The 48,989-nt window shown below is 43.2% G+C and carries 49 protein-coding genes and 1 tRNA gene (1 of these 50 cut by a window edge); 35 read left to right on the top strand and 15 right to left on the bottom strand.

Annotated elements, in window-relative coordinates; genetic code table 11:
* Positions 1-120: 120 nt before the first annotated feature.
* From ACVBJC_RS07185 to ACVBJC_RS07175, 3 genes are all read left to right on the top strand, one after another.
* Positions 121-195, top strand: a tRNA-Gln gene (locus ACVBJC_RS07185).
* Between the two features lie 274 nt (positions 196-469).
* Positions 470-928, top strand: coding sequence for a hypothetical protein (locus tag ACVBJC_RS07180; protein ID WP_447160190.1), 459 nt, complete (start codon positions 470-472; stop codon positions 926-928).
* Between the two features lie 43 nt (positions 929-971).
* Positions 972-1,388 carry a hypothetical protein gene (locus tag ACVBJC_RS07175; RefSeq protein ID WP_447160189.1) on the top strand — a complete coding sequence of 139 codons (417 nt, stop codon included), beginning with the start codon at positions 972-974 and terminating at the stop codon, positions 1,386-1,388.
* Positions 1,389-1,471: 83 nt separating this feature from the next.
* Here ACVBJC_RS07175 and ACVBJC_RS07170 read toward each other — a convergent pair whose 3' ends face one another.
* From ACVBJC_RS07170 to lolB, 3 genes are all read right to left on the bottom strand, one after another.
* Entirely contained in the window at positions 1,472-2,419 is a 948-nt protein-coding gene (locus ACVBJC_RS07170) for a ribose-phosphate pyrophosphokinase (RefSeq protein ID WP_044556501.1), read from the bottom strand.
* A gap of 66 nt (positions 2,420-2,485) precedes the next feature.
* A complete protein-coding gene (gene ispE / locus ACVBJC_RS07165; RefSeq protein ID WP_447160188.1) occupies positions 2,486-3,340 on the bottom strand; it encodes a 4-(cytidine 5'-diphospho)-2-C-methyl-D-erythritol kinase in 855 nt (284 codons plus the stop codon).
* A complete protein-coding gene (lolB, locus tag ACVBJC_RS07160) occupies positions 3,337-3,996 on the bottom strand; it encodes a lipoprotein insertase outer membrane protein LolB (protein ID WP_447160187.1) in 660 nt (219 codons plus the stop codon). The genes ispE and lolB overlap by 4 nt, the downstream gene beginning before the upstream one ends.
* Positions 3,997-4,265: 269 nt before the next feature.
* On the opposite strand from lolB, the gene hemA reads away from it, so the two are divergent.
* Genes hemA through prmC form a run of 3 tightly spaced genes read left to right on the top strand, consistent with a single transcriptional unit; the run spans position 4,266 to position 7,505 of the window.
* Positions 4,266-5,516: a glutamyl-tRNA reductase gene (gene hemA / locus ACVBJC_RS07155; protein ID WP_447160186.1), complete on the top strand. Its 1,251-nt coding sequence runs from the start codon at positions 4,266-4,268 to the stop codon at positions 5,514-5,516.
* A 13-nt stretch (positions 5,517-5,529) separates the two neighbouring features.
* A complete protein-coding gene (gene prfA, locus ACVBJC_RS07150) occupies positions 5,530-6,615 on the top strand; it encodes a peptide chain release factor 1 (RefSeq protein ID WP_447160185.1) in 1,086 nt (361 codons plus the stop codon).
* A gap of 47 nt (positions 6,616-6,662) precedes the next feature.
* Positions 6,663-7,505: a peptide chain release factor N(5)-glutamine methyltransferase gene (gene prmC, locus ACVBJC_RS07145; protein WP_447160184.1), complete on the top strand. Its 843-nt coding sequence runs from the start codon at positions 6,663-6,665 to the stop codon at positions 7,503-7,505.
* A gap of 82 nt (positions 7,506-7,587) precedes the next feature.
* On the opposite strand, the gene ACVBJC_RS07140 is transcribed toward prmC, so the two are convergent.
* The gene (locus ACVBJC_RS07140; RefSeq protein WP_447160183.1) at positions 7,588-8,010 is read right to left on the bottom strand and encodes a GNAT family N-acetyltransferase; all 423 of its coding nucleotides are present in this window, start codon (positions 8,008-8,010) and stop codon (positions 7,588-7,590) included.
* Between the two features lie 216 nt (positions 8,011-8,226).
* On the opposite strand from ACVBJC_RS07140, the gene ACVBJC_RS07135 reads away from it, so the two are divergent.
* The 5 genes from ACVBJC_RS07135 to ACVBJC_RS07115 all read left to right on the top strand — a co-directional run bounded on the left by ACVBJC_RS07135 (position 8,227) and on the right by ACVBJC_RS07115 (position 13,575).
* Positions 8,227-8,622, top strand: coding sequence for a SirB2 family protein (locus tag ACVBJC_RS07135; RefSeq protein WP_447160182.1), 396 nt, complete (start codon positions 8,227-8,229; stop codon positions 8,620-8,622).
* Entirely contained in the window at positions 8,622-9,410 is a 789-nt protein-coding gene (locus ACVBJC_RS07130; RefSeq protein ID WP_447160181.1) for a transglutaminase family protein, read from the top strand. The genes ACVBJC_RS07135 and ACVBJC_RS07130 overlap by 1 nt, the downstream gene beginning before the upstream one ends.
* Positions 9,411-9,608: 198 nt before the next feature.
* The gene (locus ACVBJC_RS07125) at positions 9,609-10,877 is read left to right on the top strand and encodes a DUF819 family protein (protein ID WP_447160180.1); all 1,269 of its coding nucleotides are present in this window, start codon (positions 9,609-9,611) and stop codon (positions 10,875-10,877) included.
* A 68-nt stretch (positions 10,878-10,945) separates the two neighbouring features.
* Complete coding sequence (gene kdsA, locus ACVBJC_RS07120) at positions 10,946-11,794, top strand: 3-deoxy-8-phosphooctulonate synthase (protein WP_447160179.1); 849 nt, start codon at positions 10,946-10,948, stop codon at positions 11,792-11,794.
* Between the two features lie 218 nt (positions 11,795-12,012).
* Positions 12,013-13,575: an AbgT family transporter gene (locus tag ACVBJC_RS07115; RefSeq protein WP_447160178.1), complete on the top strand. Its 1,563-nt coding sequence runs from the start codon at positions 12,013-12,015 to the stop codon at positions 13,573-13,575.
* Between the two features lie 110 nt (positions 13,576-13,685).
* Here ACVBJC_RS07115 and ACVBJC_RS07110 read toward each other — a convergent pair whose 3' ends face one another.
* Positions 13,686-15,461, bottom strand: a complete 1,776-nt coding sequence (locus tag ACVBJC_RS07110) for a flavocytochrome c (RefSeq protein WP_447160177.1) — start codon at positions 15,459-15,461, stop codon at positions 13,686-13,688.
* A 241-nt stretch (positions 15,462-15,702) separates the two neighbouring features.
* On the opposite strand from ACVBJC_RS07110, the gene ACVBJC_RS07105 reads away from it, so the two are divergent.
* The 4 genes from ACVBJC_RS07105 (at position 15,703) to ACVBJC_RS07090 (ending at position 20,840) form a co-directional block, all read left to right on the top strand.
* A complete protein-coding gene (locus ACVBJC_RS07105; protein ID WP_447160176.1) occupies positions 15,703-17,010 on the top strand; it encodes an OprD family outer membrane porin in 1,308 nt (435 codons plus the stop codon).
* Positions 17,011-17,617: 607 nt separating this feature from the next.
* A complete protein-coding gene (locus ACVBJC_RS07100) occupies positions 17,618-18,502 on the top strand; it encodes a LysR substrate-binding domain-containing protein (protein WP_447160175.1) in 885 nt (294 codons plus the stop codon).
* 47 nt (positions 18,503-18,549) lie between these two features.
* The gene (locus tag ACVBJC_RS07095) at positions 18,550-19,785 is read left to right on the top strand and encodes a DUF819 family protein (RefSeq protein ID WP_447160174.1); all 1,236 of its coding nucleotides are present in this window, start codon (positions 18,550-18,552) and stop codon (positions 19,783-19,785) included.
* Between the two features lie 179 nt (positions 19,786-19,964).
* Entirely contained in the window at positions 19,965-20,840 is an 876-nt protein-coding gene (locus tag ACVBJC_RS07090) for a multidrug transporter (protein ID WP_447160173.1), read from the top strand.
* Positions 20,841-20,920: 80 nt separating this feature from the next.
* Here ACVBJC_RS07090 and ACVBJC_RS07085 read toward each other — a convergent pair whose 3' ends face one another.
* The 5 genes from ACVBJC_RS07085 to ACVBJC_RS07065 form a co-directional block, all read right to left on the bottom strand.
* Complete coding sequence (locus ACVBJC_RS07085) at positions 20,921-21,622, bottom strand: phosphatase PAP2 family protein (RefSeq protein ID WP_447160172.1); 702 nt, start codon at positions 21,620-21,622, stop codon at positions 20,921-20,923.
* A 217-nt stretch (positions 21,623-21,839) separates the two neighbouring features.
* The gene (locus ACVBJC_RS07080; RefSeq protein ID WP_447160171.1) at positions 21,840-21,956 is read right to left on the bottom strand and encodes a methionine/alanine import family NSS transporter small subunit; all 117 of its coding nucleotides are present in this window, start codon (positions 21,954-21,956) and stop codon (positions 21,840-21,842) included.
* The gene (locus ACVBJC_RS07075) at positions 21,953-23,452 is read right to left on the bottom strand and encodes a sodium-dependent transporter (RefSeq protein ID WP_447160170.1); all 1,500 of its coding nucleotides are present in this window, start codon (positions 23,450-23,452) and stop codon (positions 21,953-21,955) included. Before ACVBJC_RS07075 ends, ACVBJC_RS07080 begins: the two co-directional genes overlap by 4 nt.
* 284 nt (positions 23,453-23,736) lie before the next feature.
* Positions 23,737-24,900, bottom strand: a complete 1,164-nt coding sequence (locus ACVBJC_RS07070; RefSeq protein WP_447160169.1) for a ketopantoate reductase family protein — start codon at positions 24,898-24,900, stop codon at positions 23,737-23,739.
* Between the two features lie 13 nt (positions 24,901-24,913).
* Positions 24,914-25,321, bottom strand: a complete 408-nt coding sequence (locus ACVBJC_RS07065; RefSeq protein WP_447160168.1) for a VanZ family protein — start codon at positions 25,319-25,321, stop codon at positions 24,914-24,916.
* Between the two features lie 125 nt (positions 25,322-25,446).
* Here ACVBJC_RS07065 and ACVBJC_RS07060 point away from each other — a divergent pair, with 125 nt between their 5' ends.
* The gene (locus ACVBJC_RS07060) at positions 25,447-25,932 is read left to right on the top strand and encodes a YajQ family cyclic di-GMP-binding protein (protein ID WP_447160167.1); all 486 of its coding nucleotides are present in this window, start codon (positions 25,447-25,449) and stop codon (positions 25,930-25,932) included.
* Between the two features lie 276 nt (positions 25,933-26,208).
* On the opposite strand, the gene ACVBJC_RS07055 is transcribed toward ACVBJC_RS07060, so the two are convergent.
* The 4 genes from ACVBJC_RS07055 to ACVBJC_RS07040 form a co-directional block, all read right to left on the bottom strand.
* On the bottom strand, positions 26,209-27,639 hold the full coding sequence (locus ACVBJC_RS07055; RefSeq protein ID WP_447160166.1) for an AmpG family muropeptide MFS transporter: 1,431 nt from the start codon (positions 27,637-27,639) through the stop codon (positions 26,209-26,211).
* Between the two features lie 171 nt (positions 27,640-27,810).
* Entirely contained in the window at positions 27,811-28,131 is a 321-nt protein-coding gene (locus tag ACVBJC_RS07050) for a hypothetical protein (protein ID WP_447160165.1), read from the bottom strand.
* Positions 28,132-28,248: 117 nt separating this feature from the next.
* The gene (locus tag ACVBJC_RS07045; protein ID WP_447160164.1) at positions 28,249-28,845 is read right to left on the bottom strand and encodes a peptidylprolyl isomerase; all 597 of its coding nucleotides are present in this window, start codon (positions 28,843-28,845) and stop codon (positions 28,249-28,251) included.
* Positions 28,846-28,893: 48 nt separating this feature from the next.
* Complete coding sequence (locus ACVBJC_RS07040) at positions 28,894-29,460, bottom strand: YajG family lipoprotein (protein WP_447160163.1); 567 nt, start codon at positions 29,458-29,460, stop codon at positions 28,894-28,896.
* Positions 29,461-29,682: 222 nt separating this feature from the next.
* Between ACVBJC_RS07040 and ACVBJC_RS07035 the strand changes: the two genes are divergently transcribed.
* The 3 genes from ACVBJC_RS07035 (at position 29,683) to ACVBJC_RS07025 (ending at position 32,590) form a co-directional block, all read left to right on the top strand.
* Complete coding sequence (locus ACVBJC_RS07035) at positions 29,683-30,243, top strand: porin family protein (protein ID WP_447160162.1); 561 nt, start codon at positions 29,683-29,685, stop codon at positions 30,241-30,243.
* Between the two features lie 221 nt (positions 30,244-30,464).
* Positions 30,465-31,529, top strand: coding sequence for a DUF2804 domain-containing protein (locus ACVBJC_RS07030; protein ID WP_447160161.1), 1,065 nt, complete (start codon positions 30,465-30,467; stop codon positions 31,527-31,529).
* 119 nt (positions 31,530-31,648) lie between these two features.
* Entirely contained in the window at positions 31,649-32,590 is a 942-nt protein-coding gene (locus ACVBJC_RS07025) for a sterol desaturase family protein (protein ID WP_447160160.1), read from the top strand.
* 121 nt (positions 32,591-32,711) lie between these two features.
* Here the strand turns inward: ACVBJC_RS07025 and ACVBJC_RS07020 are convergent, their stop codons facing one another.
* Positions 32,712-33,971, bottom strand: coding sequence for a methyltransferase (locus ACVBJC_RS07020; protein ID WP_447160196.1), 1,260 nt, complete (start codon positions 33,969-33,971; stop codon positions 32,712-32,714).
* Positions 33,972-34,076: 105 nt separating this feature from the next.
* Between ACVBJC_RS07020 and ACVBJC_RS07015 the strand changes: the two genes are divergently transcribed.
* The 16 genes from ACVBJC_RS07015 to dinB form a co-directional block, all read left to right on the top strand.
* Positions 34,077-34,763, top strand: coding sequence for an alpha-ketoglutarate-dependent dioxygenase AlkB family protein (locus tag ACVBJC_RS07015; protein ID WP_447160159.1), 687 nt, complete (start codon positions 34,077-34,079; stop codon positions 34,761-34,763).
* A 129-nt stretch (positions 34,764-34,892) separates the two neighbouring features.
* On the top strand, positions 34,893-35,192 hold the full coding sequence (locus ACVBJC_RS07010) for a BolA family protein (RefSeq protein WP_447160158.1): 300 nt from the start codon (positions 34,893-34,895) through the stop codon (positions 35,190-35,192).
* A gap of 329 nt (positions 35,193-35,521) precedes the next feature.
* Entirely contained in the window at positions 35,522-36,031 is a 510-nt protein-coding gene (gene luxS, locus ACVBJC_RS07005; RefSeq protein ID WP_447160157.1) for an S-ribosylhomocysteine lyase, read from the top strand.
* Positions 36,032-36,684: 653 nt separating this feature from the next.
* Positions 36,685-38,019, top strand: a complete 1,335-nt coding sequence (locus tag ACVBJC_RS07000; protein ID WP_447160156.1) for a Na(+)-translocating NADH-quinone reductase subunit A — start codon at positions 36,685-36,687, stop codon at positions 38,017-38,019.
* Positions 38,019-39,218, top strand: a complete 1,200-nt coding sequence (locus ACVBJC_RS06995; RefSeq protein ID WP_447160155.1) for an NADH:ubiquinone reductase (Na(+)-transporting) subunit B — start codon at positions 38,019-38,021, stop codon at positions 39,216-39,218. Before ACVBJC_RS07000 ends, ACVBJC_RS06995 begins: the two co-directional genes overlap by 1 nt.
* A complete protein-coding gene (locus ACVBJC_RS06990; RefSeq protein WP_447160154.1) occupies positions 39,211-40,008 on the top strand; it encodes a Na(+)-translocating NADH-quinone reductase subunit C in 798 nt (265 codons plus the stop codon). Before ACVBJC_RS06995 ends, ACVBJC_RS06990 begins: the two co-directional genes overlap by 8 nt.
* Positions 40,008-40,640, top strand: coding sequence for an NADH:ubiquinone reductase (Na(+)-transporting) subunit D (locus ACVBJC_RS06985; protein WP_447160153.1), 633 nt, complete (start codon positions 40,008-40,010; stop codon positions 40,638-40,640). The genes ACVBJC_RS06990 and ACVBJC_RS06985 overlap by 1 nt, the downstream gene beginning before the upstream one ends.
* Before the next feature lie 5 nt (positions 40,641-40,645).
* Positions 40,646-41,254, top strand: coding sequence for an NADH:ubiquinone reductase (Na(+)-transporting) subunit E (gene nqrE / locus ACVBJC_RS06980; RefSeq protein ID WP_447160152.1), 609 nt, complete (start codon positions 40,646-40,648; stop codon positions 41,252-41,254).
* Between the two features lie 47 nt (positions 41,255-41,301).
* Complete coding sequence (nqrF, locus tag ACVBJC_RS06975) at positions 41,302-42,549, top strand: NADH:ubiquinone reductase (Na(+)-transporting) subunit F (RefSeq protein ID WP_447160151.1); 1,248 nt, start codon at positions 41,302-41,304, stop codon at positions 42,547-42,549.
* Positions 42,550-42,578: 29 nt separating this feature from the next.
* Positions 42,579-43,595 carry an FAD:protein FMN transferase gene (locus tag ACVBJC_RS06970; RefSeq protein WP_447160150.1) on the top strand — a complete coding sequence of 339 codons (1,017 nt, stop codon included), beginning with the start codon at positions 42,579-42,581 and terminating at the stop codon, positions 43,593-43,595.
* Positions 43,596-43,607: 12 nt separating this feature from the next.
* Positions 43,608-43,829 carry a (Na+)-NQR maturation NqrM gene (gene nqrM / locus ACVBJC_RS06965; RefSeq protein ID WP_012156314.1) on the top strand — a complete coding sequence of 74 codons (222 nt, stop codon included), beginning with the start codon at positions 43,608-43,610 and terminating at the stop codon, positions 43,827-43,829.
* A gap of 334 nt (positions 43,830-44,163) precedes the next feature.
* Positions 44,164-44,631 carry a bacterioferritin gene (gene bfr, locus ACVBJC_RS06960; RefSeq protein ID WP_447160149.1) on the top strand — a complete coding sequence of 156 codons (468 nt, stop codon included), beginning with the start codon at positions 44,164-44,166 and terminating at the stop codon, positions 44,629-44,631.
* Positions 44,632-44,643: 12 nt separating this feature from the next.
* On the top strand, positions 44,644-45,111 hold the full coding sequence (bfr, locus tag ACVBJC_RS06955) for a bacterioferritin (protein ID WP_447160148.1): 468 nt from the start codon (positions 44,644-44,646) through the stop codon (positions 45,109-45,111).
* 256 nt (positions 45,112-45,367) lie between these two features.
* A complete protein-coding gene (locus tag ACVBJC_RS06950; RefSeq protein WP_447160147.1) occupies positions 45,368-45,586 on the top strand; it encodes a hypothetical protein in 219 nt (72 codons plus the stop codon).
* A gap of 240 nt (positions 45,587-45,826) precedes the next feature.
* The gene (locus tag ACVBJC_RS06945) at positions 45,827-47,827 is read left to right on the top strand and encodes a methyl-accepting chemotaxis protein (protein WP_447160146.1); all 2,001 of its coding nucleotides are present in this window, start codon (positions 45,827-45,829) and stop codon (positions 47,825-47,827) included.
* 211 nt (positions 47,828-48,038) lie between these two features.
* Positions 48,039-48,989 carry the 5' portion of a DNA polymerase IV gene (gene dinB / locus ACVBJC_RS06940; protein ID WP_447160145.1) on the top strand. 126 nt of this gene lie beyond the right edge of the window, so 951 of the gene's 1,077 nt are visible here — the first part of the coding sequence; the start codon lies at positions 48,039-48,041; its stop codon lies beyond the right edge, outside the window.

Raw genomic sequence — 48,989 nt, 5'->3', positions numbered from 1 at the left:
ATTGGTAGACACGCCAGATTTAGGTTCTGGTGCCGCAAGGTGTGAGAGTTCAAGTCTCTCTTCCCGTACCATTTATTTAACATTGCTAGCTAAGGCTGGTTATGCGTTAGAAAGTTTGATTGGGGTATCGCCAAGCGGTAAGGCACCGGGTTTTGATCTCGGCATTCCCAGGTTCAAATCCTGGTACCCCAGCCATATAAAAGAAAGCCCATCCTCGGATGGGCTTTTTTGTTTTCTGCATTTTAAAACCTGCATTTTCAAGCTTATTCAAAACAGTGTTCGTCAGGCTCACTTTTTTCATCACTTTGTTCGTCTTCCATAAAAGAGCTCGTGGCTAAAGCTAGTAACTAACACTCTAAACTAAAGCTCAAAGCTAAAACTCGCAGTTAAAGCTAGAAACTAAAGCTAGAAACTAAAGCTCTAAATTTGTGCTAGGATTTTGCTCTGTATTTTTCAAGGAGTGAATACTATGAGGTTTGTAAAAACCTTGCTTATTACATATTTCATGTCTTTAAGTGCTTTTGTGCAAGCTGCGCCATCAACACTTGAAATCGATGACAATATCCAACCAAAGTCCTCAGATCGCTATATTCGCGCCGTTCATAAAGAAGTTGAGACGAATACTGATGATCTCAATAAGATCCGTTACGCCATTCTAGAGGGGATGTTGACCACAAAGGGCTTTGCTTGGGTGTATCAAGGTGAAGGCGATGGGTACATTATGGCGCGCTTTGATTATCGAGGCGACACCAATGTGATACGGATTGAATATAACTCATCTTTAGTGCAGCTTAAATATCATGATGCACTTGGTGACTATGTGTGTAAGACATTGATTGATGACATCTGCTATAAAAATAGTCGTGGTTATTACAACTACATAAAAAATCTTAGAAATAGCATCAACAAGCAGCTGAAAGGGCTTTAATCATTTCAAATAATCATCGTTAAAGCCATTCAAAGGACAGAATATGAAAAAAATGAGTGCAGCTTTGCTTGTGGGGGCTTGCGGCTTAATGCCTGTGGCGGCAAGTGAGTTACAGCTTTATCAAGACCCCATTCCGTACGGTAGTTACGTTAAAGATTTAGATAGTATGCTGACGGATGCGGTTAAACGTAACCACTGGGTGTTTAGTAAAAATGAGGCAGGCCTTAGGTATGCTAATTTAGATTATAAGAGCTATAAAATAAAAACTGAGCTAGTGGTTAACAGCAACACAGTCGCTGTTAAGTTGATAAGCGCAGAACGTCCTGATTGTGGCAAAAAGAGCTGTAAAGTCGATATGGGTAGGGTTGATGGTTGGCTGGTTAAACTACGTCGTAGCATCGCTTATGATGTGACTCAGGCAGTTAGAGATGATGCACTAAAGCACAGATCTGTTGAGTGATCCCTAATCGCAAACTCTAGTCATAAAAAAACGCACTCAATTGAGTGCGTTTCTATTTATGTTACTGACTAACTCGTGGTGAATTAGTGCTTGAACATAGCAGAGATTGACTCTTCGTTGCTTACGCGGCGAATTGCTTCAGCCATAACCGTAGACATAGTCAACTGAGATACTTTCTCTAGAGCCGCAATTTCAGGGCTTAGCGGGATAGTATCTGTCACAATCACTTCATCAATCACTGATTCAGCGATGTTCTTAGCAGCGTTGCCAGAAAATACTGGGTGAGTTGCATAAGCGAATACGCGGTTTGCACCGTGCTCTTTCAGTGCTTCAGCAGCTTTACACAGTGTTCCACCAGTATCGATCATGTCATCAACAATGATGCAGTCACGGCCTTGAACATCACCAATGATATGCATAACTTGAGCAACGTTAGCTTGTGGGCGACGCTTATCGATAATTGCTAGATCAGAATCATCAAGCAATTTAGCGACTGCACGAGCACGTACAACACCACCGATATCTGGTGATACAACTACAGGGTTTTCTAGGTTTTTAGCTAACATGTCTTCTAGTAACACTGGGCTACCGAATACGTTATCAACTGGAACGTCGAAGAAACCTTGAATTTGCTCAGCGTGTAGATCACAAGTCAATACGCGGTCAACGCCAACGCTTGAAAGGAAGTCTGCTACAACTTTAGCTGTAATAGGTACACGAGCACTACGAACTCGACGGTCCTGACGCGCGTAACCAAAGTAAGGAATAACCGCTGTAATACGACCAGCTGATGCACGACGAAGCGCGTCAACCATAACGATAAGTTCCATTAGGTTATCGTTAGTAGGAGCGCAAGTAGATTGAATGATAAAAACATCCGCACCACGTACATTTTCATTAATTTGGACACTGATTTCGCCGTCACTGAAAACGCCTACTTCTGCGTCTCCAAGTTTACAAAATAGACGATCGGCTATCTTCTTAGCGAGACTAGGTGTTGCGTTACCGGCAAAAAGTTTAATGTCAGGCACTGTATGAACCTCAGGCGTATGCTTCATGATAGTGGCTGGGATTAAAAAAAGTATCCCAGAATGTGGTTAACACTGAGCTAATCTCAGCATTAACGGCGATATATTTGCCCCTTTCGCAACAAAGCCTTGAATCGATGCAGGCAACTTCGCCAATACATCTTTAGCCTCTTGCTCCTGTTCGAATTGACCAAAAACACATGCTCCTGTTCCGGTCATTCTGGACGGCGCATATTCTAGCAGCCAGCCTAAGGTCTTGGCAACTTGAGGGTGGCGTTTTGCGACTAATGCTTGGCAGTCATTTTGCCATGGGCTGCTCATTAACGTCTCAAGGCTGAGCTTGGGTGTGTTTCGCGGCAATTCTGGGTCTTGGAATACTTCCGCTGTAGAAACATGGACCTGAGGAATTAATACCAGATACCAAGGCTCGGCAGGTTCAACATTTTCTAGTTTTTCACCTACGCCTTCGGCAAAGGCTGAGAAACCATTAATAAAAACAGGTACATCGGCGCCAAGGCTTAAGCCTATCTCAGCTAAATCTGCTAGAGACAACCCCGTTGCCCACAACTCGTTTAGTGCAACTAAGGTTGTGGCCGCATCAGAAGAACCACCACCCAAACCACCTCCCATAGGTAAGCGTTTATCGAGCCAAATTTCAGCGCCAAACTGACATTTTGTGTGCTGTTGTAGTGATTTTGCAGCTTTAAGAATTAAGTTATCGCTGTCGGCAACAACCCCTGCCATATTTGAGTGCAATTTGAGTTCGGGTTTATCTAACACTTTAAAGTCTAAGTAGTCACAATGTTCGACGAACTGAAACAAGGTTTGCAGTTCGTGATATCCATCATGGCGCCGTGCATTGATATGCAGAAATAGGTTAAGTTTTGCTGGCGCCGGCCAGCCTAGTGAAAGTGGCGCAGTCATAAAGAGCTCTCAGTATTTGAGGTTTGTTGTATAAGAATTTGGCTTTGTGGTGCTAAGGCCTGCCATTGATTCAATTGTAGCTTTAGATGAATATCACCACGTTGTAAATTGAGTAGTCGAGGTACCTCTGCACCGCTTTGAGCTTGCCAACTTTTAAAATCAACTTCCCAGGGGGGAAGTAGCTCTGCGTTTACCAGCTTAACTGGGCGCCCCTGGTTATCAGTGCTGATCAGTTTATCGCCTGGAGTGAGCTGGCCGGTGATCCATAGTGGTAGCGACTCGATAGGAATAGACCAGCCAGAGACGCGTGTCAACAGGCGCTGTGCATCTGTATCGGTATAGGTTTTACCGTCAACTTCAAGTGTCGCGTTACCAGCATAGCTTGAAAGAGACAGCACCGTAGTACCTAGCATGGTCGTTAGTTTTAGTTCATCGCGCTCGGGGCTATGGAGCCAATATAGGTTAGTGCTAAACCTATCTTGCGGTGTTCTAACGGCAAGTTTCCCCTGCATTTCCCATGCTTTAGCCTGCTGCACTTTGTTAACAGAGACGGGAATTAGGTTGTCTGGTATGGTAGTTGAGCAGCCGCTAATGAAAATAGTGCTCAATATCAACCATAGATAAGTGTTTTTTGTGAACCGGCTCAAATTATTCATCTATTACTGATATAAAAGAGCCCTTATGATACGAGGGGTTGAATGAATTACCAATGCCCATATGCAAAAATATGCTTTTGCACAATGCTCAATGTCGTTTTAGCGTGACATAACTATATATGAATAGTTAAAAAAGTGATGCTAATTGAAAAAATGGGTAAGAACATAGATTATTATTCGGTTTTGTTAAGCGTATTCTGTTTTTAACAACACCAATTCAGTAGAATGGCACCAATAAATGAGATGCCCAAGAGTCCAGAACGAGTCAAATGAGCCTTGTAGCAATCGGAATTAACCATAAAACGGCCACGGTCGACCTACGTGAGAAAGTCGCATTCGCACCAGACAGAATTCATGATGCCATGAAGAGTCTAGCGTCTCGTACTCTAACGGGGGAAGCCGTCATCATTTCCACCTGTAACCGCACAGAACTTTACTGTAATAATAGTGAAGCTGCTGATGTCGTTGCTTGGCTGGAAGATTATCATCAACTATCCCATGAAGATGTTGAGCCCTGCTTGTACCAATATAAAGGTCAAGAAGCGGTTAAGCATTTAATGCGTGTATCTGCTGGTCTCGATTCACTGATTTTGGGTGAACCGCAAATTTTAGGCCAAGTGAAGCAATCTTTTGTGAAAGCAAAAGAAGCGGGTACCGTTGCAGCGACAATGGATCGCTTGTTTCAAAATACCTTTTCAGTCGCCAAAAAAATTCGTACTGATACCGAAATTGGTGCTGCTGCCGTATCGGTAGCCTTTGCTGCGGTGAGCATGGCAAAGCATATTTTCTCATCACTTAGCACGACTCAAGTATTATTAGTCGGCGCCGGTGAGACAATAGAGTTAGTTGCACGTCACCTAAAAGACAATGGTGTTAAAAGCATGGTGGTTGCAAACCGAACCATTTCACGTGCAGAAGCCATGTGTGACGAGTTCGGTGCCACAGCAATTACACTCGAACAGATCCCAGATTTTCTCCCTAAGGCCGATATCGTGATATCCTCTACGGCTAGCCCATTACCAATACTTGGTAAGGGCATGGTAGAAAAAGCGCTTAAACAGCGTCGTCATCAACCTATGTTATTGGTTGATATAGCAGTTCCTCGAGATATCGAGGCTGAAGTTGCGGATCTAGATGATGCATTTCTCTATACCGTAGATGACCTGCAAAGCATTATTGAACAAAATATGGCATCTCGAAGAGAAGCTGCCGAGCAAGCAGAATTAATTGCAGAAGATCAAGCTTATCTATTTATGGAATGGATCCGCTCACTAGAGTCGGTAGACAGTATCCGTGAATATCGCACTCAGAGTATGGCGATTAAAGATGAACTGGTAGAGCGAGCGGTCAACAAATTGGCCCAAGGTGGTAATAGTGAGCAAGTCTTACTGGAGCTAGCCAATAAGCTGACCAACAAGCTGATCCATGCACCGACACAAGCGCTTACCGCTGCGAGTCGACAAGGGGATTTGAATTCTCTTGGACAATTAAGAGCTGTGCTTGGACTAGATAAAGACTAAGGTTAGCGTTTAAATGAAGGACAGTGTGATTCGTAAGCTTGAAGGCTTACTTGAACGTAACGAAGAAGTACTGGCGTTACTGAGCGATGCAGGTGTTATCGCTGATCAGGAGCGTTTTCGCGCCTTGTCTAAAGAATATTCTCAATTAGAGGATGTGGTCAGAACTTTTAAAGCATTTCAGCAAGCAGAAGAAGATTTAGAATCTGCTAAAGAGATGATGGAAGAAGATGACGCAGAGCTAAAAGAGATGGCTCAGGAAGAATTTAAAGTCGCTAAGTCGGCGATTGCAGTGCTTGAAGATGAACTGCAAATCCTGTTGCTGCCAAAAGATCCTAATGATGATAATAACTGCTTTATTGAAATTCGCGCAGGCGCGGGTGGAGACGAAGCAGCTATCTTTGCGGGCGATTTGTTCCGCATGTACAGCAGATACGCTGAAAGTAAACGCTGGCAAATTGAAGTCATGAATACCAATGAAGGTGAGCATGGCGGCTTTAAAGAAGTGATTGCTAAAATCAGTGGTGAAGGCGTTTACGGCAAACTTAAGTTCGAGTCTGGTGGACACCGTGTACAGCGCGTTCCAGAGACTGAATCTCAAGGCCGTGTTCATACTTCTGCTTGTACCGTTATTGTATTGCCAGAAGTGCCTGAAGCTGAAGCCATTGAAATCAACAAGGCCGATCTGAAAGTTGATACTTTCCGCGCATCGGGTGCTGGTGGTCAGCACGTAAACAAAACCGATTCGGCTATTCGTATTACGCATATTCCTACAGGTATTGTTGTTGAGTGTCAGGATCAGCGTTCACAGCATAAAAACCGTGCCCAAGCGATGAGCGTGCTTTCTGCACGTATTCAAGCGGTTGAAGACGAAAAGCGCCGTAGTGCTGAAGAAAGTACGCGTCGTAACTTAGTCTCAAGTGGTGACCGTTCAGAGCGTATCCGTACTTATAACTTCCCACAAGGTCGCGTAAGTGAGCACAGAATTAACTTAACTCTGTACCGCCTAGGCGAATTTATGGAAGGCGATATCGATTGTGTTATCGAGCCTCTCATTCTAGAAAACCAAGCGGATATGCTTGCAGCACTAGGTGAAGGTTAATCCTTCACTCAAATAATTATTGTGCTACAGATGAATAAGGATATTCCTTGCAATTAACTATCTCAGGGGCACTTAAGTGGGCCTCTTCTCAGCTTGAAAGTATCTCTGACTCAGCATCGCTTGATGCTGAGGTCATGTTGCTTCATGTGATTAATAAACCTCGTAGTTATTTATATACTTGGCCTGAAAAAAGCTTAGAGCCAGAGCAAGTCTTTGAGTTTAAACAAATGCTCGCCAAGCGTTTACGTGGTAACCCCATCGCTCACATTGTGGGGGAAAGGGAATTTTGGTCACTGCCATTTAGAGTGAATCCAACAACGCTGATCCCACGTCCAGATACTGAAATTTTGGTAGAGACGGCGCTTAACTTACCATTAGCAGAAACGGCTAAAGTACTCGATTTGGGTACAGGGACTGGCGCGATAGCGTTGTCATTGGCCCATGAACGCAATGAGTGGCAAGTGTGTGCGATTGATAAAGTGGATGATGCGGTTGAATTAGCCAAAGAGAATCGTACCAATCTAAAGCTAGAGCAAGTCGATGTGTTTCAAAGTGACTGGTTTGATGCGGTTGAGTGTTATGACTTTAACTTGATCGTGTCCAATCCTCCTTACATTGATGAGGAAGACGAACATCTTTCTCAAGGTGATGTTAGGTTTGAGCCTCAAAGTGCACTGACTGCGCCGTTGAGAGGGTTTGCAGATCTGTTTCACATTGCCGAGTCTGCGCGTGATTACCTTGCTCCTGGTGGCTACTTGTTACTTGAGCATGGCTATCAACAAGCTATCGAGCTCAGAGATAAGTTAACCGAGCTGGGCTACGAAAATGTTGCCACAGTGCGTGACTTTGGTAGTAATGATCGCTGTACATTAGGCCGCTGGCCTCGTTAAGACTTTGGCGTTAAAACAGAAAAGGCACTATTAATAGTGCCTTTTTCTATGCTGATGGCTATAAGCGCTTACTGTCTGCTCGTTATAAAAGCTGTTTAACCATAAAGTGCTTACAACCTGTTTTAGGGTAAGTCTGTTGTGTCCACTGCAGTTGATAACCACGCTTTTCATAAAATGGCTTAGCTTGAAAGTTTAAAGTATCTAAGATTGCAGAGCGGCAGCCGCGGGCTAAGGCAATCGCTTCGGCTTGCTCAAGTAGTTGATGACCAACATTTTGCCCTCGCAAACCTTCATCGACCCAAAGGTTGTCAATCATCAGCCAATGGCCAAAGGTTCTACCAGAAAAGCCTGCGAGTAATTCACCATTTTCAGTCTCTAATTTTAAGCCTAACGGTAATCGTTCAGACACTTCCCAATGTTGCCAGTTAAATTCAGCGATTTTACGCTTAACGGCATCGGCAAATTCATCACTGTCATCAAGAACAAACTGAATCTTGTTGGTCATTAATAATGCCTCTATGGTGTTTAGCAACGAATTAAGGCCATTACGCTAACCCAAAGTTTGGCTAAATGACAAGCTGATAATAGCGAGAGACTAATGGGTAAAACTCTGGCTTGATTAAACTTTGTGCGGTTCAGCGTGTTGTCATCGCCTGATATTGGTTATGGATTAAGGTATGGGTTACACTAGCCGCCTTTATCGGCTAATAGACCTTTTTTCATGGAAACTTTTTACAGTTTATACCCTGCGTTTAAGCACCTGCATATGACGCTTATCGCGACTAGCGTATTGTTTTTCTTAGTCCGTTTTGTATTGCATTTACGTAAGTCTCCGGTACTGGAGAAGAAAGCGATTAAAATAGCACCTCATGTTATCGATACTTTCTTGCTGCTATCTGGATTGATTTTATGCTTCTCCATTAAGCAGTACCCTTTTGTTGATCCGTGGATGACAGAAAAACTGGGTGCCGTTGTAGCCTATATCGTTTTGGCAACCATAGCGCTTAAAGCGAATCGCAATACATTGTTTAAAGTGTTTGCAGCCTTTGGTGCTATTGGTTGGGTTGTTTACGCTGCAAAACTGGCGATATTAAAGCAATCGGTGTTACTTGGTTAATGACTGATTTAACAATTAACGACTCAATTCAGCTTCCAGAGACGGCTTTAGACATTGCTGAGCATTTAGGTTTTTCTAAGGCTAAGAATGGCAACTGGGCGTGGCTAGAGTTGGCTGGGTCAGTGCTCAGCTTCTATGTGGTTGATAGGCGCGAGCGATTAAATGGGCTGCTTAACTGGTTTTATAATGACTTGGGCTTTTGCCCCCGCGAAGACTATTACAGTGCCGAGGCTGCCGATTTAGGCAAATGCTTAACCTCGAAGCAAGGTAATAGCACAACGCTAGCAACAGTATTGATGCTACTGGCAAAGCAGTTAGATCTTAAATTAGATTTACTGTTGTTGCCTGGGCAAACTGTACTTTGTAGTCAAATCGATGATCAGATCCGTTATATTGACCCGCTTACAGGCGCGGAGCTGAGCAAGCATCAGCTACATGTGTTTGTACGGGGTGAGCTAGGTAATGGAGCGAGCTTTAAATCTAGTTACCTAAAGCCTGCTAGCATTAAGCGGATAGTGTCTCGGATGCTGCATGAAATGAAAGCTGGCAGCATCTTGGCCCACAAGTTTGAGCCAGCGATGGAGTGCTGTAACTTGTTGCTTCAATGGCATAGCGATGATTTGAATCTAAATCGAGAGCGCGCCTTTATTGCGCAGCAACTTGGCTGTATAAGTGTTGCTGCGGCAGACTTAACTCACTTTGTAGAAAATAGTCCGCATGATCCGGTAATTGAGCTGGTGAAAATGCAATTAAAAGAACTTAAAGAGGAAGTTGAAACTTTCCATTAAGAATCACAATAGGGCCTAAGGGCCCTTTTGTGTTGATATAGCCGCTTCAAACTAGGGCAAAAGATTTAAACAGAGCGCATTGCTTGAAAAAGATAATAAAAACGCGCCGTTAAAAATAAGCTTAAAAATCACACCAACAAATTGAAATAAAAGAATAATAATTAGGCAAAGCATTGCCAATATTAAGGGAATAGGATCATGAGTAGTTCAGCTTCAGTGACCAGTGCACTGGTGACAAATGACGCTACCGCATTAGGTATTTTGGCGGTAGTACTGGGTTTTGTGTTTTATACCAGTAATAGCAACAATGCGTTTTGGAAGAAGTTTTATACTTTCGTTCCAGCTTTGCTGATGTGTTATTTCTTACCATCGCTATTAAATACCTTCAATATTATCGATGGTAATACGTCACAGCTGTATTTTGTTGCGTCGCGTTACCTGCTGCCAGCCTGCTTGGTATTACTGATTTTAAGTGTCGACTTAAAGGCCATTCTCTCGTTAGGGCCGAAAGCGATTATTATGTTCCTAACCGGAACCGTGGGTATCGTGATTGGCGGGCCCATTGCACTACTGATTGTCTCAAGTTTAAACCCCGAAATACTTGGGGTGACAGGGCCTGATGCCGTTTGGCGTGGCATGACGACCCTTGCGGGTAGCTGGATTGGTGGCGGAGCGAACCAAGCCGCAATGAAAGAAATTTATGACGTAGGCGGTGATATTTTTTCCATTATGGTGACGGTGGACGTTATCGTGGCGAATATTTGGATGGCAGTTCTGCTATTTATGGCGTCGAAAGCCAAGCAGATTGATGCAAAAACAGGTGCCGATACCACCGCGCTTGAAGCGCTGAAAGATAAAGTCGAAAAGTATCATGCAGAGAATGCTCGCATTCCTAGCTTGAAAGACTTGATGATGATCGTGATGATTGGATTTGGTGTTACAGGTTTAGCGCATATAGTCGCTGACTTATTAGGCCCATTTTTCGAAACCAATTATCCGTGGACTCGAGATTACAGCTTAACCTCTAAGTTTTTCTGGTTAATCGTCACGGTTACTACGATTGGCTTAATTTTGTCGTTTACACGAGTACGACATATCGAAGCGGCGGGCGCTTCAAAAGTTGCGACAGCATTCTTGTATATTTTGGTCGCAACCATCGGATTGCATATGGATGTGTCAAAATTGGCCGATCCAGACAACCTGTGGTTCTTTGCTATTGGTATCATTTGGATGTTAGTACACGCTAGCTTTATGCTGATTGTGGCTAAGTTAATAAAAGCGCCACTGTTCTATATGGCTGTGGGTAGTCAAGCCAATGTTGGCGGCGCGGCATCGGCCCCCGTAGTGGCTGCAGCCTTTCACCCAGCTTTAGCCCCTGTAGGTGTACTACTAGCAGTATTGGGCTATGCTTTAGGCACTTATATGGCATGGATTTGTGGCCAGATTTTACAAGCTGTGGCGACTTAAGTCGCAGCGAAAACCTAGTTGATTAATGCCAAGGTACAGACCTTGGCTCACGAAGAGAGAAGAGATTGATGAGCAATAAAATCATTAGTTTAGGTTCGATTGAAATCGCAAACGATAAGCCTTTTGTACTGTTTGGCGGTATGAACGTACTTGAGTCACGTGACTTGGCAATGCAAATTGCAGAAACCTATGCCGAAGTCACTCAAAAGCTAGGGATCCCTTATGTGTTTAAGGCTTCTTTTGATAAAGCAAACCGCTCATCAGTTAACTCTTACCGTGGTCCAGGCATGGAAGAAGGCCTAAAGATTTTTGAAGAGATCAAGTCAACGTTTAACCTGCCTTTAATTACCGACGTACACGAAGTTTACCAGTGCGCACCAGTAGCTGAAGTGGTTGATATTATCCAGCTACCCGCTTTCTTAGCTCGCCAAACCGATCTTGTGGTTGCGATGGCAAAGACTGGCGCCATCATCAACGTGAAAAAACCGCAGTTTTTAGCGCCACACGAAATGCGTCATATCATCACTAAGTTTAATGAAGCAGGTAACGACGAAATTATTCTTTGTGAGCGTGGCTCAAGCTTTGGTTACAACAACCTAGTTGTCGATATGCTAGGTATGGATGAAATGAAGCAAACGGGTTACCCGGTGATTTTTGATGCGACCCATGCACTACAGCGCCCTGGCGGACGAGCTGACAGCGCCGGTGGACGCCGCGCTCAAGCGACAGAGCTTGCACGTAGTGGTATGGCATTAGGTCTAGCAGGCCTATTTATCGAGGCGCATCCAGATCCTGACAATGCTAAGTGTGACGGCCCATGTGCCTTGCCACTAAATCAGTTAGAGAACTATTTAACCCAAATGAAAGCGATTGATGATTTAATCAAATCTTTTGACCCAATCGACACTAGCAAATAAGCGCTAAGTATTTTGCGCTGATTGTTGGTCGCTAAATAAAATAAAGCCCTGCAGCTCGTCAGGGTTTTATTGTTTTTATCGGCAGCATTTAAGTTTAAATACAGACTAAGTCTTTATTCTATTAGGTTATAAAAATACTCGATGTTTTGTCTCGCAAGCAACCAAGGGGTGGTTAATTGCATGGCGGCATATGAGAAAACATAAAAATAGGTTGAATGATGAACACAGATAAACAGGCTCTTGGTGATCAAGGGCCACAAGGAATGCTAGGTAAAGCATTAGACAGCATTGAAAGGGTTGGTAATAAGCTGCCTGATCCTGCGATGTTATTTTTAATTTTGATGTTTGCGGTATGGGCGCTGTCAGCGCTGCTATCGGGCGTGAGTTTTGATGCCATCGACCCTACCACGAATTCTCCAATTGTGGTTAATAACCTGCTAACCGCAGAAGCGCTAACTAAGTTCTTAACATCGATGGTAACCACTTTTACCGCATTCGCCCCATTAGGTGTGGTGCTGGTCGCGATGTTAGGTGTGGGGGTTGCTGAGCACTCAGGTTTTATTAATACTGCGCTAAAACGCATGTTAAAAATCACTCCTGCTAAGTTTCTAACTCCGGCAGTGGTTTTAGTCGGTATTATTTCTCATACCGCAACTGATGCGGGTTATGTGGTGGTTATTCCGCTGGCAGGCGTTATTTTCTTCACCGTTGGACGCCACCCGCTAGCCGGTATTGCTGCAGCATTTGCTGGTGTGTCAGGCGGTTTTTGTGCCAACTTTATTCCTTCAGGTATTGACCCATTATTGCAGAGCTTTACTCAAGCTGCCGCGCAAATTGTTGATCCTACAATTGAAGTTAACCCGTTAAATAACTGGTTCTTCGCTGCGTCGTCTTGTATCCCTATTACGCTGGTTATTTGGTATCTAACCGATAAAGTATTAGAGCCTCGCCTAAATCGTACCCATAAGGTGAATCGCGAAGAGGTCGATTTACCAGCGATGGAAGAAGAAAAGCCATCTGAGATTAAAGCATTCCGCGTTGCAACCTTAGTGATGGTAGTGGCTATTGCAGCCTTCTTCTCGTTAACCGTGCCTGAAACTTCAACGCTGCGAGATGGGAATGGCTCCTTGACGAGCTTTAAAGCGCCATTGATGCAGTCAATTGTGCCGCTCATCTTCATCTTCTTTATGTTGCCAGGCCTTGTATATGGTTATATGACCGGCGCATTTAAGACTTCTGGTGATGTTGTACAAGCGATGTCTAAATCGATGAGCGGCATGTCGCACTACATCGTTATGGCATTTTTCTGTGCGCAGTTTGTGGCGGCATTTTCGGCATCAAACCTTGGCGCATTAATCGCTGTTGAAGGAGCGGGTGGCTTAAAAGCGTTAAACTTACCGGCTGAAATCACTGTCGTTGGTATGATTGTTCTAGTTGGCTTTGTGAACTTATTTGTAGGGTCATCATCGGCTAAATGGGCTTTAATTGGTCCAGTATTAGTGCCTATGTTGATGCAGTTAAACATTAGCCCTGACTTATCGCAAGCGGCATACCGCGTAGGTGATTCAAGCTCGAATATCATCACGCCTCTTATGCCTTATTTCCCGCTAGTAGTGGTTTACTGTCAGCGCTATGTGAAGAACATTGGTATTGGCACGCTTATCTCTATGATGCTGCCATTTAGCTTGGCATTGATGTCTATCTGGAGTGTGTGGCTACTGGCTTATTGGGCATTAGGTTTCCCGCTAGGCTTAGGTGCTAGTTACACCTATGGACTCTAATGTAAAAACGCTTAAGGATGCTACACCTATTTAGGGTGCCAGTATCAAAATAAGAAGGCCAAGTCTACTGACTTGGCCTTTTGTTTACAGGGGGATGATGGTGATAGGTGTTACTTAGCGAGTGCGTGCTTAGCCGCGTTTTCACCCGCTTTACGACCAAATACTACGGTATCGGCAATCGCATTACCGCCTAGACGGTTATAGCCATGTACACCACCAGTCACTTCGCCAGCAGCAAATAGACCAGGCATTTTCCAGCTTTGTAGATTCAACACGTTAGTTTCGGTATCAACTGCAACACCGCCCATTGTGTGATGAATACCTGGAGCAACCTTAACGGCGTAGAAAGGTGGCTTGCTAAGATCTAACGGCATATCTTCACGACTAAAGGCTGCATCTTTACCGCTGGCTTGGTACTTGTTGTACTCAGTTGCAGTGACTTCTAGTTGGCTCATACCAGTGATTTTAGCTAGTTCAGCAATGGTGTTTGCTTTGCTTAGCATGCCAAGATGTTCATATCCGCGAACCATCTTTTTCTTTTCAACTAATTGCTCATCGAACACTAACCAAGCGTATTGATCTTTTTGCTTAAGGATGGCGTCAGATGCACGGTCACGGGTTGTTAGTTCGTTAATGAAGCGCTCACCATCGGTATTAACCATGATTGCACCCACACCACGTACAGTTTCAGAGATTAGAATACGGCTATCTTTACCGATTGTTGGGTGCGCTTGTACCCAGTCGATATCAGTCATCGATGCGCCAATCTCTTTGGCTAGTAAGATACCATCACCTGTTGCAGTCACGTTGTTAGAGCTGGTCATATCTTTCATGGTTGGACGGTAGTAAGACACCATCTCTTTATTCATGCCGTAACCACCGGTAGCGAGTACAACTGAGCCGGCAGCAATCATGTTGTAACCGCTGTGACGGCCATGAACGACAACACCAGCAATAGATTGGTCATCGTTCAGTACAATCTTCTCAACGCGTGAGTTTACGCGTACTGGAATGTCACGTTTGTCTGCAGCTTTACGTAATGTGTCGATAATGTGTGGGCCAACTGAAGCGCCACCAGATGGACGGTGAGTGCGTTCTACTCGTGCACCACCAGAACGTTTTAGATCGTTCATGTTAGCGCCTAAAGACTCAAGCCACGCTACCGCATCAGCCGACTCTTCAGCTAAGATCTTAACTAGCTTAGGATCGTTTTGGTAACGGCCGCCCTTCATTGCATCTTCTGCATACCATTCAACTGTATCTTCAATGCCTTTGGCTTTTTGTTGTGGTGTACCTACAGCGTTAATACCACCTGCTGCAAGCATAGAGTTACCGCCAGTGTAGGCAGCTTTTTCAAATAGTACGACTTTAGCGCCTGCTTCTTTGGCAGAAATTGCTGCGTTAAAGCCCGCTGAACCACCACCAACGATGATGACATCGACAGTTTCAACTGGGCCTTTATCGATAGCCTTTTGAATTTTGGCTTGATCCCATGAACCATCCCATTTCTTTTTCGCTTTGGAATCAGCAAATGGCATATCCATTTCAAAGTTATGGCAGTTATTACATGTTAACTGTGGTTTAGCATGCGCAGTGTGGCAAGAGGTACAGTTAATATCTCCTAAGTGTGATGTATGCGGATCAAATGCGAGTTTGTCATTGGCAAGTTCTTCATAAGAGCCATGGCAAGATTTACATTGGGCGTTCTCATGTGTTTGGCTGTCGGTTAAGCTTTGTTTGATATCTTTTAATTTGGCTGAGGCGTGGCAAGAGTCACAACCAGCCATATCGGCATGGAAACCTGCAAGATCATTGCTTTTCGCAACAGCAGCGCCAGAAGTTAATAGCAATACAGCCATTATCGAACTGATTTTATTTAGTTTCATCATTTGCTCCATAGTTTTGTTATTCAGGTGTTTTGTTGCTAGCCTGATTTGGAGCTAGGTTAATCATTTAAATAGCATAAAACTTAGACCTATATCATATTAGGTAGTTGGCTCGGTTTTTATTAAACAGGTTTAAGTTTTTCTTAAAATGCTATTTACTTATCTTTGGTGTGATCGTTGTCAAAAATAAAAATAAAACATACTCATATGCTTTTTAACAAAATATAAATATGGGTATTTGATGATGAACAAAAAAAATAAACTTTCGGCTATTTCATTGGCGCTGGTAAGCCAGTTTACTTTTATGGATAATGCTTACGCGCTTGATGGTATAACAGATAATGATTCACTAGAAGTAAAAACGCGTACAATATTTTTTGATCGTGAATATGATGAAACTCCAGATAAAGACAGTAATACCTTAGCGCAAGCCTTAGAACTAAATTATCAATCAGGTACGATTGCAGGTTGGTTTAATATTGGCTTGTCTGCTTATGGTGTTGCCAATATAAACTCAACCGGAACAGATAATGCTCCAGGTATTATGCCTGATGATCCGAATGATAAAAATAATGTTGAAAGCGCTTTTGGAAAAATAGGCCAAGCCTATATTGAGGTGTTACCTACTGATGGGCTTTCATTAAAATTGGGTTATCAAAAAACCAAGCAGATGTTTTTTAGCACTTCAACGAGTCGAGCAATTCCAAGTAGTTTCCGTGGTTTAACTGGCTCTTATCAACCACTCGACTCTGTAAAGGTATATGGCTATGCGTTTGATCAGTGGAGTGGCCGTAATAGCGATGAATGGACAGATTTTGCAGCTGATACTGATGGTCCTCAGATTGAGCTTATTTGGGGTGTTGGTGCCCAGTTTAAACAAGGCAAATTTAACGCAGATGTAGAGTATATGGTGTCAGAGGATTACCTAGCTAAATTTGGTTTACGCGCGAGTTATAATGATACAATAGGTAAAGGAAAGCTCAAACTTTCTGGTGGTTATTTTACTTCGTCTGATAACGGTGCGCTGTTTACCGAGAGCGGCGATAAGAATATTGACGGTATTGAAAGTAACGATGGTTCTGTGTGGTTTCTCGATGCGGACTATAAAATTCATGCATTTAGCGTAGGCGTTGCTTTTAGCCAAACTGGAGAGATCTGGATTGAAGATAACTACAAAGGCGATCATGGTTCTAACCCGCTTCCAACTCGTGCGCCAATCGGTCCGGATTTTACCAATACTAATGAATCGGTATGGTTAGTTCGTGCAGGCGTTGATTTTGGCAAACTGAATTATCTCTTTGATGGGTTAACGACTAAGGTTACTTATGCCAAAGGTACTGATATTGAAAATGCTGCCGACGCAAGTTTGGGGGTAGCGGAGGAAAAATTCTTTGCTATCGATACTCGTTATAAAGTGCCTATGGCAAAAGGCTTGTCGCTACGTTATTTGTATGCTGATTACCAATCAACTGAAATAGGATCTGTTCAAGGAGTCAAAGGTGACAATGTAGACCACAGGATTTATATGGATTACAGCTTTAAGTTCTAATGGAATTTAATTGTAAAAGATTTTTATAATTTAATTAAGCGGTGTAGTAATCATTGTGCCGCTTTGGTTTAATTACTAGTTTTGAAGGTTGTCCATCTATTTAGTTAGTTGACTTACTTGTTGGTAGTCAAATTTCTCAATTCACCAAATGATGTATTTCTTGTATGCTCAAAGATGAAGTTGACATAGTAGCGAACAATTGAGCTATTAATTATCGGTTTTGATCCAGCTCTTCAATTAATGTTGTGGGGCTAATTAGGTGTTGTTATATTTTTAGCGGCGGTTGGTAGTGGTTTTATAATCATAGATGTTTTGTCTAACTTTAAAAACAATATGTTTTAAACTGGTTTTAATCGTTGTGGTAGTAATTGTAGTAATATTAAATAAAAACCAGTTGAAAACAGTATTTAAGGGGCGTGCTAGTATTTTAGTGGTTGTGTTACATACTTTTAAAGTAACGTCCAATCAGGTTGTTGAGCTGTTTTAGGTCAAATAAACGGCTAACTTTGTACCTAGTTAACACTTCCAGACTTTTAATTAGGATTAATTTAATCTTAAATTTTGGTTTCGATATACTTTAGTTGATTCCAAAAAATAAGATGAAAATATGAGAATTACGCTAAAGCAACTCACAATATTTAAAGCTATTCACCATAACGGACAGATCTCTAAAGCATCCAAAGATCTGCACATGTCTGTACCTGCTGTCAGTATGGCATTGAAAGAGCTCGAGGGTGCGCTAGGCAGTCGTTTATTTGATCGCAACAGTAATGGCTTAGTTATTAATGATAACGGTAAAGTGATCTTGCCTTATGCTAATGAAATGCTCTCTAAAGGGATGCAGCTTGAGCAGATGTTTTGTGACCAATCGAATGGGATCCGTGGCAGCTTGAAAGTGGGTAGCAGTAAAACTGCAGGTAACTATGTGTTGTCGCGTAAAATTCCGTTATTTAAGAAAGAGTTTCCTTGGGTAGATATTAAGCTAGTTATTGGTAATAGTATTACTATTGAGCAGATGGTTAGTGAGAAAGAGTTCGATTTAGGTTTTATTGATGCTAAACCGGGCTGCCAAAACCTGAATAGCACTAAGTGGTTGAAAGACAAGATTTGTATTGTAACGGGCCGAAGCAATCCCATTGTTGCTGAGCCAATAACTGCTGAACGTTTGTCGCAAGAGCTGTGGGTGCTTGATGAAACTAACTCTATTTCGCGTATTCGAGCGGTGCAGTTATTAAAGAGTGCCAAAGTAAACATTGAGCAAGAGCTTACCATGACCACAATGGGTGCGATTAAGCGTGCAATTGGTACTGGAATAGGCGTCAGCATTTTACCTTGGTTAGCCGTAGTTGAAGAAGTTGAGCGTGGAGAGCTGGTTGAACTCGATTTAGCGTGCTGGGAACATCAGCGTCAGTACTGGTCAATCACTCGGGAAAATGAGGCTCTTGGAGAGCTGGCGAGTAAGTTTTTAGCATTTTGTAATACAGACTGTTAGTGGCGCGACTTTTATCACGATAAGGGGAGCACTGCCGGAGAATTTTAGTGATCACCGCTGACCCCGTTATTTTTGGACTCATTGCACTATTACTTGGTGCGATATTTTATACCAGTAAGTTAAAGAAGCCGTTTTGGCAAAAGCTGTATCGATTTATGCCTGTGATGGTGATGTGCTATTTTTTGCCGTCACTGTTCAATGCGACCGGTTTTGTTGATCCTCAAGATAGCCAGTTGGCGGCTATCTCTTCGCGTTACCTTATGCCTGCATGTCTTTGTTTATTGATTATAAGCGTTGATTTAAAGGCGATTATTCAGCTTGGTCCTAAACTCATCATTTTGTTTCTTGTTGGTGGTGTAGGGGTGATTTTAGGCGGACCCATTGTGTTGTACTGTTTTGCTACTCTGGTGCCTGATTCAATAACTTGGTCTGGCAGTGACGCGGCGTGGCGTGGAATGGCGACGCTCGCTGGAAACTGGGTCGGTGGCACAGCTAATCAGTTAGCAATGAAAGAAGTGTTTTCAGTCGGGGATGCTATTTTCTCGATTATGATCACCGTCAATGTGGTGTTTTCTGCAATCTGGATGTCTTTCCTGCTTTTTTGCGCTAAACATGCGGCTGTTATTGATCAAAAAACCGGAGCAAATACTGAAGGCTTGCAGATCTTGCAACAGTCAGCGGCATCGCTTGATAAACAGGTTAAGCAGATGCCACAGTTAACTGATTTTATGTTGATTTTTGCTGTAGGCTTTGGGGTTATGGGGCTTGGACATGCTGGCGCTGATTTACTGGTGCCATTTTTTCAGCGCGAATACCCTGAGCTGGCAAAGTTTAGTTTAACGTCAGAGTTCTTTTGGATTGTGATTATAGTGACATGCGTTAGTGTGATGTTGTCATACACTAAAGTACGGCTGTTAGAGGACGCTGGTGCATCTAAGGTCGCGTCGGTGATGTTGTACTTTTTAATCGCCATTATGGGATTACAGATGGATATTACCGCAATCGCCGATTTTCCCATTTATTTTATTATTGGTTTTTTATGGCTGCTGATCCATGCCGCTATGGTTATCTTTATTGGCTTAATGACCCGCTCTCCTGTTGCATATATGGCGATTGCCAGTCAATGTAATTTAGGTGGCGCGGCATCATCGCCCGTGGTTGCTATCGCTTTTCATAAAGGTTTTGCGCCAGTCGCAGTGTTGCTCTCTGTTTTGGGGTATGCATTAGCAACTTATATGGCTTGGATTTGCGGCGAGTTATTGCGACTTGTAACACCAGTATAAGCTGATTAACACATAATTTGAGTTTTCCGTGGCGAGCTATTGTTAGCCTTTTGATTGAGCCCTAGCAATGACTATTAGATTTATAGATATTGATTATTTAACTAAGGCTAAGATTTTATTGCTAATAAAGGGCATACTAACGCCACTTTTCCGTTAATTCCTTATGCGTTGGAATGTTGATGGCTTGGATCTTTTTTACCTTTCTTGCTGCCTTTATGCAGGCGTGGCGCAATGCCTTTCAAAGCCAGCTGAGTAGAGATGTTAATATTGCAGGTGTCACCTTAGCGCGATTTATCTGGGCGACGCCTATCGCCATTGTCTATTTGGTAGGGCTATATCTCTGGCAGCCGGTAGGCTTACCCTTTATTACGCTTAAATTTAGTGCTTATGTATTAGGCGCGTCTGCGATGCAAATTCTAGCGACCGCCTTGATGGTCAAGTTGTTCAAGATGAAGAACTTTGCCGTGGGTGCAGGGCTTGCTAAGAGTGAAGCGTTAGTTGCTGCGATGCTAGGCGTGCTTTTTTTCGGTACTCATTTATCACCACTTGGTTGGATAGGCGTGATGATCGGCGGTATTGCCGTGTTTATGATGAGTAGTAAGCAAGGCTTTAAGCAACTTTCGTTATCAACCGTCTTACTTGGCCTTGCTTGTGGCACCGCTTTTGCGCTGACATCTCTATGGGTACGAGAAGCCAGCCTTAGCTTAGATCTGCCTTTTCCTCATAGAGCCGCATGGGTGTTGCTATTTGTGGTTGCTATTCAGACAACCGTGTTATTGATTTACTCTTATGCCGTAGATAAAAATACCATTGACGGTTTACTGCAAAGACCAAAGCTAACACTGCTGACCAGTGCCACGAGTTGTTTGGGGTCAATCGGTTGGTTTAGCGCTATGTCTTTACAAGCTGTGCCATACGTTAAAACCTTAGGCCAAATAGAGGTGTTTTTTACGTTGCTCATAGCTACATTCTGGTTAAAGGATAAGGTGAAAATCAAAGATATGATGGGGCTTCTTCTTATTGCCCTCGCTGCGATGCTGGTTATGTGGAGTTAGGTGCTAACTCTTTAATAGTCTTTAAATGCTAGCAGTGTTTTCTACATTTAAGTGATACAAAAAAGTGATATAGATAAGCGTTACTCTCGCGCTTTATATGCGAAAGCATATTTGCTCAGAGCGATAGATAACTGGGCGCATAATACCCCAAGGGTTGCGCCGGCAATAAGGTCGCCAAGAAAGTGGTAATTTTGCCCTAATTGCCCAGCAATCGCCCCAAACATAGCTAATAACCATAACCAATATAGTTTTGGCAAGCGCCACCAAAATACGCTGACTAATGCGAAAGTGAATAGGGCGTGTCCTGATGGAAAAGAGTTATAGGCCGCCCCCAGAGTAAAAGGATAAAACCCTTCGACGCCATTATGGATCCAGGAAGGGTTAGTGCCAGCTTGAGCATAAATCCAGGTTTCCGGCCAAGTGCGGCCAAATATAAATTTAGCGCTGACTCTGATGATGCTGGCAAAAATTAAGGTTAGCACCAAAGTGAGCGCCATCCTGGCCAGTTTTTTACGCCAGGCTGGATTTAAGCAAGCAAGAATAATGATAGCTGCGAGACATTCGAAAAATAGCGGCATTTGACTGAGAGGCTTAAAGATAGCGCTAGCATCAACATTGTGGTGCACCCAAGTTGATACAGGGCGGTCTAAAAACAGCACGCTAAATATAACGCCACTTATTGCAGCAAAGTATAGCCATACGCTGCTACGTAATGTAAGTGCTTGGCGCTGGGGGAGTGACACGCTATTAATGGCTGCTGGCTGTTTATCTGCTTGGTTCATTAATTCAAAGGGCATTGTATAGGAGAGTTGAGAGTGTATGAGCTACTAGAGTTAACTACAAGCTCATGCAGAGGGATATTGGTTCGCTAGCAAGTTAACTTATGTTTTTACATTCTCAGATACTTACCGATGTTAAGTGGGATAAAGGGTATTAAAATGATTAACGCCAATATCCTGAGACTGTAACTAACTGCGAGTCACTACATATTAAAGATGTTCATTGTTCACTGTCATTGTTTTTTGAGGCTCTCATCGCTATCGCAATGCAAACACCCGCGCCGCCCCAAGTAATGAGTAGCGCCAATACCATCATTATTATCGCCCCTGCACTCATTCTTTTGGCTCCTTTTCTTGGTTAGCACTTGAAATTAAACTGATAAAAATGGCGGCGAACAACATTACTGCGATAAGTCCCCACCCGAGAAGTAGTTGGTCAGCAATAGGATAATCACCATAGCCATTAGTAAGCGTATTCGTGAGGTTTTTAACTAATAAAATTGCCAACATGATAGGGCTGATAAAGCGTAGACAAATAACCAGCCAATGGCCAATACTAAACTCACTACACTGGTTGGCATACTCACGGATATCGGCAATGTTAAATAACCATGCAACAATGATTAGCTCGACCAGACAACTTGAGAGTAAGGCAATGTTATTAATAAAGTAATCTACAAGGTCGAGCAGTAATAAACCGCCGTGACTTGAAAACACCATCGAGATAACAAAGCCTGTTCCGCAAACCAGTAGCGCGGCTTTTTTTCTCGATATGGCCAGCTTATCGATGACCGCTGACACCACTGCTTCAATAATAGAGATATGCGAGCTTATGCCTGCTACGACCAAGGCGAGGAAAAACAGTGGTCCAAGAATATAAGGGATGGGCAGTATATTAATCGCTGCGGGTATGGTGACAAAGGCTAAACCTACTCCGGATGAAACAACATCTGTAATGGGCTTAGCTTGTTCTTGTGCCATATAGCCAAGTACGGCAAAGATCATAATACCGCTCAATGTTGAGAAACCACAGTTAATCAAAACGGTCATAAAAGCGTTATTATTAATATCTGATTTTTTAGGTAGATAGCTTGAGTAGGCTAGCATGATCGCAAAGCCGACACTCAAAGAGAAAAATATCTGTCCGTAAGCTGCCGACCAAACATTCGCATCTAAAATCATGCTGAAGTCGGGTTTAAATAGGTAGTTGAGCCCTTCCATTGCTCCAGGAAGAAAGACGATGCGGCCAATAAAGAGCAGCACCATAATAAACAACAATGGCATCATAATCTTACTGGCTCGCTCAATACCGCCTTTTACTCCACTATAAACAGCAAAGGTTGTGATGCTCCAGGCGATAGCCATTGGAATTGCGATATGAAATTGGATCGAGCCTAACTTTGTTGGGGAGTTGTCTTTAACTTGTAGGTATTCATTAAAAAAGAAAGCGTTAGTGTCAGTGCCCCAGCTTTGGCTAATGGAGAAGATTAAATAGGAGATAGCCCAGCCAATAATTGCGACGTAGTAGATAGCGATCACTGCGGCAATAAAGACCTGAAACCAGCCCAGCCATTCAAGCCTAAAGCCTAATGAGGCCCCGAGTTTGGCGAATATTTTTGGTGCGGCGCTGCGGTATTTATGACCTAGGCTAAACTCCATGATCATAAATGGAATACCGGCTGTAACCATGGCAAACAGATAGGGAATGAAGAAAGCGCCGCCGCCATTTTCGTATGCCATGTAGGGAAAGCGCCAAATATTGCCCAGACCGATGGCAGAGCCTACAGCAGCCAGAATAAAGCCTGTTCTTGAGTTCCATTGCTCTCTTTGCATTGAACGCGCCTGTCAATTCTCCAACTACATTATTGTAAATTGGGACAACAGAATTAATTTTAGTCAGGTTTATGGATCTTGCTTAGGCAAAAGGATTGTAGGTTATGAAATCACTACTTTTTTAGAGAGAGTGCGGTAGATGAAAAGGGGAAGCGGTGTGGTCATGTTTTTAACGCTGAATACTCATATCAAACACCAAACATCAATTACTAAATCCTCATTACTGATGACTTAACTAGCCTCCCTTATCCCGTGCTCCTTAAATTTGCTTCTCTATTACTAATTTAACCTTGGTAAGCGGCTTCACACTGTTTTACCTGGTCAACAAGTGACTGGTTATAGGGCACATTCAATTTGTGTAACTTGGCTCGCTCTAAAACAAAGCCGTTAATCGCGTTAATTTCAGTTGCTCGCTGGTGGCTCACATCTTGCTGCATGGAAGAGTAATTCTGCGCAGTTAATTCAATGACTTGATAAACACGGTCAAGCAAATACTCCAAGTCTAAGTTGATACCATCGGCAGAAGCTACTTTTACCAGCTCACTTACGGCATTGAAGATAGTGTCGCGATACTCAAGATTGGCAAGTTGGCCGTTAGGGCAGCTGTGGATTGCTGTTAACGGGTTTATCGCCACATTGATGGCGAGCTTTTGCCATAGTAGAGGCAAGATATCATCATACCAACGACTTTGGGGGATGGTGCTGAGTAATATCGCTTTAAGCTCTGTACTTAGCTCTGTACTTAGCTCTGTACTTAGCTCTGTACTTAGCTCTGTACTTAGCTCTGTTCTTCGATCTGCGCTTAGCTCTGCACTTTTCTCAGGTTCTAGCTCTGCATTTTTCTCTGAATTAGGCTCAGTACTTTGCTCACAATCAAGAGTTGGCGCTTTATATGAACCTAATTGAGTGAGGCCCGCTCCGGTCTGTTTTACGTGCCACTTAGCCAGTTTTAACGCCCCTTGAGAGGTTGTACCAAGGCTTAAGCCTCGCTTGCCAAGGTAGGGCTTAACGTCTAAGTGAGGGCCCATGCCATTGTGCAGTAATAAAATATGCGTGTTGTTGGGCAGGTAAGGTAAAACAGCTGTCACAGCAGCAGTCACTTGATAGGCTTTTACACAGACGATTAATAATGTTGTGCGGGTTAAGCTTTGGCGGTAATCATCTTGGCCAATGAACTGGGCACTACGGGTAAGCTTTTGTCCATCAAGTGCAGTAAAACTGACTGGCTGAACATGCGAATGCGCCTCTCGGCTGATAAAACTTAACTCGTACTCAGGTTTATGACTTAGTGATTTAGGGTATAGCGATTTAGCTTGCGGTGAAGTTGGCGCTGTAGTCAGCTCTGGTAGGCCATTACTGAGCTGGTGAAAAATAAGCTGTCCAATGGCACCCGCCCCCAAGATGGTGATCTGTTTGGCGCCTGAGTTTATCGGTGATGATGTTGGCATGTAAATTACTGCGTTATTCGCTATCGGGATCAATGAGTTTGGCGGCTTTAAAGTATCGACAGTAAATCCAGTGAGTAAAATAGAACAGTGATATTCCGATCATATCGGCAATAAAATCTGCAATAGAGGCGCTACGGTAGGATAACTGTGATTGCACCAGTTCAATAAACACAGCGTAGCCAGCTAAGATCACCGCAAGAATGTACCATTTGGGTCTAAACGCTAAGTAAGTTAAATAGGATAAGATAAAGAAGCTGCCAACGTGGCCAACTTTATCGAAATTGGGGATCCCAGTTTGATAGTAGTTTGGCTTAGAAAAAACCAAGTAACTGACCAAGATTAATGTTAACGCAAGCGCACACTTAAATATTGTTTGTCTATTTATCACGTCGAATGTATTTTTGTCATTTGCATCAATCATAAGAAAACCCGTAGATAAAGTCATCAATAACCCGCAAATTCATCAGCTTTTATGGTTTATTTACTTCAAGTTCGGGTGCTCTGTGCGTAAAATATGGCTACAAACATTTTTTAAGGACCAAACTTATGCCTTCAATGGATATTGTTTCAGAAGTAAATGAAGTTGAACTGCGTAACGCGGTTGATAATTCAGTGCGTGAATTGAAAGGACGTTTTGACTTTCGTGGCAAAGAAGCCTGCATCGAATATAAAGATCATATTGTGACCTTAACAGCCGAAGATGATTTTCAGTGCCGTCAGTTGGTCGATATCCTACGTATGCAGATGAGTAAGCGCGATGTGGATCCTAAATCGATGGATGTTGATGAAAAAGCGGTACACAGCGGTAAAACCTTCTCTTTAAAAGTGAAGTTTAAAGAAGGTATCGAAACCTTAGTGGCTAAAAAGCTGGTTAAGCTGATTAAAGACAGCAAACTTAAGGTGCAGTCTTCTATTCAAGGTGACTCGGTTCGTGTGACTGGCAAGAAGCGTGATGATCTGCAACAGGTTATGGCACTTGCTCGCGAAGCAGAGCTTGGTCAGCCATTCCAGTTTAATAACTTCCGTGATTAATTATTCGGTAATTACTCCTTAGTTGCTCGTTAATTAATGGTTTTTGCTCTTCGCGAGTAAACTTTATTTTTTACGACAGAATTAATATGAAGACGCTTAAAAAATTGTATTTTAAGCGTCTTTTGTTTTTACTCTTTCGTTTTAGCTCGAAACTACCTATTTCAGATCAAAACTATCTACTTCAGAGCAAATGCTCTTTGCTAATCGATATGGCTATTAAATATGGTTAGTAGATATGGCCATCAGTTCAGCTCCCAGTAACGAGTACAAGCTTCTTTAGATGCTGGACTCTTTACTTGCATCATCCGGCTTAGCTTCATCTTGCTCTGTAAGTCTTGGGTTTGGCGCATATTTCTGTACTAGCATAATAAGCCCCAGCACTGGGAAGCCAATCAAACTTGCAGCGATAAAGAAGCTGACATAATCATAAGCATCGATATAAGCACCAGAGAAGCCCGCAATAAACTTAGGGAACAGCAACATAATCGATGACAATAATGCATATTGAGTCGCGCTGTAACCACTACTGGTCAAACTCGATAGGTAAGCGATAAATGCCGCTGTTGCGATACCTGCACTGAAATTGTCTACCGAAATCGCAAAGGTTAAGAAAGACACGTTGTAACCAATCATAGCCTGGTAGGCAAATAATAAGTTAGTCACCGCAACCAGAAATGCGCCTAAAAATAGAATCTTCATTGTGCCATAGCGAGCGATTAATAGACCGCCAGCTCCCGCGCCGACTAATGTCATGATCAGGCCATAGATTTTACTTAATGTGGCAATTTCCGTTTTCGAAAAGCCCATATCCACGTAAAACACGTTAGCCATGATCCCCATGACGATATCGGATATACGGTAGCAAGAGATCAGTAATAAGATAAGGATTGCACTGCGGCCATAACGCTTAAAGAAATCGATAAACGGCAGTACACTCGCGGTATAAATCCAAGACAAACTAGCGGCGATGGCTTTGGGGTAGCGGGCTGCAAACTTAACTTTTAATTCAGCTTCTTTTTCATCAGCCTCTTTGGTTTCAACAATCGGCTCTTTACTAAATAGCGTAGTTAAAATACCGATAGACATGAGCCCAGCCATGACTAAGTAGGCTGTTTGCCATGACACTAAACTGTAGGCCTCGCTATTAGGTTCTATCCATGCAGCTATGGTCAGTGCACCTGCTGTCGCTATAATCATGGCGCTGCGATAGCCTACTTGATAAGCCGCTGCGAGTGCTGCCTGCATTTTTACCGGCGCAGATTCTATTCGAAATGCATCGATAACAATATCTTGAGTGGCTGAGGCAAAGGCGACCATTAAGGCAAACAGAGCCAGTCGCTCTAAATCGGCTAGGGGATCGCTTTGACTCATCCCGATAATCGCTGCCACAAGGAGTAGCTGCGCGAACATCATCCAGCCACGCCTACGACCTAGTAGCCGAGTAAATATCGGCAGCGACATCCGATCCACTAGCGGTGACCAAGCCCATTTGAAACCATAAGCTAGTGCTATCCAACTAAAATAGCCAATGGCAGTTCGGTCAACCCCGGCTTCTCTGAGCCAGAATGACAGGGTAGAGAAAACCAGCATCAAGGGTAAACCGGCCGAAAAACCAAGTAACAACAAAACGAGAACGCGTTTATGGCAATAAATTGAGGCGGCGTCTTTAAAGCGCTGAAAGAAAGAGGGCACGGGTGCAGAAGACATAAGGGATCTTTGCTGGAATAGATTCGCTTAGCTTACGGCTGAGCGAGATTAGGTTCAAGAGATTAATCGGTGATTTAGTGAGATGGCAATAAAAAACCCAAACCGACAATAGTGGCTTGGGCTTTGGTAGAGCTTAATAAGCTCTTTTGTGGATATTCAATAGTATAGATACTAAGGTCTGATGCCGATACAGCCTTGAGGTATTTGACCACCAATGCTCAAGTAGTCACAGCAATCATGGATCTGCTTTCGCAAAAACTGATTACCTCGAATAGCCCAACTAGGCCATCTGTCAAAGGCGTGTAATAGGTGCCAAAACACACGTTCCATATCTGTCTGCGCATCACCCTGATGATTGTACATCTGCCATTCTTCAAGGGTGTCCCATAGGTATAACTGGATTTCATTGAAATCGAGTTGATCACTCAAAAACGCTTTTCCATAGAAAGCCAGTTGGGGCGCCTTACCATCAATGAACTCATCCGCTGTCATTGAGCCGCCTCCTTTACTTAACAAAATAAGTATAGGCACGAAATTAGGTTTTTAGCTCAAATAAATTCAAATAAATTCAAATTATTTCAAAATTAATATTGGTAAATCATACTTACGTTAGTCGCGCGGTAACAGTGTCGCATTCTTAAGTACTACATCTTTAACCGGAAAGTCAGGCCACTCTATCTTGGTGTTAAACTCAGTTGGCACGAGTGACATTGCTTGTAGCACTTCCATGCCAGAGGTCACTTCACCAAAAACGGCATAACCCCAACGGCGAGAAGAGGGATCTAACTTCTCATTGTCGACGATATTGAAATAGAATTGGCTGGTGGCTGTATGTGGTTCGGCTTCACGGGCCATTGCGATAGTGCCCGTTAAGTTAGATAGGCCATTGCCAGATTCATTAACGATTGGCTTATCGGTGGGTTTCTCTTCTTTGTTTAAATCTAAGCCCCCACCTTGTACAACGAAATCGCTAATCACGCGGTGGAACAAAGTGTTGTCGTAATGACCTTTTACGACATAGGTGAGAAAGTTATCAACGGTAATTGGGGCGCGGGTTCTATCGAGCTCAACCACAATTTTCCCCATGCTGGTATCAAGTTCTACCTGGGGATAAAGCGTATTAGGCTGAATGTCCACCGCATAGGACAGTTGGCTTGCAGTTAATAAGACAAGTGATGTTAGTGCCTTTGTTATCCAAGTTTTCATAGTGTTCCTTTTAATGGCAAGTTGAATACAGCAAGCCTTGAGTTATATTTATTGCTGAATAAACTGGTTAAGCTCTGGATCGTTAATAATGTCGCGGGTTAGCTCGCCCAGTAGTTTGTTCATTTCTAGTTCAAGCGTAGCAAAGTCGGCGCTAAATGGGCCTTTCAATAGACCTTTAGCACGATAACGTTTGGTCAGTTCTTGATTGGCATTCTTAGCGATCACATTGATGATAATTTGGCTATTAGCTTCAAAGCCAAAGGTGCCTTCATCAACATCGGTTAATAATTGCTCCAACTGTATTTGCATATGATTGACTGAGCTTGGGTCAATTCGGTATCCAGCCTGGGTAAATCCCTCTCTAAAGACTTGATCCATTTGCACTCGAGGCGCTTCACTCGGGCTGATAAGGCGCGCGGCTTTATCACCATCGTTAAAGCGCACGATAAAGTTGGCCGAACGAGTATCAATCGTTTCTAGGGCGACAGGAAGCTCGGCTTCTGTTTGTTGGCTAATGCTAGGAACCTCAGGATTTAAAGCGATATGTGATGGCCCTTGACTAGCGCAACCAGCAGCCGCAAGAGCTGCAGTGATCAATATAAGTAAACGTTTCATTTTGACTTTCATAAACAAGTTTTTAATGGCATCAGCATACCAGAAGATGTAGGTGATTCCAGAGCAAGCCTAAACTTTTGCAATTTAGGTGGTTTTTACTGTTATAGCGGCTGGATAACCCAAGCAAGGCTATTGTAGTATGCAGTGGTAATGGTTTTAACTGTTTTTAGTTTTAATGGCAGTGTAAATCACTGAAGGATAAGAGTGTATGAAGGGAATGATATGCGTATTTTAACAATGCTTGTTGCAGGTTTACTCAGCTGTAATGCTATAGCCACGGAGGCTCCTCATATTTTTGGTGTCAGTGCTGGCTATGGTTTCCAAGATTTAGAACAATCAGATAATCACGATAGCAGTGCTGGTGATAACTTTGTCGTGGATATTTACTACCGCTATATGTGGCACGAAAATGTTGGTCTTGAGGCGGGGTATTTTACCGGAAGTGGTGGTGTGGCGAGTATTTTTACCGGAGTAATCACTCGTATTAACAATATCGAGTATTCAGGATACAGGGCTGCGCTTTATGGAGAATACATGCTATCTGACAGTAATCGCTTATACGCAAAATTAGGCGCGAGTGCGAATGAGCTTTCCTACCATGTAGGCAACTGGGGCAGTGATAAGGTTAATTATTTTGAAGACGATGGAACGGATGTTTATGCCGCAGTTGGCTGGGGAATTAGGTTTAATTCTGGCTTAGGAATGAATGTCGAGTATCAATATGTGCCGGTGCAGGCGTTAGAGGTGCAAAACCTCAATATTGGCTTGAGTTATCGCTTTTAACCGCAAGTAGATTAAGTTTCCGTCGCTGTCCGTCGCAGGCTTCTAAAGTGCTTAGGCGATGTTTTTGTGCTTAGTTGTCTTCAGTATACTTTTCAATTATCGATTAAATAGCAAGGTGTTTGTGGTTACACTTTATTAACAAAAAGTGGTTAAGCAGCTTTTAACCTGAGTCAGTTCCAGTTAGAGTAAAAGGTCGAATTTAATTCTGGAACTCAAGCTTTATGTCTGAGAATAATGTGCCATGGGCGCCTAATATATTGACCAGCTCAGCGGCTCCGCCAAGTTTGACTGATGAGCATGGTCGCGCTATCTACGGGCATTTCGATGGTCCGGTGCCTCACTTGGGTGTGGAGCAGTTCAAGTACTTTGATGAGATGGACAAGCTCGCTTCAAGTCGGTCAAAGCATTTTGCCTATAAGCAGTTCCAGTTTGCTAGCATCGTTACGCCACATTACGTTATAGGGGTCGCACTGGCCGATATTCGCTATGTGGGCAGTGCCTTCTGTTACCTCTACGACATCAACACTGATCAGCTGATAGAAACGAGTTGGCTTAAGCCTTTGGGCCTAGGTTATCAGATGTCTGACTCTCCGATGCAAGGTAAGGCGAAGATAAAGAGTGGTAAGGGGCAAGTTGAGTTTGATATTGAACAAGGGCTTTGGCGCATCAGGATCAATACGTTAGGGATTGAAGCGGATTTAAGTTTACAGCCAGAGCCATTAAGCCTCCCCATGGCGATGTGTAACCCAACGGGCTATAGCGGCTGGACATATACCCAAAAACATAACGCCTTAAAGGTAGCGGGTAGCCTAATCATTAATCATGAGCCGCAACCATTACAAAGAGTCACGGCCGGATACGATTTTAGTGCAGGCTTTATGCGCCGAGAAACCAGTTGGCGCTGGGCAAGTATTAACTGTTTAACTGAAAGTGGAAGTTTGGGGTTAAATTTAGCTGCTGGAGTCAATGAGACTGGCTGTCATGAGAACGTGTTTTGGCATAACGGCGAAAGGCACCTTCTTGGGGCTGTGCATTTTGACTTTATCCGTCAACGAAATAAAACAGACGTTGCGGGAAGCTGGCGAGTGTATTCAGATAATGGTCAAGTGGAGCTGACTTTTACACCGAAAAACTGCCGTCAAGAGAAACTAAACTTATGGCTATTAAAAAGTAATTTTAGGCAGTATTTAGGCCATTTTGATGGCTGTATTATTGATAATTTGGGTCAGAGACATCAACTCGATAATGTTCTAGGGCTAACAGAAGACCATTTTGCACGTTGGTAACTTTGCTACGCCAGCAGGATTAATGACTTTTAGGTATTAGCAATGGATTTACCGCGACAATAAAAACGGCGAGGCAAACCCCTGATATAAGGGAAACAAAGGATAAAAGGATATATAAGATGGATTTTAATTCACTGATCGCACACCCCGAAGTACTACTACTCGTACTCGCCCCTATTTTCTTCATCTGTATTTTACTTGAGTGGTATATGGGCGATAGGCAAAACCGCTTACCTCTTAATGCCCGCTATCACTTGCCTGAGGTAATGTGTAACTTTGCTTTAGCTGCAATGCATCAGCTAACCGACATCCTAACTGGGCTGTTAGTTGCTAAGTTATATCTGATGTTCTTTGGTTGGCGTTTATTTGATATTGAAATGAATGGCGCCACGTTTATTGCGCTAATGGTGGCGCAAGATTTCTGTTATTACTGGTTCCATCGTGCCAGTCACCGCATTCGTTGGATGTGGGCGGCTCATGTTGCCCACCATAGTTCGGAGAATATGAACTTTAGCACCGCATTTCGTCAAAGCTTAATGTATCCAATGGCAGGGATGTGGATATTCTGGCTGCCGTTAGTCATCGTGGGTTTTGACCCTAATTGGGTGGTGTTTGTTGTGTTGTTGAATTTGGGGCTGCAGTTCTTTGTTCACACACAGGCGATCAAGTCTTTAGGTATTTTAGAGTGGGTCATTAATACGCCTTCCCATCATCGAGTGCATCATGGGCGTAACCCACAGTACATAGATAAGAACTATGCGGGGGTTTTGATTATCTGGGATCGCATGTTTGGCACGTTTGCCAAGGAAGATGAGACTGTTGAGTACGGGATCACTAAGCCCATTAACAGTTTTAACCCGCTAGTGGTGACCTTTACTGAATGGCGAGATATGTTTAAAGAGGCGTTTGCGGCTAATTTGACCCCTATGCAAAGGTTTAAGGTGTTATTTGCCCCGCCAGCAACAGCAGTCTCGCAGATAAGCGAGCCAATCCCTAGTAAGCAAGAACTTGGTAAACAAGATCCTAAACATGATGAACAGGTTGTAGACGTTAAATCGTGAGCTCGGTTAGCTAGGACCTGATAGAGCTGAGACTTAATTGAGCTGAGAGCAGATTGATAGGATAAAAAAACGGTGAGCAACAGGCTCACCGTTTTATGTTTACATCAGAATATTTCTTTGGTTAGGCTCTTGGCTTACCGTACAAAGCGCTTTGAGGGTGCGGAGCTTGGGGGCTCGCGTCAATTTCTGAGCCTTGTTCTGCTTCAAGTTCAGTTTCTTGGCTCTTCTTGCTGATTTTTTGTGCCTGCAAAATAACAAACTTGCCGTTCGATGCAACCGTGGTGCAATTCTTAAAAATCCGCTGTAACTTAACGTGATAGGCCAAGTGACGGTTACCGACCACATGTAAAATCCCGCCATTTTTTAAACGTCTAAAGGCATCTAAGAACATCTGCCAAGCGATATGGTCAGTAATGGCTTCACCTTGGTGAAACGGCGGGTTACATAGAACTAAGTCCGGGCGGAAGCCTTCACTCATATTCGTTAAGCAATCATCCCAACCAAAGGTTGCTTGCTCGCCTATCAGTGCTGGATTATCTAACTTATTGAGTGCCCAGTTTTCTCTAGCAGAGGCAACGGCCATTTCAGAGTCATCAATAAAGTGGACGTAGGCTTCTGGGAATACCTGTTTGGCATGTAAGCCTAAAATACCGTTACCACAGCCTAAATCGACTATCGATTTGAATTCACCTTTAGGCATGTTATCGAGCATGATCCGTGCACCAATATCGAGTTTATTGGCAGCAAAGACATTGCTCAGGTTGGTGATCTGCAAGTTAAACTCAGGTACCGACCAAGTTGTCGCTTTTGGTAAAGCACGTATTTTACCATCGCTAATACAAGTGATAACGCGGGTCTTTTTCCATGTCAGACTCGCACTTGCAGGCCCAAGATTTTGGCTAATGGTTTCTAATAATGACTTATTAATTGACTTGGCTTTAGCACCAATCAATATCTGTGTTCCAGCGGGTAAGACATGTGACAATCTATTTAGCTGGTGGGCAAAGTAGTTTAGGTTTTTTGGCAGTTTCATTAGCACGAGCTCAAGTCCTTGAGGGAGCTCATCACGACTATTTACCCAGGTAAGCGACTCATTCGGTAACTGATTACGGCTAAGGTTCTGCGTCGTGCCCAGTAAGCTGGTTTTTGCATCTGTTTCCAGTGTCAGCGGCCAGCTAGGGTCGATTGATATTAGACCGGCGGTCAACGCACCGAAGCTATCATTGACAATCGCAGTGTTAATGCTTGTTTGTTCTGTATCGATTAAATGCTTTATTAGGTGCTCATCGGCAGCGTCCCATGCCTGCAGATTAGACTCTTGTCTGCTAGGGTAACGGAGGAGTTCGAGTTCAATACCCGATACAGAAAAATGTGTCGTCATATGCCAATAAGTACCAAATAAATTAGGGCGCATATTATCGCAGATTTATGATCTCAGGTATATGATGTGAATTATGATATCTGCTGTAGGTTAGGAGGTTTAACGATGAAACAGGGTGATTTAGGGCTTAATCGGCCAGTTTTGTCCGATATTAAACCTTCTCAACAGGCATTATCGACAGCAATTGCTAGACCCCGCTCTGAATGTGAGCCTAGAATTGCAGTGCCTTACACCTTAATTAAGGGCTATCTCAATAGCGCGCAGCAAAAGGCGTTGCTAGACGAGTCTGCGACTTACCCGCTCAATCGTCCTGAAGTGGTTGTTTATGGTAAGCGTTACCCAATTCCCCGTAGCCAGGTATGGTTTGCCGATAAAGGGTGTGACTATTTTTATTCAGGCTTGTTTATACAGGCTGAGCCGTGGCCTAAATATGCCTATAAGTTGCGGCAGAAGTTAGCGCGAGAGTTCGAGCTTAATAGTAATGGTGTATTAGTGAACCGTTATGCCGATGGTCATGAGTCGATGGGCTGGCACAGTGATGACGAAAAGGAGATAGAACCCGGAAGTGATATTGCGTCGGTCACCTTAGGTGCAAGCCGTGACTTTTTTATTCGCCATAAAAAGACTCAACAAAAAATAAGTTTATCTCTTGATAGTGGGGACTTACTTATTATGCATTGGCCCATGCAAAAAGAGTGGCAACATTCACTCCCTAAGCGATTAAAGGTGACAGAGCCAAGATTAAATCTGACCTTTAGACGCTTAATTGTCGGTTTTCATCAGATAGCTTAATAAATAGGTAGCAGAGGGGGGGGGGGACAAATTTAGTTCTAATCGATATCGATAGTGCTGCCAGTTGATCTTTAAAGATTATCGCAGTAACCTGCCGCAATCGCATTTATGCCTATTGAGAACATCGTTATGTCAGTTGAACAGATCATTACCGAAAAACTCACCGCAGCACTTTCACCATCTCACCTAGAAGTGATTAACGAAAGTCATAACCATCACGTACCGCCAAACTCTGAAACCCACTTTAAAGTGATCATCACTAGTAGCGAGTTTGAAGGCAAGCGCCTTATTGGTCGTCACCGTGCAGTTAATGAGGCATTGGCTGAAGAGTTTGCTCAAGGCTTACACGCGCTGTCTATGCACACTTTTACTCCACAAGAGTGGGCGGTTGAAGTAGATGTACCCGCGTCACCAAAGTGTAAAGGGTAAGCCATACTAAGTTAGCATCACTATTATCGGTGAGTTGATGTAATTAAAGCCACGGCATATCGCTGTGGCTTTTTTGTTTCTAGTCCAAACGACCTTCTTTAATAAGGTGGAGTCTAAGTGTTGGCGGCTAATGCCTTTGGGCGGTTTGTTGTGTTATTTGGTTAAGTGTGCGAAAAGTGATGCAACAATGAAAAAAGTTTATGGTGCTTTTATTGACTACGCAGCTGCAGTACGTAAGTATCACTTTAGATCAGTACAAGCTTACAGTCGATTAAGGCAGTAACGAACATTATGCTTATGAGCGATTAGGCCGAATTTGGAGAATTAACATGCCGTTATTAGATAGTTTTACCGTTGATCATACACGTATGAATGCACCCGCTGTGCGCGTCGCTAAATCTATGGTCACACCAAATGGCGATACGATAACGGTATTCGATTTACGTTTCTGTATTCCGAATAAAGAGATCCTAAGTGAACGAGGTATTCATACCCTTGAACACTTGTTTGCAGGGTTTATGCGTCAGCATTTAAATGGCGATGGCGTCGAGATTATTGATATTTCACCGATGGGATGTCGTACAGGCTTTTACATGAGCTTAATCGGCACACCGACGGAGTCGACCGTTGCTGATTCGTGGCTTGCTGCGATGCAAGATGTGCTAAAGGTCGCATCTCAATCAGATATTCCAGAGCTTAATGAATATCAATGTGGCACCTTTGAAATGCATTCTCTTGAGCAAGCTAAAGAGATCGCCCGCAATATTATCGCAGCCGGTATCAATGTTAACCGCAATGATGATTTAAGTCTGAGCGAGGCAATCTTAAAAGGGCTGTAACGGACAAGAATGGGTTACTCAAACACAAAAATGACGGCAGCAGCCGTCTTTTTTATGTTTGAGTTAAGTCTGTATTTTGAAAGCTTTAGCGCTATTTATGCTTAGATGGTCAATTTCATTGTTTTTCTGTTGTGCTTTTCTAGCGCAAAAGGGCAAGTTCACTTCGCTTTATTCAACTCTATTTTTGACCAAAACAAGCTTAAATATGCCTAAAATTATAGATTTAAGCCTGTTATCTGTATGAAACAGTGTTTTGCAACGCTATCCTCGCAAGCCTAATTAATCAGCACTTAGATAAATGTTTAATTTTTATTATATCTAGCCATTTTTTGGTGGAGTATCTGTGGTAAAAGTTAATTAAGCTCTTTAATTGTATGGAGAATGTGGCCTGTAGCTATATTAATAAAATCTTAATTTTCACTGACATTTAACCTGTTTGTTCTCAAAACATTTGCAACCTTTTAAAACAGTCACATTTTTCATGGCGAGCTTGTGATATTTGGGGTAAAATGCGCGCGACCAGCGTGATTACGATCGCATTTCGACGATAAATCTGCGCTAGCTCAACACGAATTAGAGGTTTGTTTAAAAACTTGTGTGTTTAGCAGGAACGCGGCGCATTGTCTTTCCTTCATAACGTAGTGCTTGTGGATATGATTACAATAAAGAAAGGATTAGACCTACCTATAGCAGGTGGGCCAGAGCAAGTTATTCATGATGGTAAAGCCATCAAATATGTAGCTACTTTGGGTGAAGAGTATATTGGCTTACGTCCTACCATGAAAATTAAGGTAGGGGATAAAGTTAAAAAAGGTCAGATTCTTTTTGAAGATAAGAAGAATCTTGGCGTGATATATACTGCTTTAGCCAGTGGTACAATTTCCGAAGTTAACCGGGGCGCTCAGCGTGTTCTGCAGTCTGTTGTCATCGAAGTGGAAGGGGATGAAAGCATCTCTTTTGCTAAATATGACGCCACTGCTATCGACACGCTTGAAACTCAGCAAGTACGTGACAACCTGATCCAATCAGGCTTGTGGACGGCTTTGCGAACGCGTCCTTTCAGTCGAATACCAGGCGTTGATTCTACCGCTGCTGGTATATTCGTCACCGCTATTGATACTCAACCATTAGCAGCAGATCCTGTTGTCGTGATTGCAGAGCATAAAGCTGATTTTGAAATCGGCCTAAAGGTGCTTTCAAAGTTAACCGAAGGTAAGGTTTACCTTTGTAAGGCTGCTGGCGCTGATATTCCAAGTGCTAATGCTCAGGTTGAAGAGTTTGCCGGTCCACATCCTGCAGGATTGCCTGGCACACACATTCATAACCTATTAGCAGCGTCTGCAACAAGAACCGTATGGCATATCAACTACCAAGACGTGATAGCGATTGGTCAGTTGTTTGTGACTGGTGAGCTACATACTCAACGAGTAGTTGCTATTGCTGGCCCTAAGGCTGTTAAACCTCGTCTAGTCCGTACCCAAATGGGTGCAGCAATGGCGCAGTTGACTGAGGGTGAAGCAAGTGAAGGTAATGTTCGCATTATCTCAGGCTCAGTGTTAAACGGTCGCAAGGCTACGGGTCCTCACGCTTACCTTGGTCGTTACCATAATCAAGTAAGCTTGTTGGAAGAAGGCACTGAGAAAGAACTATTTGGCTGGGCTATGCCAGGCAGCGATAAGTTCTCTATTACTCGTGCATTCCTTGGACACCTTTCATCTTCTCGCTTGTTCAACATGACAACGAGTACAGGTGGCTCAGATCGCGCCATGGTACCTATTGGTAACTATGAGCGTGTAATGCCGCTGGATATTCTTCCTACCATGCTTCTTCGTGACCTAGTGTCAGGCGACTACGATGGCGCTGCAACACTTGGTGCATTGGAGTTGGATGAAGAAGATTTGGCACTGTGTACTTTCGTATGTCCTGGTAAATATGACTATGCGTCATATCTACGTGACTGCTTAGATACGATTGTGAGGGAAGGCTAATGGGCTTAAAACAGTTTTTCGAAAATATTGAACCGCAGTTTGAAAAAGGCGGTAAATATGAGAAGTTTTATGCGCTTTTTGAAGCTGCATATACTGTCTTTTATACTCCAGGTCACGTGAACAAGGGGCGTACCCACGTTCGTGATAACTTGGACCTAAAACGTATGATGATTACGGTTTGGGCATGTGCATTCCCGGCAATGTTTATGGGTATGTACAACGTAGGTTTGCAAGCACAAGACGCGTTAGTGGCAGGTTTTGCTGCTCCTGATACGTGGCAAGTTGCTTTATTCGGTATGTTTGGTACTGAGTTGACTGCAAGTTCAGGTGTTGCCGCATTATTGTGGTATGGCGCTTGTTGGTTCTTACCCATATATGCAGTGACATTTGCTGTCGGTGGTATATGGGAGGTGCTATTTGCATCGGTTCGCGGCCACGAAGTTAACGAAGGCTTCTTTGTTACCTCAATCCTTTTTGCACTAACACTGCCCGCAACGATTCCACTTTGGATGGTTGCCTTAGGTATTACCTTTGGTGTGGTTGTGGCGAAAGAGATCTTTGGTGGTACGGGCCGTAACTTCCTCAACCCAGCGTTGGCCGGTCGTGCTTTCCTATTCTTTGCTTACCCGCTAAATATGTCTGGTGACACAACTTGGGTTGTGGCTGACGGCTTCTCTGGTGCAACAGCACTGAGTCAGGCGGCGCAGGGCACATTAGAGTACGGTCTAACAACTGACTGGTGGAATGCATTCTTTGGTTTCATTCCAGGTTCTGTTGGTGAAGTATCGACACTGGCTATCTTGATTGGTGGCGCAGTTATCATCTACACCCGCATCGCTTCATGGCGTATCGTCAGTGGTGTTATGGTTGGTATGATTGCAGTTTCTTACCTACTTAACTTCATCGGTAGTGACACGAATCCAATGTTTGCAATGCCTTGGTACTGGCACCTTGTATTAGGTGGCTTTGCGTTCGGTATGATGTTTATGGCGACAGACCCTGTTTCAGCGTCTTTCACTAATAATGCGAAATGGGCTTACGGTATCTTAATTGGTGCTATGGCGGTATTCATTCGTGTTATCAACCCTGCTTTCCCAGAAGGCATGATGTTGGCCATCTTGTTCGCTAACCTATTTGCTCCATTATTTGACCATTTCGTGGTTCAGTCGAATATCAAGCGGAGGATTGCTCGTGGCTAGTAATAAAGATTCGTTCGGAAGAACACTGTTTGTTGTTGTTGGCTTATGTTTCATCTGCTCTATGTTCGTTTCGACGGCTGCAGTATTGTTGAAACCTATCCAACAAGAAAACAAATTACTTGATAAGCAAAAGTATATTCTTGAAGCGGCTAATTTGATTTCGACCAAAGATGGTGAAGTCTCTAAGGCTGAGATCTTGGCGCTTTACGACAAAAATGTTGAAGCAAAAGTTGTTTCATTAAGCACCGGTGATTTTGTTGATGGTGTCGATGGCGATACGTTCGACATGAATAAAGCCGCTCGTGACCCTAAGTTATCTTTTGTACCTAAAAACGATATTGCATCAGTAAAGCGTGTAGCAAATGATGCTGTTATCTATCTGGTTAAAGACGATGCAGGTAATCTGGTTAGCGTTATTTTACCGATTAAAGGTTATGGTCTGTGGTCAACCATGTATGCATTTTTAGCATTGGATCCTGATCTAAATACTATCCAGAACTTGGTGTATTACGACTTTTCTGGCTCAGGTGAAACACCTGGTCTAGGCGGTGAAGTACAAAACCCACAATGGGTCGCTAAGTGGCAAGGTAAAAAGTTATACAACGACAAGGGTGAATTAGCGATTACTATCACTAAAAACCCTGCTATTGCAGAGACAGTTTATGGTGTTGATGCCCTTTCAGGTGCAACATTAACCAGTAACGGTGTGCAGTATTCGTTAGAGTTTTGGTTAGGTAAAGAAGGTTTTGAACGCTTTATCGACAAAGCCCGAGATGGAGGACTGAGCTAATGGCTGATGCTAAAGAACTTAAACAGGTTCTAATCGGACCTATCGTCAGCAATAACCCAATTGCACTACAAATTTTGGGTGTATGTAGCGCCTTGGCTGTAACCAGTAAGATGGAAACAGCTTTGGTAATGACAATTGCGTTAACGGCGGTAACGGCATTATCGAATCTGTTTATCTCAATGTTACGTAATCACATTCCTAGTAGTGTACGTATTATTGTGCAGATGACGATTATTGCTTCATTAGTAATCGTGGTTGACCAAGTACTGCAAGCTTATGCATATGATGTTGCTAAGCAGCTATCGGTATTTGTTGGTCTGATTATTACTAACTGTATCGTAATGGGCCGCGCTGAAGCTTATGCGATGAAGACGCCTCCTATGATGAGCTTCATGGACGGTATCGGTAATGGTTTAGGCTACGGTGCAATCTTGTTGTCAGTTGGCTTCGTACGTGAATTGTTTGGTAATGGTTCATTATTCGGCGTTGAGATCTTAAGCAAGATTTCTGACGGTGGCTGGTATCAGCCTAACGGCCTATTGCTGCTGCCTCCTAGTGCGTTCTTCTTGATCGGTGCATTGATCTGGATTATTCGTGTGATGAAGCCAGAGCAAGTTGAAGCGAAAGGATAAGCATAATGGAACATTATATTAGTCTATTAATTCGTTCTGTTTTCATTGAAAACATGGCGCTATCCTTTTTCCTTGGTATGTGTACATTTCTTGCGGTATCTAAGAAAGTAAAAACAGCCATGGGTCTAGGTGTTGCAGTTATCGTGGTACTGGCGATTTCAGTACCTGTTAACCAAATTATCTATCAAGGCATTCTTGCTCCAGGCGCATTAGCGTGGGCAGGTGTTCCAGATGCTGACTTGAGCTTCTTGAAGTTCATTACCTTCATTGGTGTTATCGCAGCTTTGGTTCAGATCCTTGAGATGGCATTGGATAAGTATTTCCCACCGCTATATAACGCATTGGGGATCTTCCTACCGCTAATCACCGTAAACTGTGCAATTTTTGGTGCAGTGTCTTTCATGGTTGAGCGTGACTACAACCTTAGTGAAAGCTTGGTGTTTGGTATCGGTTCTGGTATCGGTTGGGCATTAGCACTTGTGCTGCTTGCTGGTATCCGTGAGAAGTTAAAATATGCTGATGTTCCTGATGGGCTTCGCGGTTTAGGTATTACCTTTGTTACCGCTGGTTTGATGGCTCTAGGTTTCATGTCGTTCTCAGGTGTGTCTCTGTAAAGAGGCACCATAACGACGTCTTAATTTGAACCTTTAAGGATAATTTAATGGGTATTCTTGAATCTACTCCAATCGATGTATATCTCGGTGTGAGTATGTTTACCGCGATTGTATTAGTCTTGGTTTTGGTAATTTTATTTGCCAAGTCAAAGCTAGTTGCAAGCGGCGATGTCACTATCGGCATCAATGATGATGCGAGTAAAGCAATTAAAACAGCCGCAGGTGGCAAGCTACTAGGCGCATTAGCAGAGAGCGGTATTTTCGTATCGTCTGCATGTGGTGGTGGTGGTACTTGCGGTCAGTGTAAAGTCCATGTTAAGTCAGGCGGTGGTGATATTTTACCAACTGAAATGGACCATATCAGCAAAGGTGAAGCTCGTGGCGGTTGCCGTTTATCTTGTCAGGTAAACGTTAAAAACGACATGGAGATTGAGCTGGAAGAAGAGATCTTTGGTGTTAAGAAGTGGGAATGTGAAGTTATCTCTAACGATAGCAAAGCCACTTTCATTAAAGAGCTTAAGCTGCAAATTCCTGATGGTGACTCTGTGCCTTTCCGTGCCGGTGGTTATATTCAGATTGAAGCACCTGCGCACCATGTTAAATATGCAGATTATGATATTCCTGCAGAATACCGTGGCGACTGGGAACACTTTGGCTTCTTCAATCTTGAATCAACTGTTGAAGACGAAACAATCCGTGCATACTCTATGGCGAACTATCCTCTTGAGGAAGGTATCATCATGTTGAACGTACGTATTGCGTCGCCACCTCCACGTAACCTATCTCTGCCTTGTGGTAAGATGTCATCGTACATCTTTAGCCTAAAAGCGGGTGACAAGGTAACGATTTCTGGTCCATTCGGTGAGTTCTTCGCGAAAGAAACCGATGCGGAAATGGTATTTATCGGTGGTGGTGCAGGTATGGCGCCAATGCGTTCGCATATCTTCGACCAACTTAAGCGCCTTCACTCTAAGCGTAAGATGAGCTTCTGGTATGGTGCTCGTTCTAGCCGTGAAATGTTCTATGTTGAAGATTTTGATGGCTTAGCGGCTGATAACGCGAACTTCCAATGGCATGTAGCTCTGTCTGATCCACAGCCTGAAGATAACTGGGATGGATACACAGGCTTTATTCATAACGTACTGTATGAAAACTACTTACGTGATCATGAAGCGCCAGAAGACTGTGAGTATTATATGTGTGGCCCACCAATGATGAATGCTGCAGTAATTGCTATGCTAAAAGATCTTGGTGTCGAAGATGAAAACATCTTATTGGATGACTTCGGTGGCTAACCCTTCTCTTATTGGAGATCTAGGTCAATATGTTTAAGACCTTAGTAAACTGGCTGGCCCTTATCGGGTTAGCCTTTTTTATTTCAGCTTGTACTAAACAAGCTGAAGTGATTTCACTGTCTGGCAACACGATGGGAACGACTTATCACATTAAAGTTGTGCCTAACGAGAAGATGCCAGATCCCCAGTTACTGCAAGCTGAGATCGACCTAGCTTTAGAGCAGGTGAACGATCAGATGTCGACCTATCGACCCAATTCTGAGTTATCTAAGTTTAACCAGATGACTCGTCAAGATAAGGTTGAAGTATCGGCTGATACAGCCAAGGTAATTGCTGAAGGATTAGCATTATATAAAACAACCGATGGCGCCCTAGATATAACACTGGGACCTTTAGTTAACTTGTGGGGCTTTGGCCCAGATAAACGACCGACGCAAATTCCATCAAAGCAACAGATAGATGCAGCGATGGAGCGTACTGGTATTAAGGATATTGCTGTTGACGGTAATAAGATCAGCAAGCAAGACCCTGATATCTACGTTGATCTTTCTTCGATTGCAAAAGGCTTCGGTGTTGATAAAATAGCCGCCTTGTTAGATAAGTATAATCCGACCGGATATTTGGTCGAGATTGGCGGTGAAATTAGCCTGCGTGGTACTAAAGCTGATGGTTCATTATGGCGTATTGCGATTGAGCAGCCTGGTGATAACGGTAATGGGATCCAGCAGGTCATAGCCCCCAAAAATATGGCGATGGCAACATCCGGTGATTATCGTAATTATTACGAGGAAGACGGACAGCGTTTTTCACACCTGATCGATCCGCGCACTGGCTACCCAATAAACCATAGATTAGCATCTGTGACAGTACTGCATGAAGAGTCTATGATTGCAGATGGCTACGCAACCGCTATGATGGTATTAGGTACTCAAGCATCACTAGAACTTGCTAAACGTGAGCATCTAGCGATAATGCTTATTGAAAAGCAGGATGATGGCTTTAAAGTTTTCTATAGTGAAGCCTTTAAACCTTTCGTTACTCAGTAGTTGGAGTCGAATATGAGCACATTTATTGCGGCTTTTGTCGTGTTATTAGGTTTCTTTTTCTTAATGTCGATAGGCTATTTAGTCAAACGACAAGCTGTTGCTGGAAGCTGCGGTGGTCTAGGTGCGCTCGGAATTGAGAAAGCATGTGATTGTGATGATCCATGTGATAAGCGTAAAGCTAGAATGGCAGAACAAGAACGCCGAGAAAAGTTAGAGCAGAACCGTATTATCTAGTTCTGTTGATGGTTCGGTGATTAAGGCTCCTTGGTAGGGGCCTTTTTTATATCTTTTTTATCTAAAGCTTTCCTCTGTTACATCCCGCATGGCAGCTTATGAGTTATGTATCTTACATTGTATTTGAGTTTTTTTATTTCTCTCCCGACTAAGCCCCTCGTTTCACAGTAGAAATTAGCGATTTAATCGCGCTACCCACTTGTTAAGAATTGTAGTGCTAATGAGAATTGTTTTTCTTAATAAATTGTTGAAATATAATGTTTATTTGAACTTGGTTGTTTTTTGTTCTAGCTTATAAAGATTGATATAGATCAATTTAACTAAGGATGAATAGATGAAAGGACAACCTAAGGTCATTAGTCAGTTAAACAAAGTACTGACCAGCGAGCTTACAGCTATCAATCAATACTTTCTTCATGCGCGTATGTATAAGAATTGGGGCTTAGGTGAGCTCGATGAAAAAGCCTATAAGAAATCGATTCAAGATATGAAGCATGCCGATAAACTGATTGAGCGGGTGTTGTTTCTGGAAGGGCTGCCTAATCTACAACAGTTAGACAAGATCCGTATCGGTGAGCACAGCCAGGAAATACTTGAGTGTGACAAAGTGATGCTTGAAGAAGAGTTAGTGGTTCTTCGTGAAGCGATTGCACTGTGTGAATCAATGGCTGATTACGTTAGTCGCGATATCCTAGAAGATCTATTGGAAGACGAGGAAGAGCATTTAGATTGGCTAGAGGCTCAATTAGAGCTTATTTCATTAACCGGTATTCAAAATTACTTGCAGTCTAAGATGGGCTAACTGGAGAGCATTATGAAAGGTAACCAAGAAGTCATCGACACACTCAATAAATTGCTCACCGGCGAGCTATCTGCAATGGATCAGTATTTTGTACATGGTTTAATGTATGAAGACTGGGGGCTAAACGAGTTACACGAGCGGATCTCCCATGAGTCAGACGATGAACGTGAGCATGCTAAAAAGTTGGTGCAAAGAATACTGTTTCTAGAAGGCACGCCTGACGTTGCTAGCCGTGAAGCACTCAATATTGGTAAAGACACTCAAGAGATGCTCAAGAATGACTTAGCCTATGAATATCAAGTTGCCGATAACTTACGCAGTGCAATTGCTTTATGTGAGCTAAAAAGTGATTATGAGAGTCGTGAAATCTTAGAGGTGCTGCTTGAAGAAACAGAGGCAGACCATATGTATTGGCTTGAAAAACAGCTAGGATTAATTGATAAAGTGGGCTTACAAAATTACCTGCAAAGTAAAATGTAACCCTTCGAGTTTGCACAAAAAAAGAGACGTTTATATACGTCTCTTTTTTTGTGCAAACTTTTATTTATAGACTAGGATTACATATTGTTTCGGATGATTTTTGTACAGGGACGTTTGTACAGCCCATATTCAGCTAGTGCAGTCTATGCTAGTTGCATTCGTCGTTTTAATTTTCATATAACGACAGACAAGGATCAAGCCACTCTCTGTATCACTGTTGTATAGCCATGTTAGTGAATGATTAAGGGGCGAACTTATGTTTATTTCTGCAAAATCACCTCGGTTTGACCTCGATGCGCAAAGTCTTATCCAGGTTGAGTATCTCGTTAAATGCATTGAGATATTTGAAAAACAGCAAAATGACAATGAGCTCAACTCAAAAGCTTCAAGTAAAAAGTCGAGCGTTTATAGTGTGCAAAATATTCTATCTAGCGACGAGATAACGATGCTCACAGGCTTATTTAAGTTACGCTAAAATTGGCTAGCGATTTATTTTGCCTTTTGCCTTTCTATGTAGTCGATCTCACCTAATATCTTGCGTAAATGAAAGGCTTTAGCTTTATATCGTTACCTAGTTAACTTATGCCACTTTCTTCGATAGCCTGTCGATACGCTTCAGTGCTTATTTCCCCCTTTAATCTACATCTTTTTCTGTTAGATTTATGACTGCCTGATAACAAAATCTACTCATAAAATATAACAAAGAGGGGAGTCGATGCAGTGGTTTAAACGTTCATTGAGTCTACAGCTGGTGGTTACGATAGTGGGTGCACTTGCAGTGTTATTTACCGTCGTTGCGCTTTTACTGGTCAAAAATGAAAGCGCCAGCACACGTCAACAAATCGATAATGACTTAACCAGCCTAGTCCAATTAAAGTCTAACGAAGTACGCAGTTACTTTGCGGCCAAAGGTCAACTTATTCACGCGGTGTTTGCTAACCCAACAGTTGTAGATTGGTTTAGCCAATATAACAGCCGCTTAAGTGATGTTTCAGCTGATCAAGATTATCAATCTATCATCGATTATTTTAAGTATTTTTCAATTCAGGATAGCGATATTAAGTCAGTGTTCTTTGGCTCAGCCAATACCTTTGAGTACTTTGATCTTAATGGGCGCTACAACGATAGTGAGTACTTCACCAATAAGCGCCCTTGGTGGCAAGAAGCCATAGATAAAAACGGCATGTTCGTCGGCGATCCAGCCGTAGATGCTAATGATGGTTCTATATCGGCGACCATAAAAACCGTTGTTAAAGATGAGTCTGGCCGCTTTATTGGTATTGGTGGTATGGATATTCTCATCGATACCATCGGCAGTGAGTTGTTAGCACCGATTAAGTATCAGGATGCGGGCCAAGCTTTCTTAATGACCAATGCAGGCAAGTTGGTCTACTTCCCAGGCTTTTCTGAGGGTTTCCCCCCAGGCTCTAACGCTGCTTTAGTCGATAGCCAGTTTAATGATACCCAAGGCTTTGCCAAGTTGAGTCAACAGATGCAGACACAGGCGTCGGGATTTGGCGAGGTTATATTTAACGGCGAGGCTCAGCGGGTCAGCTTTATAGAGGTCGGCGGGAGTTATCCTGAGCAAAAATGGCACCTAGCCTTCATGCTGCCAACCGCAGTTATAGAAGCACCTGTTACCGATGCGATTGTCAGCTCGATATTATTGTCATTTTTGATTATGGCATTAGTTGGGATGACAGTTTGGGCCACGTTATTACCCTTTAGAAAGCAGGTAAATAATTTATTGTTAGCGATGGAAGACATTGCCGAGGGAGATAGCGATCTTGCTAAGCGCATCGACATGAATAGAGAAGATGAGCTGGGTAAGCTCGGTGATGCATTTAACCGTTTTGCGGCGAAGGTGCAGGGCATGCTGCAGGAGACTCGTGAGCTAACGCTGCAAGTAGAGCAAGGTGTGAATGATGCGTCTGCTGTGAGTCGTCAAGCATTGCAGTCGGTGAGTCAGCAAAAACAAGAGATAGCTTCTGTGGCCACGGCCGCAACCGAAATGGCACACACTAGCCAAGAGATGGCCGCAAGTGCCCAAAGAGCCAGTGAATTTGCTGATAAGGCGCAGATTCAGTCGAGTGAAGGCAGTGAGATTGTCGCTCAAGCGACTCAAGGCATGCAGGCGTTATCTAAACAGGTGATTGATGCGGCAAAGGTCGTTAAGCAACTTAGAACCCGTTCTGAGCAGATTGGCGAGGTACTTAATGTTATTCGTGGTATCGCAGAGCAAACAAACCTGTTAGCACTTAACGCAGCGATTGAAGCGGCGAGAGCGGGTGAACAAGGCCGAGGCTTTGCCGTTGTGGCGGATGAGGTAAGAACCTTAGCATCTCGTACGCAAGACTCGACCGCAAACATTCAAGAGATCATCCAGACACTACAACAAAATGCCAATGAGGCTGAGCAAGTGATGGAGTCAGGGGTTGAGCAAGCCAATATGGGGCAAGATCTTACCGCTAAAGTTGAAGTGGCACTGGATAGCATCACGAGTGCCATCGAAGCGATTCAGCAGCAAACCATAGAGATCTCCACCGCTGTAGGTCAGCAAGCGATTGTGGCCGAAGAGGTTGCTTGTAATGTTGAAAATGTTCGCGCGTTATCGGATGAGTCGTTAGCAGCGAGTGAGGCACTATCAAATAACTTTGACGAATTTGCACAGGTGAGTCGATCCCTCGGTGACAACATTAAGCAGTTTAAGATCTAGACTTAAAATGACAGCATTTTGAAATCTGACTGAGTTTACATGTGACTGAGTGTTGAAATGGGAAGCCAAACGGCTTCCCTTTTTATTGCCTAGGATTAATCGATCGCCCTGATCAACAAGGGCGAATGGTTAGCTTAAAACAGGCTAAAGGTATGCTTTTTATTGAATACTGTTTTTATATACAGTAATATTCTGTACGGAGGATATTGGCTTGCAAAAAATTATTCACGTCGACATGGACTGCTTCTATGCAGCGGTGGAGATGCGTGACTTTCCTGAGTTAAGAGGCAAACCTATTGCTGTGGGAGGACGCAGTGATCGCCGTGGCGTGATCAGTACCTGTAATTACGAAGCTCGAGAATTTGGGGTTCGTTCAGCCATGGCGTCAGGCTCAGCGCTAAAGCTTTGTCCTGACTTGATATTAGTCCCTGGGCGTATGCAGGTATATAAAGAGGTTTCTAGCCAGATTAGGGCTGTATTTGAACGATATACTGACTTGATAGAGCCTTTATCCCTTGATGAGGCTTATCTTGATGTGACAGAGAGTCCCCATTGTAAAGGCTCTGCGACCTTGATGGCCGAGGCTATTCGAGCCGATATTTTAGCCGAGACCGGTTTAACTGCTTCGGCAGGCATCGCGCCAGTTAAGTTTCTTGCCAAGATAGCATCCGATTTAAATAAACCGAATGGACAATATGTGATCCGCCCAGACATGATTGATGAGTTTATAAAAACCTTACCACTGATAAAAATTCCCGGTGTTGGCAAGGTGACCGCTAAAAAGTTAGCCGATCTGGGGCTGCATACCTGCAGCGACATTCAGCTTTATCCTGAAGCTAAGCTAATAGAAGGGTTTGGTAAATTTGGAGCAGTGCTGATTGAGCGCGCTAAAGGGATAGACAAGCGAGCGATTTCGCCCAATCGTGAGAGAAAATCAGTCGGCGTTGAAACTACACTGGCTAAAGATATCCATACCCTTGAGCAATGCCGTGCGGTGATGCCACAACTTATTCAAGAGCTCGCAGGGCGGGTGAGCCGTAGCGCTAAGGATAGAGTGATCAACAAGCAAGTGGTTAAGCTAAAATTTGAAGATTTTAAGCAGACCACGATTGAGCATCGCAGCGATGAGATCTCGGTGAATCTGTTTTATCAGCTACTGGAG

The sequence above is a fragment of the Shewanella sp. 0m-6 genome, assembly GCF_052977325.1.
Note: the sequence above shows the minus strand (reverse complement) of the source record. Positions and strands in the feature narration are given on the sequence as shown.

Bases quoted from the DNA above. Each gene is read 5' to 3' on its own strand.
- ACVBJC_RS07075 (WP_447160170.1), bottom strand. From the start codon at position 23,452: ATGCAAAGAGAGCAATGGAACTCAAGAACAGGCTTTATTCTGGCTGCT.
- ACVBJC_RS06985 (WP_447160153.1), top strand. From the start codon at position 40,008: ATGGCTGATGCTAAAGAACTTAAACAGGTTCTAATCGGACCTATCGTC.
- ACVBJC_RS07020 (WP_447160196.1), bottom strand. From the start codon at position 33,971: ATGACGACACATTTTTCTGTATCGGGTATTGAACTCGAACTCCTCCGT.
- luxS (WP_447160157.1), top strand. From the start codon at position 35,522: ATGCCGTTATTAGATAGTTTTACCGTTGATCATACACGTATGAATGCA.
- ACVBJC_RS06950 (WP_447160147.1), top strand. From the start codon at position 45,368: ATGTTTATTTCTGCAAAATCACCTCGGTTTGACCTCGATGCGCAAAGT.
- ACVBJC_RS07175 (WP_447160189.1), top strand. From the start codon at position 972: ATGAAAAAAATGAGTGCAGCTTTGCTTGTGGGGGCTTGCGGCTTAATG.
- ACVBJC_RS07055 (WP_447160166.1), bottom strand. From the start codon at position 27,639: ATGTCTTCTGCACCCGTGCCCTCTTTCTTTCAGCGCTTTAAAGACGCC.
- ACVBJC_RS07065 (WP_447160168.1), bottom strand. From the start codon at position 25,321: ATGATTGATGCAAATGACAAAAATACATTCGACGTGATAAATAGACAA.
- kdsA (WP_447160179.1), top strand. From the start codon at position 10,946: ATGAGCAATAAAATCATTAGTTTAGGTTCGATTGAAATCGCAAACGAT.
- ACVBJC_RS07135 (WP_447160182.1), top strand. From the start codon at position 8,227: ATGGAAACTTTTTACAGTTTATACCCTGCGTTTAAGCACCTGCATATG.
- nqrE (WP_447160152.1), top strand. From the start codon at position 40,646: ATGGAACATTATATTAGTCTATTAATTCGTTCTGTTTTCATTGAAAAC.
- lolB (WP_447160187.1), bottom strand. From the start codon at position 3,996: ATGAATAATTTGAGCCGGTTCACAAAAAACACTTATCTATGGTTGATA.
- ACVBJC_RS07140 (WP_447160183.1), bottom strand. From the start codon at position 8,010: ATGACCAACAAGATTCAGTTTGTTCTTGATGACAGTGATGAATTTGCC.
- ACVBJC_RS07080 (WP_447160171.1), bottom strand. From the start codon at position 21,956: ATGAGTGCAGGGGCGATAATAATGATGGTATTGGCGCTACTCATTACT.
- ACVBJC_RS07040 (WP_447160163.1), bottom strand. From the start codon at position 29,460: ATGAAACGTTTACTTATATTGATCACTGCAGCTCTTGCGGCTGCTGGT.
- ACVBJC_RS07110 (WP_447160177.1), bottom strand. From the start codon at position 15,461: ATGAAACTAAATAAAATCAGTTCGATAATGGCTGTATTGCTATTAACT.
- ACVBJC_RS07045 (WP_447160164.1), bottom strand. From the start codon at position 28,845: ATGAAAACTTGGATAACAAAGGCACTAACATCACTTGTCTTATTAACT.
- ACVBJC_RS07105 (WP_447160176.1), top strand. From the start codon at position 15,703: ATGATGAACAAAAAAAATAAACTTTCGGCTATTTCATTGGCGCTGGTA.
- ACVBJC_RS07035 (WP_447160162.1), top strand. From the start codon at position 29,683: ATGCGTATTTTAACAATGCTTGTTGCAGGTTTACTCAGCTGTAATGCT.
- ACVBJC_RS07000 (WP_447160156.1), top strand. From the start codon at position 36,685: ATGATTACAATAAAGAAAGGATTAGACCTACCTATAGCAGGTGGGCCA.
- ACVBJC_RS07125 (WP_447160180.1), top strand. From the start codon at position 9,609: ATGAGTAGTTCAGCTTCAGTGACCAGTGCACTGGTGACAAATGACGCT.
- ACVBJC_RS07015 (WP_447160159.1), top strand. From the start codon at position 34,077: ATGAAACAGGGTGATTTAGGGCTTAATCGGCCAGTTTTGTCCGATATT.
- ACVBJC_RS07115 (WP_447160178.1), top strand. From the start codon at position 12,013: ATGAACACAGATAAACAGGCTCTTGGTGATCAAGGGCCACAAGGAATG.
- ACVBJC_RS07130 (WP_447160181.1), top strand. From the start codon at position 8,622: ATGACTGATTTAACAATTAACGACTCAATTCAGCTTCCAGAGACGGCT.
- bfr (WP_447160148.1), top strand. From the start codon at position 44,644: ATGAAAGGTAACCAAGAAGTCATCGACACACTCAATAAATTGCTCACC.
- nqrF (WP_447160151.1), top strand. From the start codon at position 41,302: ATGGGTATTCTTGAATCTACTCCAATCGATGTATATCTCGGTGTGAGT.
- nqrM (WP_012156314.1), top strand. From the start codon at position 43,608: ATGAGCACATTTATTGCGGCTTTTGTCGTGTTATTAGGTTTCTTTTTC.
- ACVBJC_RS07030 (WP_447160161.1), top strand. From the start codon at position 30,465: ATGTCTGAGAATAATGTGCCATGGGCGCCTAATATATTGACCAGCTCA.
- ACVBJC_RS07060 (WP_447160167.1), top strand. From the start codon at position 25,447: ATGCCTTCAATGGATATTGTTTCAGAAGTAAATGAAGTTGAACTGCGT.
- hemA (WP_447160186.1), top strand. From the start codon at position 4,266: ATGAGCCTTGTAGCAATCGGAATTAACCATAAAACGGCCACGGTCGAC.
- ACVBJC_RS06995 (WP_447160155.1), top strand. From the start codon at position 38,019: ATGGGCTTAAAACAGTTTTTCGAAAATATTGAACCGCAGTTTGAAAAA.
- ACVBJC_RS07100 (WP_447160175.1), top strand. From the start codon at position 17,618: ATGAGAATTACGCTAAAGCAACTCACAATATTTAAAGCTATTCACCAT.
- ACVBJC_RS07180 (WP_447160190.1), top strand. From the start codon at position 470: ATGAGGTTTGTAAAAACCTTGCTTATTACATATTTCATGTCTTTAAGT.
- ispE (WP_447160188.1), bottom strand. From the start codon at position 3,340: ATGACTGCGCCACTTTCACTAGGCTGGCCGGCGCCAGCAAAACTTAAC.
- ACVBJC_RS07010 (WP_447160158.1), top strand. From the start codon at position 34,893: ATGTCAGTTGAACAGATCATTACCGAAAAACTCACCGCAGCACTTTCA.
- ACVBJC_RS07090 (WP_447160173.1), top strand. From the start codon at position 19,965: ATGGCTTGGATCTTTTTTACCTTTCTTGCTGCCTTTATGCAGGCGTGG.
- ACVBJC_RS07050 (WP_447160165.1), bottom strand. From the start codon at position 28,131: ATGACAGCGGATGAGTTCATTGATGGTAAGGCGCCCCAACTGGCTTTC.
- bfr (WP_447160149.1), top strand. From the start codon at position 44,164: ATGAAAGGACAACCTAAGGTCATTAGTCAGTTAAACAAAGTACTGACC.
- ACVBJC_RS07025 (WP_447160160.1), top strand. From the start codon at position 31,649: ATGGATTTTAATTCACTGATCGCACACCCCGAAGTACTACTACTCGTA.
- ACVBJC_RS06970 (WP_447160150.1), top strand. From the start codon at position 42,579: ATGTTTAAGACCTTAGTAAACTGGCTGGCCCTTATCGGGTTAGCCTTT.
- ACVBJC_RS06945 (WP_447160146.1), top strand. From the start codon at position 45,827: ATGCAGTGGTTTAAACGTTCATTGAGTCTACAGCTGGTGGTTACGATA.
- prfA (WP_447160185.1), top strand. From the start codon at position 5,530: ATGAAGGACAGTGTGATTCGTAAGCTTGAAGGCTTACTTGAACGTAAC.
- ACVBJC_RS07085 (WP_447160172.1), bottom strand. From the start codon at position 21,622: ATGAACCAAGCAGATAAACAGCCAGCAGCCATTAATAGCGTGTCACTC.
- ACVBJC_RS07070 (WP_447160169.1), bottom strand. From the start codon at position 24,900: ATGCCAACATCATCACCGATAAACTCAGGCGCCAAACAGATCACCATC.